The organism is Paraburkholderia sp. EG286A (assembly GCF_040965375.1).
GTDB lineage: Bacteria > Pseudomonadota > Gammaproteobacteria > Burkholderiales > Burkholderiaceae > Paraburkholderia.
The window spans coordinates 1-56,792 of record NZ_JBFRCB010000003.1; the positions used below are offsets into that span (position 1 = coordinate 1).

Sequence of the window (56,792 nt, forward strand, 5' to 3'; positions counted from 1 at the left end):
GGCGCGCGAACGAACGTGCACCACCTTCTTCCCGGCTGCGCGGCGGACGGCGGTCATCGCCCTCGGGGCGGCGCGCGAACGAACGTGCACCACCTTCTTCCCGGCTGCGCGGCGGACGGCGGTCATCGCCCTCGGGGCGGCGCGCGAACGAACGTGCACCACCTTCTTCCCGGCTGCGCGGCGGACGGCGGTCATCGCCCTCGGGGCGGCGCGCGAACGAACGTGCACCACCTTCTTCCCGGCTGCGCGGCGGACGGCGGTCATCACCCTCGGCGCGACGCGCGAAGGGGCGCTCGCCACCTTCTTCCCGGCTGCGCGGCGGACGGCGATCATCACCCTCGGCCCGACGCGCGAAGGGGCGTGCGCCACCTTCCTCACGGCCGCGCGCAAATCCACGCGGCTCGTCGCCGGAGCGTCGGGCCGGGCGTGCGTCGCCGAACCCGCCTTCGCGAGCCGGCCGCGCCGGGCGCGTATCGCCGGCGCGTCCGGCTGAAGTGCGCGCAGGCTTCCCGGCGGAAGTCTTTGCGGCCGATGCCGGCCGAGCGTCCGCCGGCCGCACCTCAGCCGGCCGCACCGGCTTACGCGCGGTCGTGCTGCCGCGGCGGACGGGGGCGCGTTCCGGGGTGGTCGGGCGCGGATGTTTGGCTGTCAGTTTGGCTCGCATGGATCTGGGTATTTCGCTTGGGTCATTCACACTGCGATCGCGCGCAGCAATTCGGTTTCGACATGAATCTGCTGGCGGTTGTCGGAGAGTCCCGAACCGTCGAGCAGAAACACGTCTTCCACGCGTTCGCCGAGCGTATTGATCCGCGCCGCATGGACGCCGACATGATGCTCCGCGAGCACGCGCGCGATGGAATAGAGGAGGCCCGGCCGGTCGTTCGCCGACACGGACAGGATGTAGTATTGGCCGCGCTCGTCGGCACGCAGGTCGACTCGCGGCGTCACCGGGAAGGTGCGCGACAGGCGCGAGAGACGGCCCTTCGACGGTTCGGGCAGTACATTGCCCGTCGCCTTCAGGCGCGCTGCGAGTTCCTGCTCGACGAGGTTCGCGATATCGCGGTAATGCACGTCGCCCTCGGTGTGGGCGACGATGAAGTTATCGAGCGCGTAGCCGTGACGCGTGGTGCTCACGCGCGCATCGAGCACGGACAGTCCGCTGCGGTCGAAGTATGCGCACATCGTCGCGAACAGGTCGGGGCGGTCCTGCGCATAGACGAGCACCTGCAGCGCCTCGCCGATCGGCGACGGGCGTGCGCGCACGACCGGCTCCGGCGCCTCGACGTGGCGGTAGAGCACGCGCGTTTGCCAGGCGATGTCGGCGGCGTCGTGGCGCAGGAAGTAGCCGACGTCGAGCTTGTCCCAGAGTGCGCGGTGCGCGTGCTCCGGCACCGTCTCGAGACGCAGCAGCGCGAGCGCCAGCTCCTGGCGCGTCTTGAGTTCCGAGTGCGCGTCGGGCTTGGCGCCGCCGAGCACGGCGAGCGTCGAGCGGTAGAGGTCTTCGAGCAGCTTGCCTTTCCAGTTGTTCCAGACCTTCGGGCTCGTGCCGCGTATGTCGGCGACCGTCAGCAGGTAGAGCGCCGAAAGACGCCGCTCCGTGCCGACCAGCTCGGCGAAGCGCTTCACGACCTCGGGGTCGGTGATGTCCTGTTTCTGGGCGACCTGGCTCATCGTCAGGTGCTGCTGCACGAGCCAGACGACCAGCTCCGCGTCGTCGCCCGTGATGTCGTGCTCACGGCAAAAGCGCCGCGCGTCGGCCATGCCGAGCTGCGAGTGGTCGCCGCCGCGGCCCTTGGCGATGTCGTGGAACAGCGCCGCGACGTAAAGCACCCACGGACGCTCGAAGTTGGCGATGAGCTGGCTGCAGAACGGATACTCGTGCGCATGCTCGGCCACGGCGAAGCGGCGCATATTGCGCAGCACCATCAGGATGTGCTGATCGACCGTGTAGACGTGATACAGGTCGTGCTGCATCTGCCCGACGATGCGGCGGAAATTCAGCAGATAGCGCCCGAGCACGCTCGTCTGGTTCATGAGCCGCATGGCGTGCGTGATGCCGGCCGGCTGCTTGAGGATCTCCATGAAGAGCCGGCGGTTTTCCGGGTCGCGGCGCCAGCGCTGGTCCATGGTCTCGCGCGCGTTGTAGAGCGCACGCAGCGTGCGTGCCGACAGGCCCTTCACGCCGGGCACCTGCTCGTAGAGCAGGAACGCTTCGAGAATCGCGTGCGGCTCGCGTTCGAACACGTCGTCGCTGACGATTTCCAGCATCCCCTGCTTCTCGACGAAGTGCTCGGAGAGCGTGCGCGTGATGCCGCTCGTGCTCGGAAACAGCTGCGCCTCGATGTTCTGGATCAGGATCGTGGACAGCTGCGTGACCGCCTTCGCGGCCCAGTAGTAGCGGCGCATGAGCTGCTCGCTCGCCCGCCGCGCGCTGCTGGCCTTGTAACCGAAGCTTTCGGCCACGGCCGTCTGCAGGTCGAACACGAGGATGTCCTGGCGGCGCCCCGCGATCACATGCAGGCGCGCGCGCAGTGCCTTGAGAAATGCCTCGTTGCGGCGCAGTTCGCGCGCCTCGCGCCCGGTGATGAGGCCGCGCTGGTCCAGCTCCTTCCAGCTGCTGCCGAAGGCGGCGGCCTCGGTGATCCAGAGGATCAGCTGCAGGTCGCGCAGGCCGCCGGGGCTTTCCTTGACGTTGGGTTCGAGCGAATAGGGCGTGTCCTGGAAGCGCGCATGGCGCTGGCGCATTTCGAGCACCTTCGCCTGGAAGAACGCGCGTGGGTCCATGGCGTCGCGATAGCGCTGCGCGAAGTCGCCAAAGAGCGTCGCGCTGCCCGTGATGCGGCGCGCCTCGAGAAGCGACGTGCGCACGGTGACGTCATTGGCCGCTTCTTCGAGGCATTGCGTGACGCTGCGCACGCTGCTGCCGATATCGAGTCCGAGGTCCCACGCAAGGCCGATAAACCGCTCGATGCGTTCTTCGAGCGGCGCGAGCGGCTCGTCGTCCGGCAGGAGCACGAGGATGTCGACGTCGGACCAGGGCGCGAGCTCGCCGCGCCCGAAGCCGCCCACCGCCACGAGCGCCAGCGTGGCCGGCAGCTCGCACAGGTTCCAGGCGCTGCGCAAGGTGTCGTCGGTGGTGCGGGCGAGGGCGCGCATCAGCGAGTCGACATTGGTCGCGGTCTTGAAACGCTCGAGCAACTGGGCCTTGGCGGCCTTGTAGTCGGACTTCAGCGACGACGTATCGGGAACGGCGACAGCGGGAACACTCATGGGCTCGGGTCGTGTCTGGCGTGGTTGGGCGGGCGGCTGGTCGTGCGCGCGGCGCGCCTCGCGATGGCGGCTGGCCGCGCTGGTTCGTCGGTTAATGCGTCGGCTGCTTTGCAGGCTGCCTCATCGTGCTGCGGGCGCCGGGCGGCGTCCGCATTGGGTGCATTGCTCGCGCCGGGCGTACTGCCCGGAGGCGCAGGCCGCTCGTTACGAGCCCATCCATTTTGCGCCGGATCGCGCCGCGAAGCGCTTTCCGGCACTTTTTCCGGCGCTCAGGCCGCCGTGCCCGCCATCTGCGCGACGATGGCCGGCTTCGCGGGCGTGCCCGCCGAGACCGTCAGGACCTCGTAGCCCGTTTCGGTCACGAGTACTGTGTGTTCCCACTGTGCCGAGAGGCTGCGGTCCTTCGTCTTGACGGTCCACTGGTCCGGCATGGTGCGAATGTCGCGGCGGCCGGCGTTGATCATCGGCTCGACGGTGAAGATCATGCCGGGCACGAGTTCGATGCCGGTGCCGGGGCGGCCGTAGTGCAGGACCTGTGGGTCTTCGTGGAACACCGTGCCGATGCCGTGGCCGCAGTATTCGCGCACCACGCTGTAGCCCTGGCTTTCGGCGTAGCGCTGAATGGCGTGGCCGATGTCGCCCAGATGGCCGCCGGGACGCACCTGGTCGATGCCGAGCCACATGCATTCATAGGTGGTCTGCACGAGGCGCTTCGCGAGGATCGAGCCTTCGCCGACGATGAACATGCGGCTCGTGTCGCCGAAATAGCCTTCCTTGATGACGGTGATGTCGATATTGAGCGCGTCGCCGTTCTTCAGCGCCTTGTCGCCCGGAATACCGTGACAGATCACGTCGTTCACGGAAGTGCAGATCGCCTTCGGGTAGGGCGGATAGCCCGGCGGCTGATAGTTCAGCGGCGCGGGCACCGTGCCCTGCACGTTGGTCATGTACTCGTGGCACAGGCGGTCGAGTTCACCCGTCGTCACGCCCGCGGTGACGAACGGCGTGATGTAATCGAGCACCTCGCTCGCCAGCCGGCAGGCGACGCGCATTTGCGCGATGTCTTGTTCGTTCTTGATCGAAATGGCCATGGTATGCGCCCGGAAATGCAGTCGAATATTGAATTATCGCACCTAATGCCAGGGGTCGCTGACTTTTGAGAAGGCGGGGTGGGATCCGGCGCCCACGCTCGGCGCCGTATTCCGCGGGTAATAGCTGTCTTGAGTAAGGGGCAGTTTGCGTGCTATACTCTTCGGCTAAGTCGCTTCCCATATCCTTCGAATTCGCGTTCGAGGTTCGTGGGAAAGGCTGAATCCGCCGTTGCCGCGGAGCGCCTTGCCAAAGATGGATTCTGGCGGGTGCGCGAAGAACATTCGGAAGCATCTTCTTCGGGCAGCACACTCGCAAGCCGGCGCACACAGGGTGTCGGGCGCGTCGATCTCCGGAAATGGGAGGGCGCACCGATACGGCAGCCGGCTTCAGACCCAAACCCTAGCGGAGAATTTCTCATGGCAGTTACCATGCGCCAAATGCTGGAAGCCGGTGTCCACTTCGGTCACCAAACGCGCTTCTGGAACCCGAAGATGGCCCCCTTCATCTTCGGTCATCGCAACAAGATTCACATCATCAACCTCGAAAAGACGCTGCCGATGTACAACGACGCGCTGAAGTACGTGCGTCAACTGGCAGCGAACCGCGGCACGATCCTGTTCGTCGGCACGAAGCGTCAATCGCGTGACACGATCGCCCTGGAAGCCCAGCGCGCTGGCATGCCGTTCGTGAACGCACGCTGGCTCGGCGGCATGCTGACCAACTTCAAGACGCTGAAGGTTTCGATCAAGCGCCTGAAGGACATGGAAGCAGCCGTGGAAGCGGGCGAGCTCGAGAAGATGAGCAAGAAGGAAGCGCTCCTGTTCGAACGCGAAATCGCCAAGCTGCAAAAGTCGATCGGCGGCGTGAAGGACATGGGCGGCATTCCGGACGCGATCTTCGTGGTCGACGTCGGCTACCACAAGATTGCCGTGACGGAAGCGAACAAGCTGGGCATCCCCGTGATCGCCGTGGTCGATACGAACCACTCGCCGGAAGGCATCGATTACGTGATCCCGGGCAACGACGACGCGAGCAAGGCCGTTGCGCTCTACACGCAAGGCGTGGCTGACGCGATCCTCGAAGGCCGTGCGAACGCGGTCAACGACGTGGTTGTCGCTGCACGCGGCAACGACGGCGACGACGAGTTCGTCGAGGTCAACTCGGAGGCGTAAGCTGCCCCGTGTCCGGCAAGAAAAGGGGGCTTTCCATAGGCCCCTTTTTTTTAAGCCGCGACTTTCGTCGCCGCGTCATATGAGCGGCACCGTAGCCCTGTAGAAGCAGCTGTAAAAAAGCGTTTCACCGCAGGCGGAAACGGAAACGAATTTCTGCCGGCCGCGTCGAAAGGCGGGCGGCGTGTACCAGACAGACTCAAGGAGCGAATGATGGCGGCAATTACCGCAAGCATGGTGGCAGAACTGCGCGCGAAGACCGACGCGCCGATGATGGAATGCAAGAAGGCGCTGACGGAAGCCGACGGCGACCTGGCACGTGCCGAAGAACTGCTGCGCGTGAAGCTCGGCAACAAGGCCAGCAAGGCCGCTTCGCGCGTCACGGCTGAAGGCGTGATCTCGTCGTTCATCGGCGGCGGCGCCGGCGCGATCGTCGAGCTGAACTGCGAAACCGACTTCGTTTCGAAGAACGACGACTTCATCGGCTTCTCGAAGAAGATCGCTGAACTCGTCGCTACGCAAAACCCGGCTGACGTCGCCGCCCTGTCGGCGCTGGCGCTGGACGGCTCGACGGTCGACGCAGTGCGCCTCGCACTGGTCGGCAAGATCGGCGAAAACCTGTCGATTCGCCGTTTCGCGCGTTTCGCAACCGCCAACCAGCTGGCTGCGTACCTGCACGGCACGCGTATCGGCGTGCTGGTCGAGTACACGGGCGCCGACGAGCAAGTGGGCAAGGACGTCGCGATGCACATCGCCGCGATGAAGCCGGTCTCGCTGTCGTCGGACGACGTGCCGGCCGACCTGATCGCCAAGGAGCGCAGCATCGCCGAGCAGAAGGCCGCCGAATCGGGCAAGCCGGCTGAGATCGTCGCGAAGATGGTCGAAGGTTCGGTCCAGAAGTACCTGAAGGAAGTCTCGCTGCTGAACCAGCCGTTCGTTAAGAACGACAAGCAGACGATCGAGCAGATGCTCAAGGCCGCTGGCACGACGGTGCAGAAGTTCGCCCTCTTCGTGGTCGGCGAAGGCATCGAGAAGCGCCAGGACGACTTCGCTGCCGAAGTGGCCGCGCAAGTCGCTGCTGCAAAGCAGCAATAAGACGGTTAAGCCTGCCTCGCCGTGCCCAGCACGGCAGGCGGCAACCGCAGTTGTTGCAGTACCGCAGTTAGCACCGCAGTTTGCTGAGTTGTAAGCCGTGGCGGAGCAATCCGCCGTGGCGGGCAGCGTAGCGGCGACGCGCATGGTAGTCCCCCGCCGTGCGCGGCGTCGGAAATCTTCGCTATTTCTGGCGGCGCTTGCCCGAAGCCGTATTTCACCCCTACAGTTTCAAGTTATTGCCCTTTGCGCGCGATTCTGGATACCTCCATGCCCACACCCGCCTATAAACGCGTCCTGCTCAAACTTTCCGGCGAAGCCCTGATGGGCGATGATGCCTTTGGCATCAATCGCGCCACGATCGAACGTATGGTGGCAGACGTGGCCGAGGTGGTGCGTCTGGGCACCCAGCTCGCAGTCGTGATCGGCGGCGGCAACATTTTCCGCGGCGTCGCGGGCGGCGCGGCCGGTATGGACCGCGCAACGGCCGACTACATGGGCATGCTCGCCACGATGATGAACGCGCTCGCGCTGCAGGACGCCATGCGTCACGCAGGCATCGAAGCGCGCGTGCAGTCGGCGCTGCGCATGGACCAGGTCGTCGAGCCGTACATCCGCCCCCGCGCGATTCGCCAGCTCGAAGAAGGCAAGGTCGTGATCTTCGCGGCCGGCACGGGCAACCCGTTCTTCACCACCGACACGGCTGCCGCGCTGCGCGGCTCGGAAGTCGGCGCCGAAGTCGTGCTGAAGGCCACCAAGGTCGACGGCGTCTACTCGGCCGACCCGAAGAAGGACCCGACCGCGACGCGCTACTCGACGATCAGCTTCGATGAGGCAATTGGCCGCAACCTGCAGGTGATGGACGCCACCGCGTTCGCGCTGTGCCGCGACCAGAAGCTGCCGATCCGGGTTTTTTCCATCGTCAAGCCGGGTGCGCTCAAGCGCATCGTTCTGGGCGAAGACGAAGGTACGCTCGTCCACGTGTAAACTCTCGTTTCACGAGAGGTTCGAACACGGGCCGCGCCGCCCATCAGCGCGCAGGCGGGCCCGTTCCGTTATGAAGGTTCGGAGGTATCAAAATGGCTGTGGCTGACATCAAGAAGGGCGCCGAGCAGAAAATGCAGCGCTCGATCGAAGCGTTCAAGAGCGATCTGGCGAAAATCCGCACGGGCCGCGCCCATACCGGCTTGCTCGACCACATCCAGGTCGACTACTACGGTTCGCCCGTGCCCATTTCGCAGGTCGCGAACCTCACGCTCGTCGACGCGCGCACGATCGGCGTGCAGGCGTGGGAAAAGAAGATGGTGCCGGTCATCGAAAAGGCGATCCGCGAGTCGGACCTCGGCCTGAACCCGGCCACTCACGGCGACCTGATCCGCGTGCCGATGCCCGCACTGACCGAAGAGCGCCGCAAGGAGCTCACGAAGGTCGTCAAGAACGAAGGCGAAACGGCGAAGGTCGCCGTGCGCAACCTGCGTCGCGACGCCAACGAGCAGCTCAAGAAGCTCGTGAAGGACAAGGAAATTTCCGAAGACGACGAGCGCCGTGGCAGCGACGAAGTCCAGAAGCTGACTGACCGCTTCGTGACCGAGATCGACAAGCTCGTGCAAACGAAGGAAGCCGAGATCATGACGGTCTGAGGCCTCAGGGCTTCCAGATTCGCCTGACTTCCGGCGGTTTCCCTTTTTTATCGCAGTTACAGTCCGACGGCCATGACCTATACCAGCTCAACCGTTCGCGTGCCCGACGTGGCGGCCGTACCGCGCCACATCGCGATCATCATGGACGGCAATGGCCGTTGGGCAACCCAGCGGCGCCTGCCGCGCGTCGCGGGCCATACGCGCGGCGTCGATGCCGTGCGTTCGGTCGTCGAATCGTGCGTGGAGCGCGGCGTCGAATACGTCACGCTCTTCGCCTTCAGTTCCGAGAACTGGCGCCGCCCGACCGACGAAGTGTCGTTCCTCATGCGCCTGTTCGTCACCGCGCTCGAGCGCGAGGTGGCGCGCCTGCACGCGAACGGCATCCGGCTGCGCGTGGTCGGCGACCTGTCGATGTTCAACGAGCGCATCCAGGACCTGATTCGCCGCGCGGAAACCAAAACCGCGCGCAACACCCGTCTCACCCTCACGATCGCCGCGAACTACGGTGGCCGCTGGGATATCCTGCAGGCCACGCGCAAGCTGGTCGAGGAAGCGGCAGCCACGGGCCAGCCGGTTCCCGTCACCGAAGACACGCTGTCCCAGCATCTGGCCATGGCCTATGCGCCCGAACCGGACCTCTTCATCCGCACGGGCGGCGAACAGCGCGTGAGCAACTTCCTGCTGTGGCAACTCGCGTACGCCGAGTTCTATTTCACCGACACGTTCTGGCCGGATTTCGACGCCGAAGCGCTCAGCCGCGCCATCGCGTCGTATGCCGAGCGCGAGCGCCGCTTCGGCCGCACGAGCGCACAGGTCGTCGCCCAGAACGCCGATTCCCTTTCATGCTGAAGACCCGCGTCATTACGGCGCTCGTCCTGCTGGCAGTCTTCCTGCCGATCACGCTGTTCGCGCCCGTGGCGGCGTTCGGCGCGCTGATCGGCGTCGTGGTCGTGTTCGCCGCGTGGGAGTGGGCGCGCCTCCTGAAGGCGGGCGCGGCCGGCTCGATCGTCTACGCCGTGATCGCGGCGGCCGCCGTGGCGCTCAGCACGCGTCTGCCGGCGCCCCGGCCGCTCTTTCAGGCCGCGGGCGTGTTCTGGATCATCGCCGGTCCTTACGTGCTGCTGCGCAAGCCGGTGCTCGCCGCCGGCGCCTGGCGCGCCTTCCTGCTGGCCGCCGGTCTCGTCGTCTTCGCGGCCTGCTGGCACGCCCTCGTGGCCGCGCGCACGGCCGGCGTGGCGTTCGTTTTGTCCCTGTTGCTCGTGGTCTGGCTGGCCGATATCGGCGCATACTTTGCGGGTAAGGCATTCGGAAAGCATAAGCTTGCGCTTTCGATCAGCCCCGGCAAGACCTGGGAGGGCGCCGTGGGCGGCTGGGCCGCTGTGATGGTGGTGTCCGGCGCGGCAATCGCGCTGCACGCGTTCGAACCCACGCTGTATTCCGCGCTCGCCGCCCAGATCGGGCTCGGTCGTGCGCTTTTCGTACTTACGGTGCTGGTCGCGTTCAGCGTGATCGGCGATCTGTTCGAGTCGATGCTGAAGCGCCAGGCCGGCGTGAAGGATTCGAGCGGGCTCCTGCCGGGCCACGGCGGAGTCCTCGACCGCATCGACGCACTGCTGCCCGTGCTGCCGCTTGCCATGCTGCTGCTCGGCTAAAGGCGCCTGGCCAGGACGCCCGGTTAGAGATTTGAATATGCAAAAACGACTCACACTGCTCGGTTCCACGGGCTCGATCGGAGACAGCACGCTCGACGTCGTCGCGCGTCATCCGCAACGCTTCGCGGTCTATGCGCTCACTGCGCATCGCAACGGCGAGAAGCTCGTCGAACAATGCCTGCGCTTCGCCCCCGAAGTGGCCGTGGTCGGCGACGCCGACACCGCCGCCCAGGTCGAGCGCAAGCTGCGCGCGGCCGGCTCGAAGACCGTCGTGACCTACGGGCCGCAGGCGCTCGTCGAAGTCTCGAAGAGCGATGGCTGCGACACGGTGGTCGCGGCCATCGTCGGCGCGGCGGGTCTCGCGCCCACGCTCGCGGCGGCGAAGGCCGGCAAGCAGATCCTGCTCGCCAACAAGGAAGCGCTCGTGATGTCCGGCGACATCTTCATCGATGCCGTGTGTGACAGCGGCGCCGTGCTGCTGCCGCTCGACAGCGAGCACAACGCCGTGTTCCAGTGCTTCCCGCGCGAAAACGCCGAGCGCGACGGCGTCACGAAGATCATCCTGACCGCCTCGGGCGGCCCGTTCCGCACCCGCGAGCCCTCGACGCTCGTGAACGTGACGCCCGACGAGGCCTGCAAGCACCCGAACTGGTCGATGGGCCGCAAGATCTCCGTCGATTCGGCCACGATGATGAACAAGGGCCTCGAAGTGATCGAGGCGCACTATCTGTTCGACCTGCCGGGCGAGCGCATCGACGTGCTGATCCATCCGCAGAGCGTGATCCACTCGATGGTTTCGTACGCCGACGGTTCGGTGCTCGCGCAACTAGGCAACCCCGACATGCGCACGCCGATTGCGCACGCGCTGGCGTACCCGGACCGCGTCGACTCCGGCGTCGCGCAGCTGGATCTCGCGCAGATCGCGACGCTCACGTTCGAAAAGCCCGACTACGCACGCTTCCCGTGTCTCGCACTCGCGATGCAGGCATTGGCCGCCGGCGGCGTGGCGAGCGCGGCGCTCAACGCGGCGAACGAAGTGGCAGTGGAAGCCTTTTTGAACCGGCGCATCGGCTTCATGGCCATCGCCCAGACAGTGGATGCCGTACTGAACGCGCTCGAGAACCGCAACGCGTCGAGTCTCGAAGTCGTGCTCGAAGCCGACGCGGCCGCCCGCCGCGCGGCTCACACCATCATCGACAGCCTGCCGGTGCCGGCCTGACAGGTCAGCGAGGGGCTTGCGGAAGGGCCCTGGCGGCCCCTCAGGCACGCGAGCCCGACCTCGGGGCCGCTCCCGCACCGGTGCGCTGCTTCCAGCCCAGGAGGCGCTCATGAACCTGCTTACCGAACTGGTCGCATTCGTCGTGGCGATCGGCGTGCTGGTCGTCGTGCACGAATACGGGCACTACAGCGTCGCGCGTCTATGCGGCGTGAAGGTCCTGCGTTTCTCGATCGGCTTTGGCCGGCCGCTCGTCCAGTGGGTCAGCAAGAAGAGCGGCACCGAGTGGACCATCGCGGCGCTGCCGCTCGGCGGCTACGTGAAGATGCTCGACGAGCGCGAGTCGCCCGACCAGATTCCCGCAAGCGATTTGCCACATGCGTTCAACCGCCAGTCGGTCGGCAAGCGCATTGCGATCGTCGCGGCGGGGCCGATCGCCAATTTCGTGCTGGCCGTCGCGCTCTTTGCGGTGGTCTACGCAAGCGGAGTGACCGAGCAGAAGGCCATTGTCGCGGCGCCGCCCGCACAAACGGCGGCGGCTCGGGCCGGCTTCCAGGGCGGCGAAACGATTCTTTCGGTGAGCGATGCAAACGGCAGCCGCACCGAGCCCGTGCGTTCGTGGTCGGACCTGCGCTGGAAACTGCTCGCGACGGCGTTCGACCAGGGCCATGTCGTCCTTGCCGCGCGTGATGGCGAGGGCACCTACGATTTCCCGCTCGATCTCTCGCAATTGACCAGCAAGGATCTCGACGACGACTTCATGGCGAAGCTCGGCCTCGAGGCGGGCGGCAACACGCTCAAGGTGGCGGCCGTGGAGGCGGGTAGTGCGGCGCAGCATGCCGGACTGCAGGCGGGCGATCAACTGCGCGCCGTCGACGGCCGGCCCGTGGACAGCGCAAGCACTTTCATCGCCTGGGTGAAGGCGCGTGCGGGCAAGCCCGTGCGCCTCTCGGTCGCGCGCGGCGACGTTGCCGGGCACGCACAGCAGACGCTCACGCTCACGGTCACGCCCGCGTTGCAGCGCGACGCGCAGACGGGTGAGGAAGTGGGCCGAATCGGCGCGGCGCTCTCGGCGCAGGCGCCTTCCGTGGATGTGCGCTACGGGCCGCTCGAGAGCGTGCGGCTCGGTGCGCATCGCACGTGGGACATCGCCGTGTATTCGCTGCGGATGTTCGGCCGCATGATCACGGGCGAAGCCTCGCTGAAGAATCTGTCGGGCCCGGTGACGATCGCCGACTACGCCGGCAAGAGCGCGAGACTCGGTCCTTCAGCGTTCCTGTCGTTCCTCGCCCTCGTGAGCATCAGCCTCGGCGTATTGAATCTGCTCCCAATTCCGGTATTGGACGGGGGGCATCTGTTATATTATGCGGTTGAAGCCGTAACGGGCAAAGCCGTCTCGGACCGCTGGCAGCTCGTGCTGCAGCGCGCGGGACTTGCCTGCATCGTCGCGCTGTCGGCGATCGCGTTGTTCAACGATCTGGCTCGGTTAATCCATTTTTAAAGATGTCTGGCGGCGTCCGTGGGCGGGCCGCCTGACCTGATGCAGCTATACATAATTGGGGAAGCACGTTGTTTAGACCTCATCGCTTGGTTCCAAAAACGGTTGCGGCCGCGGCGATCGCCGCACATGGACTCGTTGCCCACGCAGCAACGACGCCTTTCGTGGTTCAGGACATCCGCATCGAAGGGCTGCAACGCGTCGAGCCGGGCACGGTGTTCGCCTACCTGCCGATCAAGCAGGGCGACACGTTCACCGACGACAAGGCGTCCGAGGCCATCCGCGCACTGTATGCGACGGGCTTCTTCAACGACGTGAAGATCGCCACCGAAGGCGGCGTAGTGGTGGTGCAGGTGCAGGAGCGCCCGGCCATCGGCACGATCGACTTCGCGGGCATCAAGGAATTCGACAAGGACAACCTCACGAAGGCGCTGCGCGCGGTCGGCCTCTCGCAAGGCCGCTACTACGACAAGGCGCTCGTCGACAAGGCCGAGCAGGAGCTCAAGCGCCAGTACCTCACGCGCGGCTTCTACGCCGCCGAGGTCACGACCACGGTCACGCCGATCGACCGCAATCGCGTCGGTCTGCTGTTTTCGGTGGTCGAAGGTCCGAGCGCGAAGATCCGCCAGATCAACTTCATCGGCAACAAGACGTACAGCAGCGGCACGCTCCTCTCGGAGATGCAGCTGTCCACGCCGAACTGGTTCTCGTGGTACACGAAGAACGACCTCTACTCGAAGGAAAAGCTCACGGGCGACCTCGAGAACGTGCGCTCGTACTACCTGAACCACGGCTACCTCGAGTTCAACATCGACTCGACGCAGGTCTCGATCTCGCCCGACAAGAAGGACATGTACCTCACCATCGGCATTCACGAAGGTGAGCCGTACAAGGTGTCGGGCATCCAGCTGTCGGGCAACCTGCTCGACCGCGAGGCCGAGCTCAAGAAACTCATCAAGATCAAGCCGGGCGATACCTTCTCGGCCGAAAAGCTGCAGGCCACGACCAAGGCCATCGTCGACAAGCTCGGCGAGTACGGTTACGCGTTCGCGACCGTCAATGCGCTGCCGCAGATCGATCAGGCGAACCACACGGTCAACCTCACGCTGCAGGTCGATCCGAGCCGCCGCGTGTACGTGCGCCGCATCAACGTGGTGGGCAACACGCGCACCCGCGACGAAGTCGTGCGCCGCGAAATGCGCCAGCTCGAAAGCTCGTGGTTCGATTCGAACCGCCTCGCGCTGTCGAAGGACCGCATCAACCGTCTGGGCTACTTCACCGACGTCGACGTGACCACGGTGCCCGTGGAAGGCACGGCCGACCAGGTGGACGTCAACGTGAAGGTCGCCGAAAAGCCGACCGGCGCGATCACGCTCGGTGCGGGCTTCTCGTCGACGGACAAGGTGGTGCTGTCGGCGGGCGTGTCGCAGGACAACGTGTTCGGTTCGGGCACCTCGCTCTCGCTGAACGTGAACACCGCGAAGACGTACCGCACGCTGGCCCTCACGCAGGTGGACCCGTACTTCACGGTGGACGGCATCAAGCGCATTACCGACGTCTACTACCGCACGTACCAGCCGCTGTACTACTCGACCGATTCGAGCTTCCGCATCATCACGATGGGCGGCGACCTCAAGTTCGGCATTCCGTTCTCGGAAGTCGACACGGTCTACTTCGGCGCGGGCTTCGAGCAGGACACGCTCGACGTCGACTCGAACACGCCGCAGAGCTATATCGACTACGTGAACCAGTTTGGTCGCGTGTCGAACAACGTGCCGCTCACGGTGGGCTGGTCGCGCGACGCGCGCGACAGCGCGCTCGTGCCGAGCAAGGGCTACTTCACGCAGGCGAACGCCGAGTACGGCACGCCGGTTGGCGGTACGCAGTACTACAAGGCCGATATTCAGGCGCAGTACTACTACTCGTTCGCGCGCGGCTTCGTGCTGGGCTTGAACTTCCAGGGCGGCTACGGTAACGGCCTCAGCGGCAAGCCGTACCCGATCTTCAAGAACTACTACGCCGGTGGTATCGGTTCGGTGCGTGGCTACGAGCCGAGCTCGCTGGGTCCGCGCGACAAGACGACGAACGACCCGATCGGCGGCTCGAAGATGCTGGTCGGCAACATCGAGCTGACCTTTCCGCTGCCGGGTACGGGCTATGACCGCACGCTGCGCGTCTTCACGTTCGTCGATGGTGGTAACGTCTGGGGCACGGAAGGCAACAGTATCGGCGCCAACGGCCTGCGTTACAGCTACGGCTTCGGCCTCGCGTGGATTTCGCCGATTGGCCCGCTCAAGCTGAGCCTGGGCTTCCCGGTGACCAAGCACACGGGCGACCAGTACCAGAAGTTCCAGTTCCAGATCGGGACGGCATTCTGACGTATGTTTTGCCCGGCGTTCGTTGCGCGCGCAGCGCACGACGCCGGAATCCAGGAAACGAGAGGATGACTTTGCTAACGGGTATGTTTTCCAGACGGTCGATCGGGGCGATTACCGTGTCGCTGGCGCTCCTCGGTTTTGGCATGGGCGTCGCGCAGGCGCAGGAAGCCAGGATCGCGGCGGTGAACTCCGATCGCATCCTGCGCGAATCCGCTCCCGCGAAGGCCGCGCAGACCAAGCTCGAAGCCGAGTTCGCGAAGCGCGACAAGGATCTGCAGGACATGGCGCAGCGCCTGAAGTCGATGTCCGATTCGCTCGACAAGAATGGCCCGTCGATGTCGCCGACCGATCGCGCGTCGAAGCAGCGCGACCTGTCCGCGCTCGACAGCGACTTCCAGCGCAAGCAGCGCGAATTCCGCGAAGACCTGAACCAGCGCCGCAATGAGGAACTGGCGGCGGTGCTCGACCGGGCGAACAAGGTGATCAAGCAGATCGCCGAGCAGCAGCATTACGACCTGATCGTGCAGGAAGCGGTGTACGTGAGCCCGCGCATCGACATCACCGACCAGGTGCTGAAGGCGCTCGCAGCGAATAGCGCTGGCGCTAGCAGCAGCAACTAAGGCAACGAAAAGCAACTAAGGCAGGAGCAGCACGCGCATGGCATTTACGCTTGAGGACATCGTCGGGCGGTTCGGCGGCGAAGTGGTGGGCGATGCGACGCAACGCGTCAGTTCGCTGGCGCCGCTCGACCAGGCCGGTCCGCAACAGCTCGCGTTCCTCGCCAATCCGAAGTATCTCGCGCAGGTCGAGACGACCCGCGCGGGCGCGGTGCTCATCAGCCCCGGCGACCTCGAGAAGCTCGCATCGCGCGAAGGACGCAACTTCATCGTCACACCGAATCCGTATGCTTACTTCGCGCGTGTCGCGCAGGCGTATATCGACCTCGCCGCGCCGAAGGCGCAGCCGGGCATCCACGCCAGCGCCCACGTCGACGCGAAGGCGCAGGTTGCCGCGAGCGCGGTGATCGGCCCGAACGTCACGGTCGAAGCGGGCGCCGTGATCGGGGAAAACGTACGGCTCGACGCGAACGTCTTCGTCGGCCGCGGCACCCAGGTGGACGAGGGCTCGCACCTGTATCCGGGCGTGACCGTCTACCACAGCTGCAAGCTCGGCCCGCGCGCCATCGTGCATGCCGGCGCCGTGATCGGCTCGGACGGCTTTGGTTTCGCCCCCGATTTCACGGGCGAGGGCGACGCGCGCACGGGTAGCTGGGTCAAGATTCCGCAGGTGGGCGGCGTGGCCATCGGGCCGGACGTCGAGATCGGCGCGAACACCACGATCGACCGTGGCGCGATGGCCGATACGATCATCGAAGAATGCGTGAAGATCGATAACCTCGTGCAGATCGGCCACAACTGCCGGATCGGCGCGTACACGGTCATCGCGGGCTGCGCCGGCATTGCGGGCAGCACGACGATCGGGCGTCATTGCATGATCGGCGGCGCAGTGGGCATCGCGGGGCACGTCACGCTGGGCGACTACGTGATCGTCACCGCGAAGTCGGGCGTCTCGAAGTCGTTGCCGAAGGCTGGCATCTACACGAGCGCTTTCCCGGCGGTCGATCACGCCGACTGGAACAAGAGCGCCGCGCTGTTGCGTAACATCGACAAGCTGCGCGACCGTATCAAGGCGCTCGAGGCGGCGGTAGCCCAGAAGCCGCCGGGCGAATAAGAAAGCAGTATCGAGGTAGCGGGCGGCGTGTCGCGGGAGCGGCGCGCCGCTTTGCGTAGCGGACGGCCAAAGCTGCTCGCCTGGGGGGGTCCCCGCAGGGGGGGGCCTCCGCCCCGGGGCTTCCCGCCCGGGGCAATACGCATGCACGGGAGCCCGGGCGTGGCGCATACTTCGCGTCAGCGCGGGCGAGTTTGGTCCGGCGCCTCGAATATCGAAATCGAAAGTCACACGCGCAATTCCTGCGTGAGCAGAACCACCATGAACATCGAAAAACTCAACTTCGACATCCACAAGATTCTCACGCTGCTGCCGCACCGCTATCCGTTCCTGATGGTGGACCGGGTCATCGAGCTGGAGCCGCACAAGAGCATCAAGGCGTTGAAGAACGTGACGGTCAACGAGCCCTTTTTCACGGGACACTTCCCGCAGCGTCCGGTCATGCCCGGCGTGATGATTCTCGAGGCGCTGGCGCAAACCGCCGCGCTGCTCACGTTCTCGGAGGAAGAGCAGGACTTCGAGAATACGCTGTACTACTTCGTGGGCATCGACGGCGCGCGCTTCAAGCGCGTGGTCGAGCCGGGCGACCAGCTCATCCTCAACGTGACGTTCGAGCGCTACATGCGCGGCATCTGGAAGTTCAAGGCGGTGGCCGAAGTCGAAGGCTCCGTGGCCTGCGAGGCGGAACTGATGTGCACCGTCAAGAAAATGGACGCGGCGCAATAAGCAGCGCCGCCGCATGCCGCAGCGCGCCTTGACCTCGAGGCGCCGGCGCACGGAAACAGAATCGGAGAGCGAGGACGAATGAGCAGGATCCATCCCACTGCGGTCGTCGAGTCGGGCGCGCAGATCGACGAATCGGTCGAAATCGGACCGTTCGCGGTCATCGGTGCGAACGTCACCATCGGTGCACGCACGAAGGTCGGTTCGCATAGCGTGCTGGAAGGCCACACGACGATTGGCGAAGACAACACGATCGGCCACTACGCGTCGATCGGCGGCCGTCCGCAGGACATGAAGTACAAGGGCGAGCCCACCAAGCTCACGATCGGCAACCGCAACACCATCCGCGAGTTCACGACGCTGCACACGGGCACGGTGCAGGACACCGGCATCACGATCATCGGCGACGACAACTGGATCATGGCCTACGTGCACGTGGGCCACGACTGCCGCCTGGGCAACAACGTCATCATGTCGAGCAACGCGCAGCTCGCGGGCCACGTGTTCGTCGAAGACCACGCGATCGTCGGCGGCATGACCGGCGTGCACCAGTTCGTGCGCATCGGCACGCATTCGATGGTCGGCGGCGCCTCGGCGCTCGTGCAGGACGTGCCGCCGTTCGTGATCGCCGCCGGCAACAAGGCGGTGCCGCACGGCATCAACGTCGAAGGTCTGCGCCGTCGCGGCTTTTCGGCCGACGCGATTTCCGCGCTGCGCTCGGCGTATCGCACGCTCTACAAGAACGGGCTCTCGCTCGAAGAGGCGAAGGTGCAGCTCGCCGACCTCGCGCAGGCGGGCGGCGACGGCGACGTGCACGTGAAGGCGCTGCTCGACTTCGTCGAGCAGTCGCAACGCGGCATCATTCGCTGATCGATGGCGCTGACAACGCGTCCGCTGCGCCTCGCAATGGTCGCCGGCGAGCCGTCCGGCGACCTGCTTGCGTCATCGCTGCTCGCGGGTCTCAAAGCCCGCTTGCCTGACACTACGCAGTACTACGGAATTGGCGGCCCGCGCATGACGGCCGCCGGCTTCGACGCGCACTGGCCGATGGAAAAGCTCTCGGTGCGCGGCTACGTCGAGGCGCTGCGCCACATTCCCGAGATTCTGCGCATCCGCAACGAGCTCAAGCATCAGCTGCTGGCCGAACCGCCTGACGCCTTCATCGGCGTGGACGCGCCAGACTTCAACTTCGGCCTCGAGCACGCGCTGCGCGACGCGGGCATTCCGACGATCCACTTCGTCTGCCCGTCGATCTGGGCGTGGCGCGGCGGTCGGATCAAGAAGATCCAGAAGGCCGTGGATCACATGCTGTGCGTGTTCCCGTTCGAAACGGCGCTGCTCGAGAAGTCCGGGGTGGCGGCCTCGTATGTGGGCCATCCGCTCGCCGACGAGATTCCGCTCGAACCGGACATGCCCGGCGCGCGCCACACGCTGGGCCTGCCGGAAAGCGGCCCGGTGATCGCGGTGCTGCCGGGCAGCCGCCGCTCGGAAATCAACCTGATCGGCCCGACCTTCTTCGACGCGATGCAGATCATGCAGCGGCGCGAGCCGGCGCTGCGTTTCGTGATGCCGGCGGCAACGCCGGCCATCCACGCGCAGCTGCAGGAACTCGCGAACGCGCATCAGGGTCTCGCGCTCACGATCATCGACGGCCAGTCGCAACTCGCCATGACGGCCGCCGACGCGATCCTCGTGAAGAGCGGCACGGTCACGCTCGAAGCGGCGCTGCTCAAGAAGCCGATGGTCATCTCCTACAAGGTGCCCTGGCTCACCGGGCAGATCATGCGCCGCCAGGCCTATCTGCCGTACGTGGGCCTGCCGAACATTCTCGCGGGCCGCTTCGTCGTGCCGGAAATCCTGCAGCACTTCGCGACGCCGGAGGCGCTTGCCGACGCGACGCTCACGCAGTTGCAGGACGAGGCAAACCGGCGCACGCTGACCGAGGTGTTCACGCAGATGCATCTGACCCTGCGCCAGAACACCGCGGAGCGCGCGGCCGAGGTGGTCGCGAGCATCGTCGAAGGCCGAAAGGGGCGGGCATGAGCGAGGGCACGATCAAGCGCACGGCCAGGCGCACGACAGCGCAGGCGGAGAAAAAGCCGCCGTCGCAGGCGGCGCTCAAGCTCGCCGCGCGTCGCAAGGCGGCGCGCCAGGCCGGGCTGCTGTTCGAATCGCCGGACGACGTGATCTGCGGCGTCGACGAGGCCGGCCGCGGGCCGCTCGCCGGGCCCGTGGTCGCGGCGGCCGTGATTCTCGATCCGGCGCGGCCGATTCGCGGGCTCAACGATTCGAAGGTGCTGACGGCGCAGGCGCGTGAAACGCTCTACGAGCGCATCGTCGAACGCTCGCTCGCGTGGTGCGTCGCGTCGGCGAGCGTCGAGGAAATCGACACGCTCAACATCCTGCACGCGACGATGCTGGCGATGCGGCGTGCGGTCGAAGGCTTGAGCATCGTGCCGACGCTCGCGAAGATCGACGGCAATCGCTGTCCGGTGATGCCGGTGCGCAGCGAGGCCGTGATCGGCGGCGACGCGCTCGTGCCGAGCATTTCGGCGGCGTCGATCATCGCCAAGGTCACGCGCGACCGCATGCTGGTCGATCTGCACCAGCTCCATCCGTATTACGGCTTCGACGCCCATGCGGGCTACGGCACGCCGCAGCACCTCGAGGCGTTGCGCGTGCATGGTCCGTGCGAGCACCACCGGCGCTCGTTCGCGCCCGTGCGCGACGCGTATGTACTGCACGGCATCGTCCTGCCCGGTGCTTCGACGGTGGTCAGCGACGTCGCCGGCCTCGAGGAAGGCGACGCCTTCGCGCCGCTTTCTTGAGCCGGCGCTGACGGCGTCTCGCGCGAGCCGGCGCCGTTTTACGTAGTGCCGGCGCCGCCGTTTTTCCATCTCCCGATCCTCATTTGACCCGCCAGAGCCGCCCGTGAAAGCCATTACCTCGCGCGACAATCCGCTCTACAAGCGCCTCAAGGCGCTCGCCGGCTCGACGCATCAACAGCGGCGCAGCCATCAGGCCTTGCTCGAAGGCTTCCATCTCGCGAGCGCGTGGCTCGACGGCGGCACGCAACCCGAATACTGCGTGGTGACCGAAGGCGCGCTCGCGCATGAAGAAGCGCAGGCCATCGTCGCCCGCGTGGAAGAGCGCCGTGTCATCACACTGCCCGATGCGCTCTTCGGGCAACTCTCGAATGTGGTGCACGGCGTGGGGCTGCTGCTGCTCGTCGATATGCCCGAGACGCAGTTGCCCGAGCGCATCGCATCGACCTGCCTCGTGCTCGACGGCTTGCAGGACGCCGGCAACGTCGGCTCGATCCTGCGCAGCGCGGCGGCGGCCGGCATCGACAAGGTGTTCTGCACGCCGGGTACGGCCTATGTGTGGTCGTCGAAGGTGCTGCGCTCGGCGATGGGCGCGCATTTCCTCTTGCAGGTGTTCGAGAACGTGGAGGCCGAAGCGCTCGTCGAGATGCTCGGCGTGCCGGTTGTCATCACCGATTCGCACGGCGCGCAGGCGATCGACGAGGCCGATCTCACGGGTCAGGTCGCGTGGGTGTTCGGCAACGAAGGCGCGGGCGTCTCGCAGGTATGGCGCGACGCGGCCGCGCTGCGCGTGACGATTCCGCAGCCGGGCGGCATGGAGTCGCTCAACGTCGCGGCGGCGGCGGCCGTGTGCGTGTTCGAGCAATGCCGGCAGCAGCGCCACGCACGTTGACGCTCGCGCCGGCGAGCAATAAAAAAGCCCGCTCAGATGCGGGCTTTTTCGTTTCAGGCCGGGCGTTTCAATACGACGGCTTGTCGATGCGGATTTCCTGCAGGATCGTGGTGGCGATTTCCTCGATCGACTTGTGCGTCGACGAGAGCCACTTGATGCCTTCGCGCCGCATCATCGCCTCGGCTTCGTTGACCTCGTAGCGGCAATTTTCCAGCGCGGCGTACTTGCTGCCCGGGCGCCGCTCGTTGCGGATCTCGGTGAGGCGCTGCGGATCGATCGAGAGGCCGAAGATCTTCGTGCGATGCGAAAGCAAGGCATTCGGCAGCTTGCCGCGCTCGAAATCGTCGGGGATGAGCGGGTAGTTCGCGGCCTTCACGCCGTACTGCATCGCGAGATACAGGCTGGTCGGCGTCTTGCCGCTGCGCGACACGCCTACGAGGATCACGTCGGCGTCGGCGAGATTGCGGTCCGACTGGCCGTCGTCGTGCGCGAGCGAGAAGTTGATCGCCTCGATACGGTTCTTGTATTCGTCGGTGTCGGCGTTCTGGTGGCCGCGGCCCATGGCGTGGCTCGACTTGAGCTCCAGCTCCTGCTCGAGCGGTTCCACGAAGGTCTGGAACATGTCCATCACGAGCGCATTCGCGCGCTTGACGATCTCGTTCGAGTTGCTGTCCACGAGCGTCGTGAACACGATCGGGCGGCGGCCTTCCTGCACGGCGGCTTCGTTGATCTTCTCGGCGGTCGAGTAGGCCTTTTCGGACGAATCGACGAAGGGCACGCGCACGAGGCGGAATTTCTGGTCGAACTGCGACAGGATCGAATGCGCGAAAGTTTCGGCAGTGATCCCGGTACCGTCGGAGACGATGAATACGGTAGGCGGCATCGGTTGAGGCTGGGTACGTGAGCTGCAGGGCCGCTCGGGACAGGCTTGGGCGCCCGGAAAGCCCCGTCCGGCGGGACCGAGGGGCAATTCTCGCCGACTGGCACAAATTCCAGAGTCGGCACGGTAGAATAGCGGCAACCTGTTGGATAAGCAATTGCAGTGCAACCGCGCCAAACAGCCGCCTATCGCGGCGCATTCTGGTGTCAATTTGCAGCGATTCCGTCTAACTCCAAGGAATCGCGCGCATCTTCGTGCTTTTCCATTGAATGGAAATTCGTTCGCGCCCCGTGAGCGATTGCTTCTCCAACAGGTTGCGCAAGACGCGAATCCGCTTCCAATGGGCGGACCGCGTTCGAGCCCACTTGCGCAATCGTGAATTTTTTTCACACTTAGGGGCTTGTATGACTAACACCGTTGCCAAGGATCAGGCGTATGTAGTGCCTTTCGAGCAGTTGCGGATGACCGATGTCGAGATCGTGGGCGGCAAGAACGCCTCGCTCGGCGAAATGATCAGCCAGTTGGCTGAGGCAGGCGTGCGAGTCCCCACGGGCTTCGCGACGACCGCGCTCGCCTTCCGCGACTTCCTGAAACATAACAACCTGACCGAACGGATTGCCGCCCGTCTGGAGACGTTCGACGTCGACGACGTGAAGGCGCTGGCCGAAGCTGGCAAGGAGATCCGTCAATGGATCATCGACGCGCCGCTGCAGCCGAAACTCGAAGCGGACATCCGCGCCGGTTTCGAGACGCTGCAGAACGGTTCGCCGTCTGAGCTCTCGTTCGCCGTGCGTTCGTCGGCAACGGCGGAAGACCTGCCCGACGCATCGTTTGCCGGTCAACAGGAAAGCTACCTCAACGTGGTCGGCATCGAAGACGTGCTCGATCGCCTCAAGCACGTGTTCGCGTCGCTCTACAACGACCGCGCCATTTCCTATCGCGTCCACAAGGGCTTCACTCACGCCGAAGTCGCGCTGTCGGCTGGCGTGCAGCGCATGGTCCGCTCGGACCGCGGCGCCGCAGGCGTGATGTTCACGCTGGACACCGAATCGGGCTTCAAGGACGCCGTCTTCATCACGTCGAGCTACGGCCTCGGTGAGACGGTCGTGCAGGGCGCGGTGAATCCGGACGAGTTCTACGTCTTCAAGACCACGCTCGCGCAGGGCAAGGCGCCGATCATCCGCCGCTCGATCGGCTCGAAGCTCATCAAGATGGAATTCACGCAGCCGGGCGAGCCGGGCCGCGTGAAGACGGTCGACGTCTCGCACGAACAGCGCAACCGCTTCTCGATCACCGACGAAGACGTGATCGAGCTGGCCAAGTACGCCGTCATCATCGAGAAGCACTACCAGCGTCCGATGGACATCGAGTGGGGCAAGGACGGCCTCGACGGCAAGATCTTCATTCTCCAGGCGCGTCCGGAGACCGTGAAGAGCCAGGCCGCCGGCAAGGTCGAGCAGCGCTTCAAGCTCAAGGGCCAGTCGCAGGTGCTCGCAACGGGCCGCGCGATCGGCCAGAAGATCGGCGCGGGCCGCGTGAAGGTGATTCACGATCCGTCCGAAATGGAACGCGTGCAGCCGGGCGACGTGCTGGTCGCCGACATGACCGACCCAAACTGGGAGCCGGTGATGAAGCGCGCTTCGGCGATCGTCACGAACCGTGGCGGCCGTACCTGCCACGCCGCGATCATCGCGCGTGAGCTGGGCGTGCCGGCCGTGGTGGGCTGTGGCGACGCGACCGACGTCCTGAAGGACGGCGCGCTCGTGACGGTTTCGTGCGCGGAAGGCGACGAAGGCCGCATCTACGACGGGCTGCTCGAAACCGAAGTCAGCGAAGTGCAGCGTGGCGATCTGCCGGCCATTCCGGTCAAGATCATGATGAACGTCGGCAACCCGCAGCTCGCGTTCGACTTCTCGCAACTGCCGAATGCGGGTGTTGGCCTCGCGCGTCTCGAGTTCATCATCAACAACAACATCGGCGTGCACCCGAAGGCGATTCTCGAGTACCCGAATGTCGACGCGGACCTGAAGAAGGCCGTGGAAAGCGTGGCACGCGGCCACGCCTCGCCGCGCGCGTTCTACGTCGACAAGCTCACGGAAGGCATCGCCACGATCGCTGCGGCGTTCTATCCGAAGCCCGTGATCGTGCGTCTGTCGGACTTCAAGTCGAACGAGTACAAGAAGCTGATCGGCGGTTCGCGCTACGAGCCGGACGAAGAAAACCCGATGCTGGGTTTCCGCGGCGCGTCGCGTTACATCGCCGAAGACTTCGCGCAGGCGTTCGAAATGGAGTGCCTGGCGCTCAAGCGCGTACGTGAAGAAATGGGTCTCTCGAACGTCGAGATCATGGTGCCGTTCGTGCGCACGCTCAAGCAGGCGGAGCGCGTGGTCGGCCTGCTCGAGAAGTTCGGCCTCAAGCGCGGCGTGAACGACCTCAAGCTGATCATGATGTGCGAAGTGCCGTCGAACGCGATCCTCGCCGAAGAGTTCCTGCAGTACTTCGACGGCTTCTCGATTGGCTCGAACGACCTCACGCAGCTCACGCTCGGCCTCGACCGGGACTCGGGCATGGAACTGCTGGCCGTCGACTTCGACGAGCGCGATCCGGCCGTGAAGTTCATGCTCAAGCGCGCGATCGAAACCTGCCGCCGTCTGAACAAGTACGTCGGCATCTGCGGTCAGGGCCCGTCCGACCATCCGGACTTCGCCCAGTGGCTTGCGGAAGAGGGCATCGCTTCGATCTCGCTGAACCCGGACTCGGTTGTCGAGACGTGGCAGCAGCTGGCGAAGTCGCAGTCGAAGTAAACGCGGTGCCGGGGGATTCAATCCTCGGCGCATACGGAGCTTGATGCAGCTTCCCGTGCGTCGTTGCACGCTGCGGAAAAAAGTGTCAGCTTCGTGCTATAACACCCCGGTCTATCCGGGGTGTTTTACTTTGGGAGGTCGTCGTGGGTCCGCATGGTTTGTTCTGGTGGATTGCCGCTGGCGTGCTCATCGTCGCCGAGCTGATGACCGGCACCTTCTACTTGTTGATGATCGCGCTCGGCTTTCTCGCCGGCGCGCTCAGCTATGAGCTTGACTGGCCGCTCGACGTGCAGCTGCTCGTCGCGGCGGCGGTCGGGCTCGCGGCCGTGGTCACGCTGCGGCGCTCGCGTTTTGGCCGCCGCCGGCGCATGACCGACGCCTCGACCGATCCGGGCGTGAACCTCGATATTGGCGCGACGCTTGCCGTTGCCGCATGGCGCGACGGCCGCGCGCGCACGATGTATCGCGGCGCCGAATGGGACGTCGAACTCGCACCCGGCGAGCCCGAAGACGCGCCGCTCTATGAAATCAAGGCGGTGCGCGGCAGCTGCCTCGTCGTGGCGGCGAAGCGCGAGCGGCGCGAAGCCAATGCGCCCGGCGCCGCTCGCGACGACGCGCGCCACGCGTGACGGACCGAATCCAGAATCACACCAATACACCACACAGAAGCGAACGGAGGTCCCGTATGCAAGTCCCAGTCGTCGGCCTGATTCTGCTCGTGATCGTCGTCGTGCTGATCGCGCAGACCATCAAGATCGTGCCGCAACAGCATGCCTGGGTGCTCGAACGGCTTGGGCGCTACCACGCCACGCTTACGCCGGGGCTGACGATCGTGCTGCCGTTCGTGGATCGCGTGGCCTACAAGCACGTGCTCAAGGAGATTCCGCTCGACGTGCCGAGCCAGGTCTGCATCACGCGCGACAACACGCAGCTTCAGGTCGATGGCGTGCTGTACTTCCAGGTGACCGATCCGATGAAGGCGTCGTACGGCTCGAGCAATTTCGTGTTCGCGATCACGCAGCTTTCGCAGACCACGCTGCGCTCGGTGATCGGCAAGCTCGAACTCGACAAGACCTTCGAGGAACGCGACTTCATCAACCATAGCGTCGTGTCGGCGCTCGATGAAGCCGCGTCGAACTGGGGCGTGAAGGTGCTGCGCTACGAAATCAAGGATCTCACGCCGCCGAAGGAAATCCTCCACGCCATGCAGGCGCAGATCACCGCCGAGCGGGAAAAGCGCGCGCTCATCGCGGCCTCGGAAGGGCGCAAGCAGGAACAGATCAACCTGGCAGCCGGCGCGCGCGAGGCGGCGATCCAGAAGTCGGAAGGCGAGCGTCAGGCGGCGATCAACCAGGCGCAGGGTCAGGCGGCCGCCATTCTCGCGGTGGCGGAGGCGAATGCGCAGGCCATCCAGAAGATCGGCAACTCGATCCAGGCGCAGGGCGGCATGGATGCCGTCAACCTCAAGGTGGCCGAACAGTACGTGAATGCCTTCGCCAATCTGGCGAAGCAGGGCAATACGCTGATCGTGCCGGGCAACATGGGCGACTTGAGCTCGATGATCGCTTCGGCGCTGACGATCGTGAACCGGGCGGGCCTGCGCGAGGGGCAGATCAGCGGGGCTGGGGCGACGAAGGGCGCATAAGCGCGCAGGCCGCCGGAAATGACAACGGGCCGCGCTAGCGGCCCGTTGTCCATCTGAACGCTTGCTGCTGCGGACCAATCACGTGGGCGAGCGCATCAGGCGCGCCTTCTCGCGCTCCCAGTCGCGCTTCTTCTCGGTTTCGCGCTTGTCGTGCAGCTTCTTGCCCTTGGCGAGGCCGATTTCGCACTTCACGCGGCCGCCCTTGTAGTGAAAGTTCAGCGGCACGAGCGTGAAGCCACGCTGCTCGACCTTGCCGATCAGCTTGTCGATTTCCTCGCGATGGAGCAACAGCTTGCGGGTGCGCGTGGGGTCCGGCTGGATGTGCGTCGAGGCCTCGGGCAGCGGGCTGATGTGCGTGCCGATCAGGTAGAGTTCGCCGTCCTTGATCACGACGTAGCTTTCCTTGATGTTGGCTCGCCCGGCGCGCATGGCCTTGACTTCCCATCCTTCCAGCACGAGCCCGGCCTCGTGGCGCTCTTCGATGAAGTAATCGAAGAACGCTTTTCTGTTGTCGATGATGCTCATAGGAAAATGGGATTGGCCCAACTCGTTTAAAATTACGATTTTAGCAAAGCGGGCTTCCGAAAGCCCGTGGCGCTTTCACCCTAGCCACGCATTGCGCAATTTATGGCGGATGTCCAGAAAACCGTGTTGATTCGCCATTCGGCGGAACAAATGTTCGACCTCGTCACCGACGTCGCCGACTACCCCAACTTCCTGCCGTGGTGCGGCGGCGTCGAGATTCGCCGTCAGGACGACAGCGGCATGGAGGCGAAGATCGACATCAACTTCAAGGGCATCAAGCAACACTTCGCCACGCGCAACTCGCAAAAGCGGCCCGAGCGCATCGACATGGAATTCGCCGATGGCCCGTTCCGCAAGTTCACGGGCTACTGGCGTTTCACGCCGCTGCGCGCCGACGCCTGCAAGATCGAGTTTGCGCTGCATTACGAGTTTTCAAACATCATTCTCGAAAAGCTCATCGGGCCGGTGTTCCATCACATCGCGAACACCTTCGTCGACTCCTTCGTGAAGCGCGCCGACCAGCGCTACGGCAAGCCATGAGCGCGAATCTCTCCATCGACGTCTGCTATGCACTGCCGGATACGCAGACGCTCATCAGCATCGAGCTGCCCGCGGGCGCGACTGTCCAGCAGGCCATCGACGCGAGCGGCATTCTCGCGCGCCATCCCGAGATCGATCTGGCGAAGCTCAAGGTGGGCGTGTACGGCAAGCTCAAGCCGCTCGACACCGTGCTCGCCGACCACGACCGCGTGGAGATCTACCGGCCGCTGATCGTCGACCCCAAGATGGCGCGCCAGCGCCGCGTCGACAAGACCCGCAAGGAAGGCTCGATCGAAGGGCGCAAGTGGTTGCCCAAGGACTCGCGCTAGGGTTCGAGCCCGGTTGCCACGGATTTGCCGCACAAACGGAATGGGCGGGACAGCTTGCGCTGTCTCGCCCATTCGGTTTTTTGCGGCCCGGCGCGCTCAGGCGGTGGTCGTGCGGCCGCTTCGCTTGGCGTCGGCGTCGGGTTGTGCGAGGCGGGTTTCGTTGCCGATGCCCGGCAGATCGCCGTCCGGCACGATGCCGTCGCCGTGCGCGGTGTCTTCCGGGCCGCCCGAATGCTGGCGCACGGACCAGCTCACGCCCGCCACCAGCAGCACGATCGCCGCGATCTCCAGCCCGCGCGGCAGCCGGTGATCGTAGATAAAGCCGTAGAGCAGGGCGAACAGCGTCTCGAAGACGATCATCTGGCCAGACAGCGTGAGCGGCAAGCGCTTGGCGGCGGCGTTCCAGAGGCCGTTGCCGAGCCACGAGGCGCCGATCGCGAGCACCAGATTCAACTGCCAGAACGTGGTCCAGCGGCCGACGGCCACGGTTTCCTGCACCCAGTGCGACGGCACGACGAGAATGCCGAGCCAGAGCAGGCCACCGAGCGCGCCCGTGACCACGCCCCAGAGCACCGACCATTCGTTGCCGCTGAAGTGCGCATTGCGCTGCAGATAACGCGCGTTCTCGACCGCGAACCAGGTCCAGCACACGAGCGCGCCGACGGCGCAGCCAATGCCCGCAATGCGCGTGAGGATGCTCGCGCCGCCTGCGTCGCCGGCAGCCGTGAACACGTCCACGTTGATACAGACGATGCCGGCCGCGATCATCGCGAGCGGCCAGACCAGACGCGACAGCGGCACGGCGCCATGGTCGCGGCGGCCGAGCAGCGTGACCGTGACGGGCAGCACGCCGACGATCAGCGAGGCCGGCGCGATGCCCACCAGATGGATCGCGCTCGCGAGAAACAGGTAATAGAGCACGTTGCCCACGAGCGCGAGCTTCACGAGCGCGACCAGATCGGCGCGCGTCATGCGCGGCCAGACGCGGCGCAGCATGGGCAACAGTGCGGCGAGCGACACGAGCCCATACATCGCGTAGCGGCCGGCGCTCAGGAGCAATGGCGAGAACTCCGCCAGTTGCCGGGGCACGACGAACACCGTTCCCCATAACGCGCCGGCGAGCACGCCGTACAACACACCACGCTGCATTTGTATTGCCTCCAGAAACTTCGGGCGGCCCGGACGGGCCGTTTTGACAGGACGGCCCGAAGCATAACTGGAGGCGTGCGCACCCGTCTTGTTCAATCCTGCAGCGTGCGTCCGATATTCGGGTCGGAGGCGTGCCATGCCCGCACGGCTCGCACCGGCAGGGCTGGAGCGTGGAAATAATCCCGAAAACGGCGCTAAGCTACTGTTAGCGCTGATGATTTCCAGGGCGCTATCGCGTATAATCTGCTTTTGCGCCTATAGGATTTGCCATGCGTCTGATCCAGAAAGCACTCACGTTCGATGACGTGCTCCTCGTCCCCGCCTTTTCCGACGTTCTCCCGCGCGACACCAGCCTGAAGACCCGGCTGACCCGCAATATCTCCCTGAACATTCCGCTCGTGTCGGCCGCTATGGATACCGTCACGGAAGGCCGTCTGGCAATCGCCATGGCGCAGCAGGGCGGTGTCGGCATCGTTCACAAGAACCTCACGCCGGCCGAGCAGGCGCGCGAGGTCGCGAAGGTGAAGCGCTTCGAGTCGGGCGTCGTGCGCGATCCGATCACGGTTCCGCCGCAAATGAAGGTCGCCGACGTCATCGCGCTCTCGCAGCAGCATGGCATTTCGGGCTTCCCGGTCGTGGAAGGCGCACAACTGGTCGGCATCGTCACGAACCGCGACCTGCGTTTCGAAACGCGTCTGGATGAGCCGGTGCGCTCGATCATGACGCCGCGCGAGCGCCTCGTCACCGTCAAGGAAGGCACGCCGCTCGTCGAAGCCAAGGCGCTCATGCACAGCCACCGCCTCGAGCGCGTGCTGGTCATCAACGAAGCGTTCGAGCTGCGCGGTCTCATGACCGTCAAGGACATCACCAAGCAGACCGAGCACCCGGCCGCCTGTAAGGACGAGCACGGCAAGCTGCGCGCGGGCGCGGCCGTCGGTGTCGGCCCGGACAACGAAGAGCGCGTCGAGCTGCTGGTGCAAGCCGGCGTGGACGTGATCGTCGTGGATACGGCGCACGGCCACAGCAAGGGCGTGCTCGAGCGCGTTCGCTGGGTCAAGAAGAACTTCCCGCACGTCGAAGTGATCGGCGGCAACATCGCCACGGCCGACGCGGCGCGCGCGCTCGTCGAGTACGGCGCGGACGGCGTGAAGGTCGGTATCGGCCCGGGCTCGATCTGCACGACGCGTATCGTGGCTGGCGTGGGCGTGCCGCAGATCAGCGCGATTTCCAACGTCTCGGAAGCGCTCAAGGGCACGGGCGTGCCGTGCATCGCCGACGGCGGCGTGCGCTACTCGGGCGACGTTTCGAAGGCGCTGGCCGCCGGCGCGAACGCCGTGATGATGGGCAGCATGTTCGCGGGCACCGAAGAGTCGCCGGGCGACGTGTTCCTGTACCAGGGCCGCCAGTACAAGTCGTATCGCGGCATGGGCTCGGTCGGCGCGATGAAGGACGGCGCCGCGGACCGCTACTTCCAGGACAACTCGGCGAACATCGACAAGCTCGTGCCGGAAGGCATCGAAGGCCGTGTCGCCTACAAGGGTCCCATCAACGCGATCCTGTTCCAGCTGATCGGCGGCGTGCGCGCCTCGATGGGCTACTGCGGCTGCCGTACGATCGAAGACCTGCATGCGAAGGCGGAGTTCGTGCAGATTACCGGCGCCGGCCTGCACGAGTCGCACGTGCACGACGTGCAGATCACGAAGGAAGCGCCCAACTATCACGTGGACTAAGCCCCGATGAAGCCGCTGCTGCGCGTGCTGCTGATTGTCGATGCGTTGACGTTGCTGGGGTTCGGCGTGCTGTTCGTTCTCACGCCCTGGACCCTCGTCTACAACGCGTTGCAACTGGTGCAAACGCAGCCGGCGCTCGTTGGGCAGGCGTTCGGCGTGGTGCTGCTGGGTTTCGCGTGGCTCGCGCTGCGCGCGGCCTTCCACGGGGAGATGACACTGCCTGTGGGCCGCACCGTGGGGCACGTCAACTGGATTGCCGGCGTGCTGATGCTGGTCTGGCTGATCGGGCTGCGTGCGCCGCAGCTCACGGGTTTTGGCCAGTTGGTGGCAGGTGCGGTTGGGGTGTGGCTGATCGTCCTCGGCCTCGGCGGCGTCCGGCTCGCGGGCGCGGTGCGCAAGCGCCAGAAAGGGCAGGCGAGCGGCAGTTCCGCGCAGCAGCGCAAGGCGGAGAAGGCGCAGCCCGAACGTCGCGAAGAGCCAGTGTCGTACGCGAAGCCGGGCTTTCTGCGAACGATGGCGAGGGGCGGTGCGCAAGCGGCAAAGCGGCCGGCAGCGCCGGTCGAACCCGTTGTGCAGGTCCCGACCGTGACGCCCGCAGCGGTTCCGCCGGTTACGCCCCGTCCAGCGCCGGTTACGCCGCCGCCCGCCAGTCCGGCGCAGGCTCGAGAGGCTCGCGAGACGGCTCGCGACGAGGCGGCCGACGCACCGAGGCCGCCGCTGCGTGGCTGAGGCCGCGCGCAAACCCGGCCTCCCAAACAGCAGACGCAGTGCGCCCGAAGCACACCCGAACTTGCGCCACCCGGTGCCGCCGTAGCACGGCGCTCCGGTCCTGATGAATTCACGCTGCGCGCGTTTGAACTGCCGCGCGGCTTTCCGTATCCGTTCTTTTTTAGGTCTCGTCCGCAGCCATGCACGACAAAATCCTGATCCTCGACTTCGGCTCGCAAGTCACCCAGCTCATTGCGCGCCGCGTGCGCGAAGCCCACGTTTATTCGGAAATCCATCCGTACGATGTGGACGACGCGTTCGTGCGCGAATTCGCGCCGAAGGGCATCATCCTCTCCGGCGGCCCGAACTCGGTCACCGACACCGACACGCCGCGCGCGCCGCAAGCCGTGTTTGAACTGGGCGTGCCGGTTCTCGGCATTTGCTACGGCATGCAGACGATGGCGGAGCAGCTCGGCGGCAAGGTGGACGGCGGCCACCTGCGCGAATTCGGCTACGCCGAAGTGCGCGCGCGCAACCACACGAGCTTCCTCGAAGGCATCGAGGACTTCCGCACGAGTGAAGGCCACGGCATGCTCAAGGTGTGGATGAGCCACGGCGACAAGGTCACGGAAATGCCGGCGGGCTTCCAGCTGATGGCATCGACGGAATCGTGCCCGATCGCGGCCATGGCCGACGAAGCGCGTCACTTCTACGGCCTGCAATGGCACCCGGAAGTCACGCACACGGTGCAGGGCCGCGCGATGCTCGAGCGCTTCGTGCTTGGCATCTGCGGCGCGAAGGCCGACTGGGAGATGGGCCACTACATCGACGAAGCCGTCGAGACGATCCGCAAGCAGGTGGGCAACGAGCACGTGATTCTCGGCCTCTCGGGCGGCGTGGATTCGTCGGTGGCGGCGGCGCTGCTGCATCGTGCGATTGGCGACCAGCTGACCTGCGTGTTCGTCGATCACGGCCTGCTGCGTCTGAACGAAGCCGAGCAGGTGATGTCGATGTTCGCCGACAACCTCGGCGTGAAGGTGATCCATGTCGACGCGAGCGAAGCGTTCATGTCGAAGCTCGCGGGCGTGACCGATCCGGAAGCGAAGCGCAAGATCATCGGCGCGGAGTTCGTCGAAGTGTTCCAGACCGAAGCGGGCAAGCTCACCGACGCCAAATGGCTCGCGCAGGGCACGATCTATCCGGACGTCATCGAGTCGGCCGGCAAGGGCAAGAAGGCCGCGCACACGATCAAGAGCCACCACAACGTGGGCGGCCTGCCGGAGACGCTCAACCTCAAGCTGCTCGAACCGCTGCGCGAACTCTTCAAGGACGAAGTGCGCGAACTGGGCGTGAAGCTCGGCCTGCCGCATGAAATGGTCTATCGCCATCCGTTCCCGGGCCCGGGCCTCGGCGTGCGCATTCTCGGCGAAGTGAAGCGCGATTTCGCGGATCTGCTGCGCCGTGCCGATGCGATCTTCATCGAGACGCTGCGTAACACGATCGACAAGGAAACCGGCAAGTCGTGGTACGAGCTCACGAGCCAGGCGTTCGCCGTGTTCCTGCCGGTCAAGAGCGTGGGCGTGATGGGCGACGGCCGCACCTACGAGTATGTCGTTGCGCTGCGCGCGGTGCAGACGCTCGACTTCATGACGGCGCACTGGGCGCACCTGCCGCACGAACTGCTGGGCCACGTGTCGAACCGCATCATCAATGAAGTGCGCGGCATCAACCGTGTGGTGTACGACATCTCGGGCAAGCCGCCCGCGACGATCGAATGGGAATGATGCTTTCCCGCTAGCCTGCTGGCGAAGCAAAAAACCCGCGTTCGGCACCGTGTGCCGGCGCGGGTTTTTTACTTCCGGCGCTCAATGCTTCAGGCACGTATCCGCGTTCTTCCAGGTGCAAACATCGAGACCCGTGTGAACGATCGGCTTGACCGTCTTGCCTGCGGCGAGGTCGCGCATCACCATCGCCGCCTGATAGCCCATTTCCTCAGGCCGCTGCCCGACCAGCGCATTGACCTTGTGGTCCTTGAGGGCCTGCAGCTCCGGCCCGAGCGTATCGGCTGAAACGATCACGAACTGGCCGCTGTTGATCTTGTCCATGATCGGCGCGACGACCTGCGAATACGCCTCGGGTGCGAAGAGCGGCCAGCCGCCCTCGAACACGAACGCCTGCAGCGTGCTGGCGTTCGCAGTGAGCGTGTCCTGCATCATCTGGTTCGCTTTCGCGGCGTCGTCGTTCACGTAGAGCGGGCACGCGCTGATCTCATGCCAGTTGTTTTCGCCCGCCAGCTTCTTGATGCCTTTCTTGCCCGAGAGCACGTCGCGCGTGCCCTGGGCGCGCTGGTTGATGTTCTCGGCCGCTGGGTTGCCCATCACGAGACAGATGTTGCCGCCCTTGGGCATCAGCGTCTTCAGCTGCTCGCCGAGCTTCACGCCCAGCTCGTAGTTGTCGGTGCCGACATAAGACTTGCGTAACGACTGGTCCTTCGGCAGCAGGTCGGCGTCCGCGGTGATGATCGGGATCTTCGCGTTACGGCGGCGGATTACTTCGGCGATGGCCGGCGCGTTCGACGGCGAAATCGCAATCGCCGCGACGCCCTTGGTCAGCAGGTCGTCGACGATCTGCACTTCGGCGCTTTCGTCCGCGGCCGTCGCGGGGCCCGTGTAGTAGCAGTTGTAGCCCTGTTTGCTGAGCTCCTTGTTGGCCCGGTCGCAGCCTTGGTGCATGAGGTCGAAGTACGGATTGTCGAGGCCCTTCACGACCAGCGCGAGGGTCTTGTCGGCTGCATAGGCGGAAGAGGCCAGCATGGCGAGCCCTCCGATCGCAGCGAGATACTTCCACGCATTCTTCATGGTTTCCTCCTGTTCGGCGCCGGTTGTACGGCGCGCGTGTCTCGTACAGTTTTCGTCATCGGAAGGAAAGCCCGCGCCCGTGCCTTGGGCTTTCGGCGGAACCTCGCGCGAAACTAGCCGCGTTTCTTGTGATGGCTGACGGCCGGTGGTTCCGCTTGCAGTCCGGCCGCGCCTCCCTGAATTCCGTTCAGTCTCCTTGCCGCTCGCCGCCGAGCCGGTTGAACAGCACGGCGATGATGATGAAGCCGCCCACGACCGTGCCCTGCCAGAACGAATCGACGCCGAGCAGGATCAGGCTGTTGCGGATCACTTCGATGAGCGCGGCGCCGACGATCGTGCCGAACGCGCTGCCCACGCCGCCCGCGAGATTGGTGCCGCCGATCACCGTGGCGGCGATCACGCGTAGTTCGTCGCCGGTGCCGAGGCCGGTGGTCACGGCGCCGAGCCAGCCCACTTCGAGAACGGCGGCGACGCCTGCCATCAGGCCGCCCAGCACATAGACCGAGCAGATCACGCGCCGTACCGGCACGCCCGTGAGATTGGCCGCATGACGGTTGCCGCCGACCGCGAAGACATAGCGGCCCCAGCGCGTGAAGGCGAAGGCGAACCAGAACAGCACGCCGAGGACGATCAGAAACCACACGGGATTGGCCACGCCGAGCGTTTTGCCGCCGCCGAGCACGAGGAGCTTGTGCCCGTCGGGTCCGAATTCGAAGATGGTCCGGCTCCCGGAGATCACGAGCGCGAGGCTGCGGCCCACGCTCAGCATGCCGAGCGTCACGACGAACGGCTGCATGTTGAGATAGGCGATGAGCAGGCCGTTCACGAGGCCGACCACGCCCGCCGTGAGCAGGCCGAGGCCGATGCCGGCCCAGATCGGGTAGCCCGCGTTCATCGTGACGGAGAGCACGATGCCGCTCAGGCCGATCGTCGAGCCGACCGAAATGTCGATCCCGCCCGTGACGATAATGGCCATCATCCCCAGCGCAACGATGGCGACGAAGGCGAAGTTGCGCGTGACGTTGAATAGATTTTGCTGGGTCGCGAACGTCGAGGTGACGAACGAGAGCAGGACGCAGGCGGCGAGCGTCGCGAGCACCACCCAGAACACCTGGCTTGCGAGCAGTCCGCTCCAGCGGGTGTGGGTCTTCGCGGATTGGGGATCGTCAAGCAGTGTTGGCATCGGGTTCGGCCTTTGCGGCGCATCGTTCAATTTCGGGTCTCCTGTCGGCCGCACTTAGCGCTTTAGCGCTTGGTGCGGCCCCATGCAAAGCTGTCGGCGCGCACTTGGCGCTTTAGCGCTTGGTGCGGCCCCATGCAAAGCTGTCGGCGCGCACTTAGCGCTTTAGCGCTTAGTGCGGCCCCATGCAAAGCTGTCGGCGCGCACTTGGCGCTTTAGCGCTTGGTGCGGCCCCATGCAACGCAGTCGCGCGGGCCGCTTCAGGCGGCGGCGATGGCTCCGGTGATCAGGCCGGTGACTTCCTCCGGCGACGAGGCTTCGATCTGCTTGTCCGCAACCATGCGCCCGCGCCGCATGACGACCACGCGGTGGGCGACTTCGAAAACGTCGGGCATGCGGTGACTGATGAGAATCACGGCAATACCGTGTTCGGACAGGCGTTTGATGAGGTCGAGCACCTGCACTACCTGGCGCACGCTGATCGCGGCGGTGGGTTCGTCCATGAGCACGAGCCGCGCCTCGGACAGTCGCGTGCGCGCAATCGCCACGGCCTGGCGCTGGCCGCCCGACATCTGCCGGACGAGATCGCGCGGGCGCGTTTCGGACTTCAGTTCCTTGAACAGTTCGGCGGCGCGCCGGTACATGGCCGCGTGATCGAGCACGCGAAAGGGCCATATGCCGATGCGCGGCTCGCGCCCGAGAAAGACGTTGGCCGCCGCCGTGAGGTTGTCGCAGAGCGCGAGGTCCTGATAGACGACCTCGATGCCCTTGGCGCGGGCATCCACGGGGCGGCTGAAATGAACGGGCTTGCCGTCGATGAGGACTTCGCCGTGAGAGGGCGGGAAGTTGCCGGCGATGACCTTCACCAGCGTCGATTTTCCGGCCCCGTTGTCGCCCATGAGTCCGACCACCTGGCCGGGTTCCAGGCTCAACGTTACGTCGGTCAGTGCCTGAATGGCGCCAAAATGCCTGGAAATGCCTCTGAGCTCAAGAAGACTCATGGACTGTCGCGCTCGCGCTTGTGAGGCCGCCCGTTGCAGTGTCCAGGGTGGCCGGGAGACATGCTAACTAGCCTGTTTTTTAGAGCACGATGGGCCTTTTAGCAAGACTATTTCATCAGCCGGTCCTGCGGCGCCGCCAGCGGGCCGCCGATGAGATAAAATTGCGCTTTCGCCGAAAAACCCCGCCAGACGGACCTGGTGCGCTTGTCTCAGGCTTCCAGCGGCATCGCGCTCGTCCCCTTGAGTTCATCGAGGCAGACGATCGACTGCACGCTGTTCACGCCGGGCGCGCGCATCAGCGTATCGAGCAGGAACTCGGAAAGCGCCTTGAGATCGCGCGCCACCACCTTCAGAACGTAGTCGATATCGCCAGTCACGGAGTAGCACTCCTGCACCTGCGGCAACGTCGCGACGAGTTCCTTGAACTTGACGAGCTCGCGCATGTGCCCGCGCTCCATCGTTACCTGAATGAAGGCGACCACGCCGAAGCCGAGTGCCTGCGCGTCGAGGCGCGTCTCGTAGCGCCGGATCACGCCGAGCTCCTCGAGCCGCCGGTGACGCCTGAGCGTCTGCGCGGGCGAGAGCTTGATCGCGGCCGCGAGTTCGAGGTTCGAAGCGCGGCCGCGCTCCTGCAGTGCGGCGAGAAGCCGCATGTCGATCGTATCGAGCGCGAGATTTTGCATTTATCTTGCGTGAGATGGGTTTGAGGCGAGAGGGAATTGTATCAATCAGGGTTTGCCTGCGTACGAGATGAAATCATATTTTTCCGCGTCAACTATACACTGGGCGCACCCGATCGGGCTGGCGGGCAAGACCGCCACGCCCGGCAGCGCGCCGATGCAGAACGTTGTGCGCGCAATTTTATTTCGTGGAGCGGAGCCGGCGTCCTACCCGGATGCTTCGGCCCCGCGCAGATAAGTCGGAGACAGGACGAGACATGGTTTCAAACGACACGCGTGAAAATCGCGGCCAGCTAAAACGCGGCCTCAAGAATCGCCACATCCAGCTCATTGCGTTGGGCGGGGCGATCGGCACGGGCCTGTTCCTCGGCATTGCGCAGACGATTCAGACGGCCGGCCCTTCGGTGCTGCTCGGCTACGGTGTCGCCGGCATCATTGCGTTCTTCATCATGCGGCAACTGGGCGAGATGGTCGTGGACGAGCCCGTCGCCGGTTCGTTCAGCTATTTTGCCGACAAGTATTTCGGCCCGTTCGCGGGCTTTCTGTCGGGCTGGAACTACTGGGTGCTCTACATCCTCGTGAGCATGGCCGAGCTTTCGGCGGTCGGCATCTACATGCACTACTGGTGGCCGACGCTGCCCACATGGGTCTCGGCGCTGGTGTTCTTCGTGGTGATCAACGCCATCAACCTCACGAGCGTCAAGTCGTACGGCGAGCTCGAGTTCTGGTTCGCCATCGTCAAGGTGCTCGCGATCGTCGGCATGATCGCCTTCGGCGGCTGGCTGCTGTTCTCGGGCTCGGCGGGTCCTGAAGCGAGTGTGTCGAACCTCTGGCGCAATGGCGGTTTCTTCCCGCACGGCGTCTCGGGTCTCGTCATGGCCATGGCGGTCGTGATGTTCTCGTTCGGCGGGCTGGAGCTGGTCGGCATCACCGCGGCAGAGGCCGATGATCCCTCGCACAGCATTCCGCGCGCGACGAACCAGGTGATCTACCGCATCCTGATTTTCTACATCGGCGCGCTCGGCGTGCTGCTCTCGCTCTACCCGTGGCAGAAGGTCGTGGCCGGCGGCAGCCCCTTCGTGCTGATCTTCCACGCGATGAACAGCGACCTCGTGGCCAACGTGCTGAACCTCGTCGTGCTGACGGCGGCGCTCTCGGTCTACAACAGCGGCGTGTACTGCAACAGCCGCATGCTCTATGGTCTCGCGCAGCAGGGCAATGCGCCGAAGGCGCTGCTCAAGGTGAGCCGGCGCGGCATTCCGCTGGCGGCGCTCGGTGTGTCGGCGTTCGTCACGGCGGCCTGCGTGATCATCAACTACTTCATGCCGGGCAAGGCCTTCGAACTGCTGATGGGACTTGTCGTGTCCGCACTCATCATCAACTGGGCGATGATCAGCCTGATTCACCTGAAGTTCCGCCGCGAGAAGGCACGCACCGGTCAGACGACCACGTTCCGCAGCCTCGGCTATCCGCTCACGAATTACGTGTGTCTCGCGTTCCTCGGCGGCATTCTCGTTGTAATGTATCTGATTCCGGATCTGCGCATTTCCGTGTACCTGATTCCGGTCTGGCTGGGCGTGCTTGGGCTCGCCTACCGCCTGTGGTGCCGCAAGTCGGCGCCGGCGCTGCAACGCGGCGTGCCGGCACCGTAACCGCTGCCCGCCATTACCGTCCCGAATTTCGTCCAGAGAGTTAAACAGCATGTTCGAACACATCGATGCCTACCCCGGCGACCCGATCCTCTCGCTCAACGAGAACTTCCAGAAGGACCCGCGTCAGAACAAGGTCAATCTGAGCATTGGCATCTACTTCGACGACGAAGGCCGTTTGCCCGTCATGAAGGCCGTTCACGCGGCCGAGGCGGCGATTCTCGAGGAGCCGGGTCCGAAGCCGTATCTGCCGATGGCCGGCTTCGCGCAGTATCGCGACGCCGTGCAGGCACTGGTGTTCGGCGCCGACTGCCCGTCGCGCGCGGCCGGCCGCATCGCGACCGTGCAGACGCTGGGCGGCTCGGGCGCGCTCAAGGTGGGCGCCGATTTCATCAAGCGCTACTTTGCGACCAGCCAGGTGTGGGTGAGCGATCCGACGTGGGAGAACCATCGCTTCATCTTCGAGCGCGCGGGCTTCACGGTGAACACGTACCCGTACTACGACGAGGTGACGGGCGGCCTGAAGTTCGAGGCGATGCTCTCGGCCATCGACGCGCTGCCGGCGAAGAGTGTCGTCCTGTTGCACGCGTGCTGCCATAACCCGACGGGCGTCGACCTCGATCGCGCGCAATGGGAGCAGCTGATCGATGTGCTGCAAAAGCGCGACCTGCTGCCGTTCGTCGATATGGCGTATCAGGGCTTCGGCGCGGGCCTCGAGGACGACGCGTTCGCGGTGCGCGAGCTTGCGCGCCGCGGCGTGCCGGCGCTCGTGGCGAATTCGTTCTCGAAGAACTTCTCGCTCTACGGCGAGCGTTGCGGTGGCCTGCACGTGATCTGCGAAGACGCGGCGGCTGCCGATCGCGTGCTCGGCCAGCTCACGGGCTCGGTGCGCGCGAACTACAGCAATCCGCCGACGCACGGCGCGAAGATCGTCACGCGCGTGCTGGGCACGCCGGATCTGAAGGCGTCGTGGGAGCAGGAGCTGGCGGCCATGTGCGAGCGCATTGCGCGCATGCGCGTGGCGATTCACGACGGCCTGCGCGCGCATGCCGGCGAAGCGGCGCTCGCGCGCTACGTGAAGCAGCGCGGCATGTTCACGTACACGGGCTTGAGCGAGAAGCAGGTCGAGCGCCTGAAAGCGGAATTCGGCGTGTACATCCTGCGCTCGGGCCGCATGTGCGTGGCAGGCCTGAACGAGAAGAACGTGAGCGTGGTGGTCGACGCGGTCGGCAAGGTGATGAAGGACTAAGGGAAGGGCGGGGCTGAATGCCCCTGGATGTTTCCAGCGCCGCTGGTGTGCCGGTATGAGCCGGACACGCCAGCGGCGTTTTCGCGTCCAGCCCCCAGAACCGCATGCAGCATCCACCGGCAACGCCGCCTGCCATCAAACGATTCCCGATTTCGTCGCCAGTGTCAGTTCATCCGCATCAAACCGCCGGTCTGTCAAGCTGCAGGCGGTAGATGGCACACATGCCGGCCGCGCACGGTCTTCCAGGTCTTCCCCTGATAGAATGCGTGAGCCGCAACGTAGTGGATTGCTGATGAAATTGCTTGATGCCCTCGTCGAACAACGGATTGCCGCCGCGGCCGCGCGCGGTGACTTCGACGACCTGCCCGGCGCCGGTGCGCCGCAGACGCTCGACGACGACCTGCTCGTGCCCGAAGAAGTGCGCATAGCCCACCGCATCCTGAAGAACGCGGGCTTCGTGCCGCCCGCAGTCGAACAGCTGCGGGCCTTGCGCGACCTCGAGGACGAGCTCGCCACGGTGGGCGACAAGGCCGCGCAATGCCGTCTGCGCGCGCGCATGCTGGCGCTCGACATGGCGCTCGAATCCTTGCGCGGCGGACCGATGGTCGTGCCGCACGAATATCGCCGCCGCATCGCGGAGCGTTTGTCCGAACGCGCAGCGGGCGGCGAGCCCGGCCTCCCGGGGCTCCCGGCGGGGGCGGCGTGACGGGCTCTCCCGTCCAGCCAGACGCCCCCGGCGGCGAACGCGAAGAGGCGCACCCGGTGGTCACTTCGCCTGCCGGATCGGTTCCCGCCGATCCGCTCGTGACGGCGTCCACCGCCGCGCCTGACTCCGACTGCCAACCCGATTCCGTCTCCGAGCGCGACCGGCATTTCATGCGCCTCGCGCAGACCGCCGCCGAAGAGGCGCGCGCCGCCGGTGAAGTGCCGGTGGGCGCGGTGCTCGTGCGTGGCGACGAAGTGATCGCCTCGGGCTTCAATCACCCGATCGGCGCGCACGATCCCTCCGCGCACGCCGAAATGGCGGCCTTGCGCGCGGGCGCGCACGCGCTGGGTAACTACCGCTTGCCCGGCTGCGAACTCTATGTGACCCTTGAACCGTGCCTGATGTGTGCCGGCGCGATCATGCACGCGCGCATCGCACGTGTGGTGTTCGGCGCGCATGACCCGAAAACCGGCGCATGCGGCAGCGTGGTCGACGCCTTCGCCAACGAGCAGCTCAATCATCACACGAGCGTGTCCGGAGGCGTGCTGGCCCACGAGTGCGGCGAGGCGCTGCGCGCGTTCTTCGCTGACCGCCGACGCGCGAGCCGGGAAGCGCGCCGCAAGGCCCGGGAACAGGCTGAGCAAGCGCAGGAAGCGGCTGGCGGCGCCGGTCCGGACGAACCCGCGGGTTGAACCTCACGGTTGAATCGAATTCGACATGACCATTCATCGCACCATCGAGCTGGTTGCTCCATCCGGTTATCCGCATGATTCGGAAGCGGTGCACCGTGCGCTTGCCCGGTTGCGGGCGCAAGGCCATCACGTCAACGGCGTGCAGGCGACCGAGCGGCGCTATCAGCGCTTTGCCGGCACGGATGGCCAGCGCGCGGCCGAACTGAATCGCCTCGCCGACCCGTCGCGTGACCTGCCGGACATCGTACTCGCCGTGCGTGGCGGCTACGGCGCGGTGCGCATCCTGCACGGTCTCGATTACGACGGACTGCAGCGGCGTTTGACAGATCAGCCCATCGCGTTCGTGGGGCATAGCGATTTCACCGCCATCCAGCTCGCGCTGCTCGCACGCGCCGGGCTCACGACGTTCGGCGGCCCGATGCTCTGCAGCGACTTCGGCGCCGAGAGTCTCAGCAGCTTCACGATGCATCACTTCTGGGACGCGCTCTCGAAACCGAACTACACGCTCAAGGTGAACGCGCCGCAGGCCCAGTCGACGAGTGTTTCGGGCACGCTCTGGGGCGGCAACCTGGCCGTGCTGACTTCGTTGATCGGCACGCCATATCTGCCGCCGGTCGAGGGCGGCATCCTGTTCGTCGAAGACGTGAACGAACAGCCGTTCCGCATCGAACGCATGATTTATCAGCTGCATCTGACCGGCATTCTTGCCCGGCAGCAAGCCCTGGTGCTGGGCGACTTCACCGGCCACAAGCAGTTCGATTACGACAACGGCTACGATCTGCGCGAAATGGTGGAGCAGGTGCGTGCCTTGGTTGGCATTCCGGTGGTGACGGGCCTGCCGTTCGGCCATATTCCGGATATGGTCACGCTGCCGATGGGCGCGCCGGCGCAGCTGACCACCACCGCACACGGGTTCGAGCTGACCGTGAGCGGGTATCCGCATCTGAGTTGATTTCCTGCTGACACAGAAGCGCTTTCGGGCGCTTTTTTCATGGAGTCTTATGCAACTAACGGCCAATTCCGCGTGGCGCCAGACCATGTTCACGCCAACGCTTGTTTCCTAAATTGTTGACAAAAAATGTGGCCGGATTGGGGCAGTGAATCACCATGCAGGTGCTGAATTCCCCGAAATAAAGCGCCTTTCACCGATAAGAGGCATGCAGTAGGCGGCGCGGACGTGGGGATCTTCCCCAGGTTCGCCCACAAAATTGTTGACAATATTTGTGTCCAACCTAGGATACCCAACATAGAGAACCGAGCCATGCGAAAGACCGATATCGACGCCGAAGCAACCGGCATGAAGCCCGAGGCAATCGCCGCGCGAATCCGTGCAGCGATTCTCGAGCACCGGCTGCCGCCCGGCGCGAAGTTGACCGAAGCGCAGTTGTGCGAAGTATTTGGCGTGAAGCGCGGCCCAATCCGCCAGGCGCTCGCGCTGCTCGCGAAGGACCATCTCGTGGATCTGGAGCCCAATCGTGGCGCGTTCGTCGCAAGCCCGTCGCTCCAGGAAGTGCACGAGGTGTTCGAGATGCGGCGGATCATCGAGTTGGCAGTAGTGGGGCGCATTTGCAGCGCGCAGCATGGCAACCGCCGGCTGAAGACTATCGGCGAGACGATCCGGCGCGAGCGCAAGGCCTTTGAAGGGCGCGACTTTCCGACGTGGATCCGGCTTTCGGGCGAGTTTCATACGTCGCTCGCCACGCTCACCGGCAATACGGTGCTGTGCGATTGCCTGGGCGGGCTGGTGGCGCGCTCGACGCTGATTTCAGCGCTCTACGAATCGCCGGGACGCAGTCCGTGCTCGTTCGACGATCACGAAGCCATTCTCGCGGCGCTCGAAGCCGGCGACGAGAAAGAGGCCGTCGACCTGATGGTGCGCCACTTGCAGGGCGTCGAGCTCAGGATGCTCGACCGGCCGGCGGGCGCTTCGGTCGACTTGCAGGAAGTGTTCAGCGCGCGCGAGGCGACCTCGCTTGCACGCTGAAGCGCTGCTAAGGCGGCACTGAAACGGATTGCAGTAAAGCGCGGCGGACCACTCCGAACGGTGGCGCCGCGGCTGAACAGGATGGAGTGGGGCGCATGCAGCGCATGCGTACGGCAAGAACAGGCACAGCGTTACAGGGCGCCAGCAGGCGGCGACCGGCGTAGTGCCCGCGAAGGCCAGACCATTCGGGGATATCGCGGCGGCCGCATCCAGCGGCGGTACGCACGCGTTTCGAGGCGTTCAGGCGTCTTTTTTCCGTCGGCATATCCATCCAAGGAGCGGATCATGGCTCAGTTCAGCGCGTCACCTGGCAGTCCGGCAGTGCCCAACTTCGAATCTGGCGAAAGCAGCGAGTCCGCAGACAATCTGCGCTTGCCGGCCGGCTACAGCGAGCGGCTCTACAACCACGACCTTGCTCCCCTCAAGGAGCAGACCTGGGGCGCGTACAACATCTTCGCGTTCTGGATGTCCGACGTGCATAGCGTCGGCGGCTATGTGTTCGCGGGGAGCCTCTTCGCGCTCGGCCTCACGAGCTGGCAAGTGCTCGTCGCGCTAATCGTCGGCATCTCCATCGTCAATGTGCTCTGCAACCTGATCGCGCGGCCGAGCCAGCGTCACGGGGTGCCGTATCCGGTCGCGTGTCGCGGCACCTTCGGCGTGCTCGGCGCCAACATTCCCGCCGTGATTCGCGGCCTCATCGCCGTGGCGTGGTACGGCATCCAGACCTATCTCGCTTCGAGCGCGCTCGTGATCGTCGTGCTCAAGTTCGTTCCGCAACTCATGCCATACGCCGACGTGCACAGGCACGGCTTGCTCGGGCTTTCCGCGGTCGGCTGGGCCGGCTTCATGACACTCTGGGTGCTGCAGGCGTTCGTGTTCTGGAACGGCATGGAGACCATCAAGAAGTTCATCGACTTCGCGGGGCCCGCTGTTTATGTCGTGATGTTCGCGCTCGCGGGCTACATGGTGTATCGCGCGGGCTGGCACAACATCGGCCTGAATCTCGGCGGCGTGAAGTATCACGGTACCGAAGTGATTCCCGTGATGATTACGGCGATCTCGCTCGTGGTGTCGTATTTCTCGGGGCCGATGCTCAATTTCGGCGACTTCTCGCGCTATGGCAAGTCGCTCAAGAGCGTGCACAAGGGCAACTTCTGGGGGTTGCCGGTCAACTTCCTCGCCTTCTCGCTCGTCACGGTCATCACGACGTCGGCAACGCTGCCTGTGTTCGGAGAACTGATTACCGATCCCGTCGAAACGGTCGGCCGCATCGATCATCCGACCGCGGTGATTCTCGGCGCGCTCACGTTCACGATCGCGACCATCGGCATCAACATCGTCGCGAACTTCGTTTCGCCCGCGTTCGATTTTTCCAACGTCGCGCCGCGGCTCATCAGCTGGCGTGCGGGTGGCATGCTCGCCGCCGTGGCCTCGATCTTCATCACGCCGTGGAATCTCTTCAACAACCCGGCTGTGATTCACTACACGCTCGACATACTCGGCGCCTTCATCGGGCCTTTGTACGGTGTCCTGATCGTCGACTTTTATCTCGTGAAGCGCGGACGTCTTGCCGTGGACGATCTCTACTCGGTGTCGCCGAAGGGGGCGTACTGGTATCGCAACGGCGTGAACTGGCGCGCGGTGTCGGCCTTGCTGCCCGCCGCGGTGATCGCGATTCTCTGCGTGATGGTGCCTTCGCTCGGCGGCGCGGCGAACTTCTCGTGGTTCATCGGCGCCGCACTCAGCGCGTTGTTCTACCGCGCGCTCACGATGGGCGAACGCGCTCGCGCAAACGCATGAGCTGCGCGCAAAACCGGGCATCGACGAAGGAATCGAAATGCGCATCAAACTGATCAATCCGAACACCACGCAGCGTATGACCGCCGCGATGGAGCAGTGCGCGCGCGCCGTGATCGCGCCGGGCACGGAGGTGGTGGCGGTGAGCCCGACGATGGGCCCGCCGTCGATCGAAGGCTATTACGACGAGGCGCTCGCCACCCCTGGCCTGCTCGCCGAAGTGGAGGCGGGCGAGCGCGAAGGCTTCGACGGCTACGTCATCGCGTGCTTTGGCGACCCGGGCCTGTACGCGGCGCGCGAGTTGGCGCGCGGGCCCGTCGTGGGCATCGCGGAAGCTGCGATGCATGCGGCGAGCGTACTTGCACCGGGCTTCTCGGTCGTGACGACGCTCTCGCGCACGCGGGCCATGGCCTGGCACCTTGCGGAGCGTTACGGCATGACGCGTTTTTGCCGCAACGTGCGCGCAATCGACGTGGCCGTGCTCGAACTCGATGAACCGGGATCGGCCGCGCGCCGCGCGATCGTCGACGAGTGCGGCCGCGCGCTCGAAGAAGATGGCGCAGACGCGATCGTGCTCGGTTGCGCGGGCATGACGAGCTTATGCGCGCAGGTGGAAGACGCGCTCGGCGTTCCGGTGGTCGACGGCGTGACGGCCGCCGTGAAGTGGGTGGAGGCGCTCGTTGCGTTGCGCCTCACGACCGCCAAGCGCGGCGACTTCGCGCGGCCGCTCGCCAAGCGTTACGACGGCGAATTCGCGCGTTTCAGCCCGGCCAATCCCGCCCCGGCCACGGAAACGCCGCCGCCCGTGCGGCCGCTGCGTTACGGGTAAACGCGCAGCGCGCGCAAGCGCAGATGGCCGCCCGGATCACGTCATATCGGGCGGCCACATACACCTCGCTTGACCCGTACTATCTGAGCGTGCGTATGGGCGCGTACGGGTGATTTCGCTACACTGGTCCGGTCCTGTAAGCAGGTTGCGCGGACCGTCCGCGAGGCCCTGCAAAGCAGCGCCAGCGGCCGCTTCACGGTGCCTCGCCGTTGTGCGGATATAGCGTTTCATTCTCTCTATTCGATTGATTCGACCAGCATGCCACTCGATCCCCAATATCCCCGCGATCTGATCGGTTATGGCCGGTATCCGGTGCAGGCCAACTGGCCCGGTCAGGCGCGCGTCGCGGTGCAGTTCGTGCTCAACTACGAAGAGGGCGGCGAAAACTGCGTGCTGCACGGCGACCCCGGCTCCGAGCAGTTCCTCTCCGAAATCGTCGGCGCTGCGGCGTATCCCGCGCGCCATATGAGCATGGAGTCGATTTACGAATATGGCTCGCGCGCGGGCGTGTGGCGCATCCTGCGCGAATTCGAAAAGCGCGGCCTGCCGCTCACCGTGTTCGGTGTGGGCATGGCGATCGAGCGTCATCCCGAAGTCGCGCGCGCGTTCGTCGAGCTGGGTCACGAGATCGCATGCCACGGGTATCGCTGGATTCACTACCAGGACGTCTCGCCCGCCAAAGAGGCCGAGCATATGAAGCTCGGCATGGAAGCGATCGAGCGTGTGACGGGCGTGCGCCCGCTCGGCTGGTACACGGGGCGCGACAGCCCGAACACGCATCGCCTCGTAGCCGAGTACGGCGGCTTCCTCTACGACTCCGATTACTACGGCGACGACCTGCCGTTCTGGATGGACGTGGAGGTCACGGGCGGCACGTCGGTGCCGCAACTGATCGTGCCTTACACGCTCGACACCAACGACATGCGTTTCGCGTCGCCCCAGGGCTTCAACACGGCGGACCACTTCTTTACCTATTTGCGCGACGCATTCGACGTGCTCTACGAAGAAGGCGGCGAAGCGCCGAAGATGCTCTCGATCGGCATGCACTGCCGGCTGCTCGGGCGCCCTGGGCGTTTTCGCGCGCTGCAGCGCTTTCTCGACCACATCGAAAAACACGAGCGCGTGTGGGTCACGCGCCGCGTGGACATCGCGCGCCACTGGCGCGAGCATCATCCCTATCAACCGCAGCAGAACGACCACCGCGGGGCCGCCGCATGAAGGCAATGCACTACACCCTCGAACAGCTGAATCAAGCCTCGGTCGACGCCTTCGTGGCGGCGCTTTCGGGCATCTTCGAGCACTCGCCCTGGGTCGCCGCTGCGGCCGCGCAGCAGCGCCCGTTTGCGAGCATCGACGCGCTGCATCGCACCATGTCGCAGGCCGTGGAAACCTCGGGCGAAGCGCAGCAGCTTGCGCTCATCAACGCCCACCCGGAGCTTGCGGGCAAGGCCGCCGTACGCGGCGAGCTGACCGCCGAATCCACGCGCGAGCAAAGCGGGGCGGGTCTGAACCAGTGCACGCAGGAAGAGTTCGACAAGCTGGTCGCGCTCAATGGCGCCTATCGCGACAAGTTCGGATTCCCATTCATTCTCGCGGTGCGCGGCTATGACCGCCACGGCATCATCGCGAACTTCGAGGCGCGCGTGAACAACAGCCGCGCCGATGAAATGCGCGCGAGCCTCGACCAGATTTACCGCATTGCGCGCTTCAGGCTGGACGAGCTGATCGACGCGTAACGTGGCGATGCGCCCCCCGGCTTTTCGCGGAAGGGGCGCCGCGCCGTTTTGATCTACAGAAAAGACACGAAGGAAGACAACGATGGCACTCCCGACTCTCGACCCCAACGCCCCCGATTTCACGCGCCGCTTCGTGAATCTCGCGGACCCGCGCCTGGGCGCGCAGGCGCTCGAGGCGAGCGACGACTTCTTCGCGCCGAAGGATCGCATGCTCAATCCGGAGCCGGCCGTCTTCATTCCGGGCAAGTACGACGAACACGGCAAGTGGATGGACGGCTGGGAAACGCGCCGCAAGCGCACGACCGGCTATGACTGGTGCATCGTGAAGCTCGCGCGGCCCGGCGTCATCAAGGGGCTCGATATCGACACGAGCCACTTCACGGGCAACTACCCGCCGGCGGCGTCGGTGGAGGGCGCGTATGTGGCCGATGGCGCACCCACTGCCACGACGCAATGGACGGAGATCGTCCCCTCGACCTCGTTGAACGGCAATAGCCACCATTACGTGGAAGTGTCGAGCGACAAGCCGTACACGCACCTGCGCGTGAATATCTATCCCGATGGCGGCATCGCGCGTCTGCGCGTGTACGGCCAGCCGCAGGTGGACTGGGCGGGCGCGAGCCGTACCGAACTGTTCGACCTCGCCGCGATGGAAAACGGCGCGTACCTCGTTGGCGCGAACAACCAGCACTTTGGCATGGCCTCCACGCTGCTCATGCCGGGCCGCGGCGTGAATATGGGCGACGGCTGGGAAACGCGCCGCCGCCGGGAGCCGGGCAACGACTGGGCAATCATCGCGCTTGCGCAGCCGGGCATCATCAAGAAGATCGAAGTCGATACGGCGCACTTCAAGGGCAACTACCCCGATCGCTGCTCGTTCCAGGCCGCGCGCGTGGTGGGCGGCACGGACAGCTCGCTCGTGACCCAGGCCATGTTCTGGCCGGTGCTGCTCGGCGAACAGAAGCTGCAGATGGACAAGCAGCACTACTACGAAAGCGAACTCGCGGCGCTTGGCCCGGTTACGCACGTGCGCTTCAATATCATCCCGGACGGCGGCGTTTCGCGTGTACGCCTCTGGGGCACGCTCGCCTGATACGCTGACGAGGCCATCATGAGTGAAACAAGGACGACGCTGACGATCGAGCCGCTTACGCCCGAAGCGTTCGCGCCCTTCGGCGACGTGATCGAACTCGCGGGCGCGAAGCAGATTCCAATCAATCTGGGCACGACCATCCGCTTTCACGATCTCGCGAAAGTGGATGTGACCGACGAAGGCGGCCGCACGCTCGTGAATCTCTTTCGCGGGCAGCCGCGCGAGCTGCCGTTCGAAGTGAAGATGCTCGAACGGCATCCGCTGGGCAGTCAGGCATTCGTGCCGCTCAACGACAAGCCGTATCTCGTGGTGGTCGCGCCAGCGGGCGATCTGGACGTCACCCGGATTCGCGCGTTCGTTTCGCGCGGCTGGCAGGGCGTGAATTATGCGAAGGGCGTCTGGCATCACCCGCTGATTGCGTTGGACGAAGTGAGCGATTTCATCGTCGTCGATCGCGGTGGAGATGGGCTCAATCTCAACGAGCAGGATCTGCTGGAGTCTTTCTGGTTGACGGAAGAAGCGATGAAGGCTGCGATGCGCTGATTCAAGCCATTACGCAGCAGTCCGTATCAGCAGGAAAAAGCCACGGTCGAGACCGTGGCTTTTTTGCGTTTGGCGGATGAAGCAGGGTGGTGGACCCAGGTCGAGCCGGCAGCTCAAGACGCGGTGAAGCATGGCGAGTCATGCCTGCCTGTGCACGCTGCATCTTCGATGCTTTGATCATGCAAGGTGGTGAGGGGCGGTCATACACGTTCCAGACGTTCAGCGGGCGCCCGATTGCGTGATGCACCTGCTGTCGCCAGCGCGAATGGTTGAGCAGCGTTCGCGCTCTCGTTGCATCTTGCACGCCGCGCTCCGGGCATTCGTCGAATGCCTGACGCCGATTCGCGATATCCCGCGCATCGCTCGCGGTTCAACGCGCGCGCCCTCAGCAATGACCGTACCAAAGGAAAAAGGACCCGAAGCGCGTCGCGCCTCGGGTCCTTCTAGTCACATCTCACGTAGCGCGATGCCAACCACTCGCGCTGACAATTACGTCATTGCTTCGCACCGCCCTGGAACCAGGCGGCGATCTTCTGCCGCTCGTCGTCGGTCATGTGCGTGACGTTGCCAAGCGGCATCGCCTTGAGCGTCACGGCCTGCTGATAGAGCCGCTGCGCGTTCTGCGAAATTTCGTCGGGCGTATCGAGCATCACGCCGGCCGGTGCCGCGCCCATCAACGTCGGGTGCGCCGAGTGACAGGCCGCACAGCGCTGCTGCAGGATCGGCTGAATGTCGGAAACCTTCAGCGACGGCGCGTTCGCGGCTTCGGCCTGCGGCACGACCGGGCGCGGCAGCGTCCACACCAGCGCGACGAACATCAGCGCCACGCCGCCGATCGGCAGATACCAGAGCTGTTGGCCACGGTGACGCATCACGAAGAACTGGCGAATCAGCGCGCCGGCCAGCATGATCACCACGAGCACGGCCCAGTTGTAGGCGTGGGCGTAGGTCATGGCGTAGTGGTTCGAGAGCATCGCGAACACCACGGGCAGCGTGAAATAGGTGTTGTGCACCGAGCGCTGCTTGCCGCGCTTGCCGTAGATCGGGTTCGGCACTTCGCCCTTGAGCATCGCGGCGACCATCTTGCGCTGGCCCGGGATGATGACGAAGAACACGTTCGCCGACATGATCGTCGCGAGCATCGCGCCCATGATGAGGTACGCGGCGCGGCCCGAGAAGATGTGGCAGGCGAGGTAGGCGGCGATCACGACGTAGATGCCCACGCACACGCCCAGCAGCTTGTCCTTCGTGCCGAGCACGCGGCACAGCGAGTCGTAGACGATCCAGCCCGCGGCGAGGAAGCCGAGCGCCGAGAAGATCGCGACGACCGGACCCATGTCGAGCACGTTCTTGTCGATCAGATACGTGTTCGGCGCCATCAGGTAGAGCACCGTGAACAGCGACGCACCCGAGAGCCACGTGGTGTACGACGGCCACTTCGACCAGTGAAGGTCGTCGGGCATTTCAGGCGGCGCCACCGTGTACTTCTGCATGTTGTAGAAGCCGCCGCCGTGCACGTGCCAGAGTTCGCCGAACACGCCGCGACGGCGCTGGTTCGGGTCCGTGGGCGGTTTGAGGCTGTTGTCGAGCGCGACGAAATAGAACGACTCGCCAATCCAGGCGATCGCCGCAATGACGTGGAACCAGCGCAGTGCGAGGTTCAGCCAATCGGTAATAAAGCCTTCCATGAAACGTCTCCAGTCCTGATGCATTGCGCGCTCGTCTGAACGCACGCGCTAACTGCGGGGTATGAGCGCGCCGCGTAGCGTTGGGGCCGCAGAGTGACCCATGCGCACTGCCGCGCTGCCATTGTTTTTTGTATGTCCTCGGGCTTGATGAGTCGGGCTAGAAGATCGCCCGAAATGCCCTATGAGTTCGTGTTGCGGTGGCCGCCCAATTGACGCTCAGCTGCCCCGATAGGTGCTGTACGACCACGGCGAAACAAGTAGCGGCACGTGGTAGTGCGAGCCCGCGTCGGCGATGCCGAAGCGCAGCACCACGCGGTCGACGAAGCGCGGCTCGGGCACCTTCGTGCCGAGCGCGGCGAAATAGTCGCCGGCATGGAACACGAGTTCGTATTCGCCCTTGGCGAGTGCCTCGCCTTCGAGCAGCGGCGCGTCGCAGCGGCCGTCTTCATTGGTGGTGACGGTCTTGAGCGCGCGCCGGGCGTCGCCCGAGAGCGCAAAGAGCTCGACCTTGATGCCCGCGCCGGGACGGCCGTTCGCGGTGTCGAGCACGTGGGTAGTCAGCTTGCCCATTCGCAGTTTTCCTTGTGAGTGCCTGGTGCGATTGCGAGGTTTCAGCGGCAGCTCTCGATCCCATGCATGATGCATTGCGGCGGATCGAGGCTCCACGTCAGTGGCTACATACCCGTCGGCGGATCGAAGCGAGCGCCGTGTACGCATTTTAAAAACGATCGCCCCCGGCGCGCGCGAGCGATAGGAAAGATAAAGCGACGCGCATGAGGGTGAGCCCTGGGTGCTGCCGCTCATTGCGCCCCGGATTCAGGCGTCCCTTGCTGGCATCGTAGCGACGCCAAAAATCGACCTTTATATGCGTGGCGTAAATTTGGGTATCGCAGCGGCGCGAATTGCCACGACTATTTTGGTTGCGGATCGTAGAGGCCATGCGCAGCGCGTGCTGCGCGTCCCGAAGACGGCGCTGGACGCCGGGTAACCGGGCCAGCGGCGTCCTCGTCGGGACGCGTCGGCGCCGGGCGCCTGGGCGACCGGCGAGGCCGGCGGGTGAGGCGAGGGCGTCTGGTTCACACGCCGTGCGCGAGTCCGAACGAAAAGCCAGGGCTCGTGGCGGCACGACAACGGAGCGAACAAGGACGATGGAACCCACTCTCGCACAGCGGCAAAACCCGCAAGACCCGCAAAAGCCTGGCAGGACATTGCTGGTGAAAAACGCCGACATGCTGGTGACGATGGACGGCGCGCGCCGCGAGATTCGCGGCGGCGGGCTCTACGTCGAAGGCAACCGCATCGTCGCGGTCGGCCCGACGGCGGAACTGCCCGCCACGGCCGACGAGGTGATCGACGCCAGCGGCCACCTCGTGACGCCGGGGCTCGTCAATACGCACCACCACATGTACCAGAGCCTCACGCGCGCCGTGCCGGCCGCGCAGGACGCCGAACTGTTCGGCTGGCTCACCAGCCTCTACAAGGTATGGGCGAACCTCACGCCCGAGATGATCGAGGTCTCCACGCTCACCGCGATGGCGGAACTGCTGCTCTCGGGCTGCACGACCTCCAGCGATCATCTGTACATCTATCCGAACGGCAGCCGTCTCGACGACAGCATCCGCGCGGCGCAACGCATCGGCATGCGCTTTCACGCGAGCCGCGGCAGCATGAGCGTCGGCCAGAAGGACGGCGGCTTGCCGCCCGATGCCGTGGTCGAGCGCGAAGACGCGATTCTCGCCGACACGCAGCGCCTCATCGAGACGTATCACGACGAGGGCCGGTACGCGATGCTGCGCCTCGTCGTGGCGCCGTGCTCGCCGTTCTCGGTGAGCCGCGACCTGATGCGCGAATCGGCGGTGCTCGCGCGCCATTACGGCGTATCGATGCACACGCATCTCGCCGAGAACGTCAACGACATTGCTTACAGCCGCGAAAAGTTCGGCATGACGCCCGCCGAATACGCCGAGGACCTCGGCTGGGTGGGCCGCGACGTGTGGCATGCGCACTGCGTACAGCTCGACGATCACGGCATCGGTTTGTTCGGCCGGACCGGCACCGGCGTCGCGCATTGTCCGTGCTCGAACATGCGGCTCGCCTCGGGCATCGCGCCCGTGAAGAAGATGCGGCTCGCCGGCGTGCCGGTCGGCCTCGGCGTGGATGGCTCGGCGTCGAACGACGGCGCGCAGATGGTGGCCGAGGCGCGCCAGGCCATGCTGCTCGCGCGCGTAGGCTTCGGCCCCGATGCCATGACCGCGCGCGAAGCGCTCGAAATCGCGACGCTGGGCGGCGCGCAGGTGCTGGGCCGCGACGACATTGGCGCGCTTGCACCCGGCATGGCGGCGGACTTCGTGGCGTTCGACCTGCGCCAGCCGTTATTCGCGGGCGCGCTGCACGATCCCGTTGCTGCGCTCGTCTTCTGCGCACCCTCGCAGGTCGCGCTGAGCGTGATCGGCGGGCGCGTGGTGGTGAAGGAGGGCGTGCTGCAGACGGTGGAGCTCGGGCCGGTCATCGAGCGGCACAACCGGCTCGCGGCGCAACTCGTGCAGATGGCGCGCTGAGGCGAGCGCGCCACGCATAGACGTAATGAAAGGTCAGGCGGCCGCAGCAACGTGCGGCCGTGTTACTCAAGGCTTGTCGATCAGCGTCTTCGTCGCTTCGGCGATGAGGCTGCGTAACCAGCGTACTTCGTCCGAGTAATGACAGCGTTCGTGCCACAACTGGTAGTACTGCATCGGCGGGAAGTCGAGCGGCGCGGGTACGACCGTGAGCGGCAGGAAGCGCGCATAGTGGTCGGCGAACAGGCGCGTGGTCGTGAAGACCAGGTCCGACTTCACGAGCACGTAGGGCGCGAGATTGAAGTACGGCAGCGTGACGACCACGTGGCGCTTGAGGCGCTCGCGCGCGAGGTGCACATCGATGGCGCCGCGCTGGCCCACGGAATAGGGCGTGGGCGCGAGATGCGGCGCGTTCAGGTACTGGTCGAGCGTGAGCCCGCCGCGCTTGGCGAACGGGTGCGTGTTGCTCATCAGGCAGACGATCTGGTCGACGAACAGGTTCGAGAGGTGGAGCTGTTCGGGCGGCTCGGGCCAGTTGCCGATGACGATATCGAGCTTGCCTTCCTCGAGCGCGAGTTCGTAGTCGAACGCGGGCCCGAGCGAGTGAAACTCGAGCGTGGCGTTGGGCGCGGCCAGGCGAAAGCGCTCGACTACGGTCGGCACGAACAGGACGTTCAGATAGTCAGGACAGCCAATCCGATAGCAGCGGATGGACGTGGCCGGATCGAAATTGTGCTGCTGGAAGCGAATGCGCTCGATCTCGCGCAGCGCGTTCTGCACGGGCTCGAGCAAGCGCAGGCCGTACTCGGTCGGCACCATGCCGGACTTGCCGCGCACGAGGAGCGGGTCGCCGGTGATGTCGCGCAGACGCCGAAGCGCCGCGCTGATTGCGGGCTGGGACTGATTGAGCTTGACGGCCGCGCGTGTCACGCTGCGCTCCATCAGAAGCGTGTGCAAGACGCGCAAGAGGTACGTGTCGATCGCCTCGCGTTGCTGACTCATGAATTCTCCGAATTATATGTTCTGGCTGATCGATGAGGCTTGGGGGTATATCGTTTTTAATATGGACAAAAAGTGGCGTCAAGCGAGGCTTACCCCGAGGCTCGCGCCGGGGCTATGCCTGCCAGCCCCGTGCAGCGAGGCAACAGCGAATTTTGGCGGCTCGACCTTCGCAGGGCTAACAGGTATCGTCACCCCCGCACGGCGGCGCGCGGCGGCCAGCGTCAAACGGTTATCGGACAGCAATAACGTACAACGGCGGAACCTCCATGGGTGATTCTTCTTCACGTCAGGCAACGCTTGCGCAAAACGGCAGCGGTGTGCCGCGCCTCGCGCTTGCCGGCATCACGAAGCAGTACCCGGCGGTGCGCGCGAACGACGACGTCACGCTCTCGGTCGCGCCTGGCGAAATCCACGCGTTGCTCGGCGAGAACGGCGCAGGCAAGAGCACGCTCATGAAGATCGTCTACGGCGCGGTGCGGCCGGACGCGGGCGAGATCCGCTGGGAAGGCCAGGCCGTCGAAATCGCGAGTCCGGCTGCGGCGCGCAAGCTCGGCATCGGCATGGTGTTCCAGCATTTTTCGTTGTTCGAAACGCTTACCGTCGGTGAGAACATCGCGCTCTCGCTCGACGAACCGTTCGACCTGAAAACGCTCGGCAAACGCATTCGCGAGGTGTCGGCGCAATACGGCCTCGACGTCGATCCGCAGCGCCATGTGCATAGCCTCACGGTGGGCGAGCGTCAGCGCGTGGAGATCGTGCGCTGCCTGTTGCAGAGTCCGCGTCTGTTGATCATGGACGAACCGACTTCGGTGCTCACGCCGCAAGCGGTGCGCAAGCTGTTCGGCACGCTGCGGCGTCTCGCTTCCGAAGGCTGCAGCATTCTCTATATCAGCCACAAGCTCGACGAAATCCAGGAGCTTTGCGACACGGCCACCGTGCTGCGCGGCGGCAAGGTCACGGGCCGCGTCATTCCGCGTGAAGAAACGCATGCGTCGCTCGCGCGGCTGATGGTCGGGCGCGAACTGCCCGACTACACGCGGCGCGCGCACGCGCCCGGCGACGTGCTGCTCGAAGCGCAGCATCTGTCGATGCCGAGCGACGATCCGTTCGGCACCTCGCTCAACGACGTGTCGTTCAGCGTGCATGCGGGCGAGATACTCGGCATCGCCGGCGTCTCGGGCAACGGCCAGGCGGAACTGCTCGCCGCGCTCTCGGGCGAGGCGCAAGCGGCCCGTCATGGAGTGAGCGCCGATGTCGTCAGGATTTGCGGCAAGCCCGCAGGACGCCTGTCGGCCGGCGCGCGCCGCAAGCTCGGCTTCGCGTTCGTGCCGGAGGAGCGCCTCGGGCGCGGCGCGGTCCCGGCCATGTCGCTTGCCGAAAACGCCTTGCTCACGGCGCACCGCGAAGGCATGGTGCGCTCGGGCTGGCTCAGGACCGGCGCGATGCGCGCGTTCGCCGAGCGCTGCATCGGCGCGTTCGACGTGCGCTGCGGCGGCCCGGACGCGCTCGCGCAAAGCCTCTCGGGCGGCAATCTGCAGAAGTACATCGTGGGGCGCGAGATTCTCCAGGCGCCGAAGGTGCTCGTGGTCGCGCAGCCCACCTGGGGCGTGGACGTGGGCGCGGCGGCATTCATTCGCCAGCAGCTGCTCGATCTTTCGGCGCGCGGCGTGGCGATACTCGTGATCTCGGAAGAACTGGAAGAGCTTTTCGACATCTGCGACCGCATTGCCGTGCTCGCGGGCGGACGCCTTTCGCCCGCGCGTTTGACGGGCGAGACGAACGCCGAGGAAATCGGCCGCTGGATGGCGGGGCTCTTCGGCGAGCGCGCGGATCGCGGCGACGGCGGCGGCCGGCCCGACGGCGAGCCGCCCGCGCAGACCGTGGCGAACGCATGATCGGCGACCCATAACAACACGCGCAAGCACATCGACCACCCGAGACCGACCAGCGACTTCACGACCATGATCTTCCCGTACCGACTCGAAGCCCGCACGACGCCGTCGCGCACGGTGCGCATCGCCGTGCCGCTGATTGCGGCGCTGCTCACGCTCGCCATCGGCTTCCT

The 56,792-nt window shown here is 65.1% G+C and carries 53 protein-coding genes (1 of these 53 running past the window's edge); 40 read left to right on the plus strand and 13 right to left on the minus strand.

Annotated features, from left to right (window positions below):
- The coding region (locus AB4Y35_RS12740; RefSeq protein ID WP_368704665.1) for a hypothetical protein at positions 1-493 on the plus strand (493 nt) is incomplete at its 5' end.
- A 197-nt stretch (positions 494-690) separates the two neighbouring features.
- On the opposite strand, the gene AB4Y35_RS12745 is transcribed toward AB4Y35_RS12740, so the two are convergent.
- Positions 691-3,270 carry a [protein-PII] uridylyltransferase gene (locus AB4Y35_RS12745; protein ID WP_368704666.1) on the minus strand — a complete coding sequence of 860 codons (2,580 nt, stop codon included), beginning with the start codon at positions 3,268-3,270 and terminating at the stop codon, positions 691-693.
- Positions 3,271-3,539: 269 nt separating this feature from the next.
- The gene (gene map / locus AB4Y35_RS12750) at positions 3,540-4,361 is read right to left on the minus strand and encodes a type I methionyl aminopeptidase (protein WP_069265615.1); all 822 of its coding nucleotides are present in this window, start codon (positions 4,359-4,361) and stop codon (positions 3,540-3,542) included.
- Positions 4,362-4,778: 417 nt separating this feature from the next.
- Between map and rpsB the strand changes: the two genes are divergently transcribed.
- The 16 genes from rpsB (at position 4,779) to AB4Y35_RS12830 (ending at position 21,175) form a co-directional block, all read left to right on the plus strand.
- The gene (gene rpsB / locus AB4Y35_RS12755; RefSeq protein ID WP_368704667.1) at positions 4,779-5,534 is read left to right on the plus strand and encodes a 30S ribosomal protein S2; all 756 of its coding nucleotides are present in this window, start codon (positions 4,779-4,781) and stop codon (positions 5,532-5,534) included.
- Positions 5,535-5,744: 210 nt separating this feature from the next.
- Positions 5,745-6,626: a translation elongation factor Ts gene (gene tsf, locus AB4Y35_RS12760; protein ID WP_368705396.1), complete on the plus strand. Its 882-nt coding sequence runs from the start codon at positions 5,745-5,747 to the stop codon at positions 6,624-6,626.
- 267 nt (positions 6,627-6,893) lie between these two features.
- Positions 6,894-7,610: a UMP kinase gene (gene pyrH, locus AB4Y35_RS12765; RefSeq protein ID WP_028204061.1), complete on the plus strand. Its 717-nt coding sequence runs from the start codon at positions 6,894-6,896 to the stop codon at positions 7,608-7,610.
- Between the two features lie 92 nt (positions 7,611-7,702).
- On the plus strand, positions 7,703-8,263 hold the full coding sequence (frr, locus tag AB4Y35_RS12770; RefSeq protein WP_110384055.1) for a ribosome recycling factor: 561 nt from the start codon (positions 7,703-7,705) through the stop codon (positions 8,261-8,263).
- Positions 8,264-8,335: 72 nt separating this feature from the next.
- The gene (locus AB4Y35_RS12775; RefSeq protein WP_254339278.1) at positions 8,336-9,112 is read left to right on the plus strand and encodes an isoprenyl transferase; all 777 of its coding nucleotides are present in this window, start codon (positions 8,336-8,338) and stop codon (positions 9,110-9,112) included.
- Positions 9,106-9,915 (plus strand): phosphatidate cytidylyltransferase, encoded by an 810-nt coding sequence (locus AB4Y35_RS12780; protein WP_368693510.1) that lies wholly within the window; start codon positions 9,106-9,108, stop codon positions 9,913-9,915. Before AB4Y35_RS12775 ends, AB4Y35_RS12780 begins: the two co-directional genes overlap by 7 nt.
- A 37-nt stretch (positions 9,916-9,952) precedes the next feature.
- A complete protein-coding gene (locus AB4Y35_RS12785; RefSeq protein WP_368704668.1) occupies positions 9,953-11,134 on the plus strand; it encodes a 1-deoxy-D-xylulose-5-phosphate reductoisomerase in 1,182 nt (393 codons plus the stop codon).
- Positions 11,135-11,243: 109 nt separating this feature from the next.
- Positions 11,244-12,632 (plus strand): RIP metalloprotease RseP, encoded by a 1,389-nt coding sequence (gene rseP / locus AB4Y35_RS12790; protein ID WP_368704669.1) that lies wholly within the window; start codon positions 11,244-11,246, stop codon positions 12,630-12,632.
- A gap of 68 nt (positions 12,633-12,700) precedes the next feature.
- Positions 12,701-15,007: an outer membrane protein assembly factor BamA gene (bamA, locus tag AB4Y35_RS12795; RefSeq protein WP_069265622.1), complete on the plus strand. Its 2,307-nt coding sequence runs from the start codon at positions 12,701-12,703 to the stop codon at positions 15,005-15,007.
- A 71-nt stretch (positions 15,008-15,078) separates the two neighbouring features.
- Positions 15,079-15,627, plus strand: coding sequence for an OmpH family outer membrane protein (locus AB4Y35_RS12800; RefSeq protein ID WP_368686341.1), 549 nt, complete (start codon positions 15,079-15,081; stop codon positions 15,625-15,627).
- Positions 15,628-15,664: 37 nt separating this feature from the next.
- Entirely contained in the window at positions 15,665-16,738 is a 1,074-nt protein-coding gene (gene lpxD, locus AB4Y35_RS12805) for a UDP-3-O-(3-hydroxymyristoyl)glucosamine N-acyltransferase (RefSeq protein ID WP_368704670.1), read from the plus strand.
- Between the two features lie 258 nt (positions 16,739-16,996).
- Positions 16,997-17,461: a 3-hydroxyacyl-ACP dehydratase FabZ gene (fabZ, locus tag AB4Y35_RS12810; RefSeq protein ID WP_028204052.1), complete on the plus strand. Its 465-nt coding sequence runs from the start codon at positions 16,997-16,999 to the stop codon at positions 17,459-17,461.
- 78 nt (positions 17,462-17,539) lie between these two features.
- On the plus strand, positions 17,540-18,328 hold the full coding sequence (gene lpxA / locus AB4Y35_RS12815; RefSeq protein WP_368704671.1) for an acyl-ACP--UDP-N-acetylglucosamine O-acyltransferase: 789 nt from the start codon (positions 17,540-17,542) through the stop codon (positions 18,326-18,328).
- Positions 18,329-18,331: 3 nt separating this feature from the next.
- Positions 18,332-19,501, plus strand: coding sequence for a lipid-A-disaccharide synthase (gene lpxB, locus AB4Y35_RS12820; protein WP_368704672.1), 1,170 nt, complete (start codon positions 18,332-18,334; stop codon positions 19,499-19,501).
- The gene (gene rnhB / locus AB4Y35_RS12825; protein WP_368704673.1) at positions 19,498-20,286 is read left to right on the plus strand and encodes a ribonuclease HII; all 789 of its coding nucleotides are present in this window, start codon (positions 19,498-19,500) and stop codon (positions 20,284-20,286) included. Before lpxB ends, rnhB begins: the two co-directional genes overlap by 4 nt.
- Before the next feature lie 103 nt (positions 20,287-20,389).
- Positions 20,390-21,175: a TrmH family RNA methyltransferase gene (locus AB4Y35_RS12830; protein WP_368704674.1), complete on the plus strand. Its 786-nt coding sequence runs from the start codon at positions 20,390-20,392 to the stop codon at positions 21,173-21,175.
- Positions 21,176-21,242: 67 nt separating this feature from the next.
- Here AB4Y35_RS12830 and AB4Y35_RS12835 read toward each other — a convergent pair whose 3' ends face one another.
- Complete coding sequence (locus tag AB4Y35_RS12835) at positions 21,243-22,058, minus strand: pyruvate, water dikinase regulatory protein (RefSeq protein WP_028204047.1); 816 nt, start codon at positions 22,056-22,058, stop codon at positions 21,243-21,245.
- A gap of 401 nt (positions 22,059-22,459) precedes the next feature.
- Here AB4Y35_RS12835 and ppsA point away from each other — a divergent pair, with 401 nt between their 5' ends.
- The 3 genes from ppsA to AB4Y35_RS12850 all read left to right on the plus strand — a co-directional run bounded on the left by ppsA (position 22,460) and on the right by AB4Y35_RS12850 (position 26,504).
- Positions 22,460-24,859, plus strand: coding sequence for a phosphoenolpyruvate synthase (gene ppsA, locus AB4Y35_RS12840; RefSeq protein ID WP_368686122.1), 2,400 nt, complete (start codon positions 22,460-22,462; stop codon positions 24,857-24,859).
- A gap of 143 nt (positions 24,860-25,002) precedes the next feature.
- A complete protein-coding gene (locus AB4Y35_RS12845; protein ID WP_368704675.1) occupies positions 25,003-25,488 on the plus strand; it encodes an NfeD family protein in 486 nt (161 codons plus the stop codon).
- 56 nt (positions 25,489-25,544) lie between these two features.
- Positions 25,545-26,504: an SPFH domain-containing protein gene (locus AB4Y35_RS12850; protein WP_133181252.1), complete on the plus strand. Its 960-nt coding sequence runs from the start codon at positions 25,545-25,547 to the stop codon at positions 26,502-26,504.
- Between the two features lie 78 nt (positions 26,505-26,582).
- Here the strand turns inward: AB4Y35_RS12850 and smpB are convergent, their stop codons facing one another.
- Positions 26,583-27,029, minus strand: coding sequence for an SsrA-binding protein SmpB (gene smpB / locus AB4Y35_RS12855; protein ID WP_069265630.1), 447 nt, complete (start codon positions 27,027-27,029; stop codon positions 26,583-26,585).
- A gap of 102 nt (positions 27,030-27,131) precedes the next feature.
- Between smpB and AB4Y35_RS12860 the strand changes: the two genes are divergently transcribed.
- A complete protein-coding gene (locus AB4Y35_RS12860; protein ID WP_028204043.1) occupies positions 27,132-27,569 on the plus strand; it encodes a type II toxin-antitoxin system RatA family toxin in 438 nt (145 codons plus the stop codon).
- Positions 27,566-27,898, plus strand: coding sequence for an RnfH family protein (locus AB4Y35_RS12865; RefSeq protein ID WP_368686120.1), 333 nt, complete (start codon positions 27,566-27,568; stop codon positions 27,896-27,898). The genes AB4Y35_RS12860 and AB4Y35_RS12865 overlap by 4 nt, the downstream gene beginning before the upstream one ends.
- Positions 27,899-27,994: 96 nt before the next feature.
- On the opposite strand, the gene AB4Y35_RS12870 is transcribed toward AB4Y35_RS12865, so the two are convergent.
- Positions 27,995-29,047: a DMT family transporter gene (locus tag AB4Y35_RS12870; RefSeq protein ID WP_368704676.1), complete on the minus strand. Its 1,053-nt coding sequence runs from the start codon at positions 29,045-29,047 to the stop codon at positions 27,995-27,997.
- A 269-nt stretch (positions 29,048-29,316) separates the two neighbouring features.
- Between AB4Y35_RS12870 and guaB the strand changes: the two genes are divergently transcribed.
- The 3 genes from guaB (at position 29,317) to guaA (ending at position 33,269) form a co-directional block, all read left to right on the plus strand.
- The gene (gene guaB, locus AB4Y35_RS12875; protein ID WP_368704677.1) at positions 29,317-30,777 is read left to right on the plus strand and encodes an IMP dehydrogenase; all 1,461 of its coding nucleotides are present in this window, start codon (positions 29,317-29,319) and stop codon (positions 30,775-30,777) included.
- A gap of 6 nt (positions 30,778-30,783) precedes the next feature.
- Entirely contained in the window at positions 30,784-31,506 is a 723-nt protein-coding gene (locus tag AB4Y35_RS12880; RefSeq protein ID WP_368704678.1) for a hypothetical protein, read from the plus strand.
- Between the two features lie 179 nt (positions 31,507-31,685).
- Positions 31,686-33,269 (plus strand): glutamine-hydrolyzing GMP synthase, encoded by a 1,584-nt coding sequence (gene guaA / locus AB4Y35_RS12885; protein WP_133181242.1) that lies wholly within the window; start codon positions 31,686-31,688, stop codon positions 33,267-33,269.
- Positions 33,270-33,350: 81 nt separating this feature from the next.
- On the opposite strand, the gene AB4Y35_RS12890 is transcribed toward guaA, so the two are convergent.
- The 4 genes from AB4Y35_RS12890 to AB4Y35_RS12905 form a co-directional block, all read right to left on the minus strand.
- Positions 33,351-34,343 (minus strand): sugar-binding protein, encoded by a 993-nt coding sequence (locus AB4Y35_RS12890; RefSeq protein WP_368704679.1) that lies wholly within the window; start codon positions 34,341-34,343, stop codon positions 33,351-33,353.
- A gap of 187 nt (positions 34,344-34,530) precedes the next feature.
- Positions 34,531-35,526, minus strand: coding sequence for an ABC transporter permease (locus AB4Y35_RS12895; protein WP_368704680.1), 996 nt, complete (start codon positions 35,524-35,526; stop codon positions 34,531-34,533).
- Between the two features lie 257 nt (positions 35,527-35,783).
- Positions 35,784-36,524, minus strand: coding sequence for an ATP-binding cassette domain-containing protein (locus tag AB4Y35_RS12900; protein WP_368686114.1), 741 nt, complete (start codon positions 36,522-36,524; stop codon positions 35,784-35,786).
- Between the two features lie 209 nt (positions 36,525-36,733).
- Positions 36,734-37,207 carry an Lrp/AsnC family transcriptional regulator gene (locus AB4Y35_RS12905; protein ID WP_069265638.1) on the minus strand — a complete coding sequence of 158 codons (474 nt, stop codon included), beginning with the start codon at positions 37,205-37,207 and terminating at the stop codon, positions 36,734-36,736.
- A gap of 254 nt (positions 37,208-37,461) precedes the next feature.
- Between AB4Y35_RS12905 and AB4Y35_RS12910 the strand changes: the two genes are divergently transcribed.
- The 12 genes from AB4Y35_RS12910 to AB4Y35_RS12965 all read left to right on the plus strand — a co-directional run bounded on the left by AB4Y35_RS12910 (position 37,462) and on the right by AB4Y35_RS12965 (position 49,482).
- Positions 37,462-38,856 (plus strand): amino acid permease, encoded by a 1,395-nt coding sequence (locus AB4Y35_RS12910; protein WP_368704681.1) that lies wholly within the window; start codon positions 37,462-37,464, stop codon positions 38,854-38,856.
- 49 nt (positions 38,857-38,905) lie between these two features.
- On the plus strand, positions 38,906-40,102 hold the full coding sequence (locus AB4Y35_RS12915; protein ID WP_368704682.1) for an amino acid aminotransferase: 1,197 nt from the start codon (positions 38,906-38,908) through the stop codon (positions 40,100-40,102).
- A 292-nt stretch (positions 40,103-40,394) separates the two neighbouring features.
- The gene (locus tag AB4Y35_RS12920; RefSeq protein ID WP_368704683.1) at positions 40,395-40,808 is read left to right on the plus strand and encodes a DnaJ family domain-containing protein; all 414 of its coding nucleotides are present in this window, start codon (positions 40,395-40,397) and stop codon (positions 40,806-40,808) included.
- Positions 40,809-40,906: 98 nt separating this feature from the next.
- Positions 40,907-41,500: a tRNA adenosine(34) deaminase TadA gene (gene tadA, locus AB4Y35_RS12925; protein ID WP_368705397.1), complete on the plus strand. Its 594-nt coding sequence runs from the start codon at positions 40,907-40,909 to the stop codon at positions 41,498-41,500.
- A 25-nt stretch (positions 41,501-41,525) separates the two neighbouring features.
- Positions 41,526-42,452 carry a muramoyltetrapeptide carboxypeptidase gene (gene ldcA, locus AB4Y35_RS12930; protein ID WP_368704684.1) on the plus strand — a complete coding sequence of 309 codons (927 nt, stop codon included), beginning with the start codon at positions 41,526-41,528 and terminating at the stop codon, positions 42,450-42,452.
- A 309-nt stretch (positions 42,453-42,761) separates the two neighbouring features.
- Positions 42,762-43,484, plus strand: a complete 723-nt coding sequence (locus AB4Y35_RS12935; protein ID WP_321925473.1) for a GntR family transcriptional regulator — start codon at positions 42,762-42,764, stop codon at positions 43,482-43,484.
- 285 nt (positions 43,485-43,769) lie between these two features.
- The gene (locus AB4Y35_RS12940; RefSeq protein WP_368686108.1) at positions 43,770-45,284 is read left to right on the plus strand and encodes an NCS1 family nucleobase:cation symporter-1; all 1,515 of its coding nucleotides are present in this window, start codon (positions 43,770-43,772) and stop codon (positions 45,282-45,284) included.
- Between the two features lie 37 nt (positions 45,285-45,321).
- The gene (locus AB4Y35_RS12945; protein WP_368704685.1) at positions 45,322-46,110 is read left to right on the plus strand and encodes an aspartate/glutamate racemase family protein; all 789 of its coding nucleotides are present in this window, start codon (positions 45,322-45,324) and stop codon (positions 46,108-46,110) included.
- A gap of 258 nt (positions 46,111-46,368) precedes the next feature.
- Entirely contained in the window at positions 46,369-47,328 is a 960-nt protein-coding gene (gene puuE, locus AB4Y35_RS12950) for an allantoinase PuuE (RefSeq protein ID WP_368704686.1), read from the plus strand.
- A complete protein-coding gene (gene uraD, locus AB4Y35_RS12955; protein WP_324146698.1) occupies positions 47,325-47,846 on the plus strand; it encodes a 2-oxo-4-hydroxy-4-carboxy-5-ureidoimidazoline decarboxylase in 522 nt (173 codons plus the stop codon). The genes puuE and uraD overlap by 4 nt, the downstream gene beginning before the upstream one ends.
- 82 nt (positions 47,847-47,928) lie before the next feature.
- Complete coding sequence (gene alc / locus AB4Y35_RS12960) at positions 47,929-48,939, plus strand: allantoicase (RefSeq protein WP_368704687.1); 1,011 nt, start codon at positions 47,929-47,931, stop codon at positions 48,937-48,939.
- Between the two features lie 18 nt (positions 48,940-48,957).
- The gene (locus AB4Y35_RS12965; RefSeq protein WP_368704688.1) at positions 48,958-49,482 is read left to right on the plus strand and encodes an ureidoglycolate lyase; all 525 of its coding nucleotides are present in this window, start codon (positions 48,958-48,960) and stop codon (positions 49,480-49,482) included.
- Between the two features lie 494 nt (positions 49,483-49,976).
- Here the strand turns inward: AB4Y35_RS12965 and AB4Y35_RS12970 are convergent, their stop codons facing one another.
- The 3 genes from AB4Y35_RS12970 to AB4Y35_RS12980 form a co-directional block, all read right to left on the minus strand.
- Entirely contained in the window at positions 49,977-51,170 is a 1,194-nt protein-coding gene (locus tag AB4Y35_RS12970; RefSeq protein ID WP_042265755.1) for a urate hydroxylase PuuD, read from the minus strand.
- Between the two features lie 216 nt (positions 51,171-51,386).
- Positions 51,387-51,740, minus strand: coding sequence for a hydroxyisourate hydrolase (gene uraH / locus AB4Y35_RS12975; RefSeq protein WP_342921338.1), 354 nt, complete (start codon positions 51,738-51,740; stop codon positions 51,387-51,389).
- 148 nt (positions 51,741-51,888) lie between these two features.
- Complete coding sequence (locus AB4Y35_RS12980; RefSeq protein ID WP_368704689.1) at positions 51,889-52,110, minus strand: hypothetical protein; 222 nt, start codon at positions 52,108-52,110, stop codon at positions 51,889-51,891.
- 208 nt (positions 52,111-52,318) lie between these two features.
- Between AB4Y35_RS12980 and AB4Y35_RS12985 the strand changes: the two genes are divergently transcribed.
- Positions 52,319-53,728 carry an 8-oxoguanine deaminase gene (locus AB4Y35_RS12985; RefSeq protein WP_368704690.1) on the plus strand — a complete coding sequence of 470 codons (1,410 nt, stop codon included), beginning with the start codon at positions 52,319-52,321 and terminating at the stop codon, positions 53,726-53,728.
- A 66-nt stretch (positions 53,729-53,794) separates the two neighbouring features.
- Here the strand turns inward: AB4Y35_RS12985 and AB4Y35_RS12990 are convergent, their stop codons facing one another.
- A complete protein-coding gene (locus AB4Y35_RS12990) occupies positions 53,795-54,727 on the minus strand; it encodes a LysR substrate-binding domain-containing protein (protein WP_133186718.1) in 933 nt (310 codons plus the stop codon).
- 266 nt (positions 54,728-54,993) lie between these two features.
- On the opposite strand from AB4Y35_RS12990, the gene AB4Y35_RS12995 reads away from it, so the two are divergent.
- On the plus strand, positions 54,994-56,622 hold the full coding sequence (locus AB4Y35_RS12995) for an ABC transporter ATP-binding protein (protein WP_368704691.1): 1,629 nt from the start codon (positions 54,994-54,996) through the stop codon (positions 56,620-56,622).
- 66 nt (positions 56,623-56,688) lie between these two features.
- Positions 56,689-56,792, plus strand: partial view of an ABC transporter permease gene (locus tag AB4Y35_RS13000; protein WP_368704692.1) — the start only. Its footprint extends 1,003 nt past the window's final position; the window shows 104 of its 1,107 coding nt (coding positions 1-104); its start codon is at positions 56,689-56,691; its stop codon lies beyond the right edge, outside the window.

Coding starts and splice junctions, on each gene's coding strand:
- AB4Y35_RS12850 (WP_133181252.1), top strand. CDS start 25,545: ATGCAAGTCCCAGTCGTCGGCCTGATTCTGCTCGTGATCGTCGTCGTG.
- smpB (WP_069265630.1), bottom strand. CDS start 27,029: ATGAGCATCATCGACAACAGAAAAGCGTTCTTCGATTACTTCATCGAA.
- AB4Y35_RS12910 (WP_368704681.1), top strand. CDS start 37,462: ATGGTTTCAAACGACACGCGTGAAAATCGCGGCCAGCTAAAACGCGGC.
- uraD (WP_324146698.1), top strand. CDS start 47,325: ATGAAGGCAATGCACTACACCCTCGAACAGCTGAATCAAGCCTCGGTC.
- lpxA (WP_368704671.1), top strand. CDS start 17,540: ATGAGCAGGATCCATCCCACTGCGGTCGTCGAGTCGGGCGCGCAGATC.
- AB4Y35_RS12780 (WP_368693510.1), top strand. CDS start 9,106: ATGCTGAAGACCCGCGTCATTACGGCGCTCGTCCTGCTGGCAGTCTTC.
- AB4Y35_RS12920 (WP_368704683.1), top strand. CDS start 40,395: ATGAAATTGCTTGATGCCCTCGTCGAACAACGGATTGCCGCCGCGGCC.
- AB4Y35_RS12990 (WP_133186718.1), bottom strand. CDS start 54,727: ATGAGTCAGCAACGCGAGGCGATCGACACGTACCTCTTGCGCGTCTTG.
- AB4Y35_RS12835 (WP_028204047.1), bottom strand. CDS start 22,058: ATGCCGCCTACCGTATTCATCGTCTCCGACGGTACCGGGATCACTGCC.
- AB4Y35_RS12970 (WP_042265755.1), bottom strand. CDS start 51,170: ATGGAAGGCTTTATTACCGATTGGCTGAACCTCGCACTGCGCTGGTTC.
- AB4Y35_RS12940 (WP_368686108.1), top strand. CDS start 43,770: ATGGCTCAGTTCAGCGCGTCACCTGGCAGTCCGGCAGTGCCCAACTTC.
- AB4Y35_RS12905 (WP_069265638.1), bottom strand. CDS start 37,207: ATGCAAAATCTCGCGCTCGATACGATCGACATGCGGCTTCTCGCCGCA.
- guaB (WP_368704677.1), top strand. CDS start 29,317: ATGCGTCTGATCCAGAAAGCACTCACGTTCGATGACGTGCTCCTCGTC.
- map (WP_069265615.1), bottom strand. CDS start 4,361: ATGGCCATTTCGATCAAGAACGAACAAGACATCGCGCAAATGCGCGTC.
- AB4Y35_RS12935 (WP_321925473.1), top strand. CDS start 42,762: ATGCGAAAGACCGATATCGACGCCGAAGCAACCGGCATGAAGCCCGAG.
- AB4Y35_RS12785 (WP_368704668.1), top strand. CDS start 9,953: ATGCAAAAACGACTCACACTGCTCGGTTCCACGGGCTCGATCGGAGAC.
- tsf (WP_368705396.1), top strand. CDS start 5,745: ATGGCGGCAATTACCGCAAGCATGGTGGCAGAACTGCGCGCGAAGACC.
- pyrH (WP_028204061.1), top strand. CDS start 6,894: ATGCCCACACCCGCCTATAAACGCGTCCTGCTCAAACTTTCCGGCGAA.
- AB4Y35_RS12945 (WP_368704685.1), top strand. CDS start 45,322: ATGCGCATCAAACTGATCAATCCGAACACCACGCAGCGTATGACCGCC.
- rseP (WP_368704669.1), top strand. CDS start 11,244: ATGAACCTGCTTACCGAACTGGTCGCATTCGTCGTGGCGATCGGCGTG.
- AB4Y35_RS12915 (WP_368704682.1), top strand. CDS start 38,906: ATGTTCGAACACATCGATGCCTACCCCGGCGACCCGATCCTCTCGCTC.
- ldcA (WP_368704684.1), top strand. CDS start 41,526: ATGACCATTCATCGCACCATCGAGCTGGTTGCTCCATCCGGTTATCCG.
- fabZ (WP_028204052.1), top strand. CDS start 16,997: ATGAACATCGAAAAACTCAACTTCGACATCCACAAGATTCTCACGCTG.
- frr (WP_110384055.1), top strand. CDS start 7,703: ATGGCTGTGGCTGACATCAAGAAGGGCGCCGAGCAGAAAATGCAGCGC.
- AB4Y35_RS12745 (WP_368704666.1), bottom strand. CDS start 3,270: ATGAGTGTTCCCGCTGTCGCCGTTCCCGATACGTCGTCGCTGAAGTCC.
- AB4Y35_RS12860 (WP_028204043.1), top strand. CDS start 27,132: ATGGCGGATGTCCAGAAAACCGTGTTGATTCGCCATTCGGCGGAACAA.
- rpsB (WP_368704667.1), top strand. CDS start 4,779: ATGGCAGTTACCATGCGCCAAATGCTGGAAGCCGGTGTCCACTTCGGT.
- rnhB (WP_368704673.1), top strand. CDS start 19,498: ATGAGCGAGGGCACGATCAAGCGCACGGCCAGGCGCACGACAGCGCAG.
- AB4Y35_RS12995 (WP_368704691.1), top strand. CDS start 54,994: ATGGGTGATTCTTCTTCACGTCAGGCAACGCTTGCGCAAAACGGCAGC.
- AB4Y35_RS12895 (WP_368704680.1), bottom strand. CDS start 35,526: ATGCCAACACTGCTTGACGATCCCCAATCCGCGAAGACCCACACCCGC.
- AB4Y35_RS12880 (WP_368704678.1), top strand. CDS start 30,784: ATGAAGCCGCTGCTGCGCGTGCTGCTGATTGTCGATGCGTTGACGTTG.
- uraH (WP_342921338.1), bottom strand. CDS start 51,740: ATGGGCAAGCTGACTACCCACGTGCTCGACACCGCGAACGGCCGTCCC.
- AB4Y35_RS12865 (WP_368686120.1), top strand. CDS start 27,566: ATGAGCGCGAATCTCTCCATCGACGTCTGCTATGCACTGCCGGATACG.
- AB4Y35_RS12900 (WP_368686114.1), bottom strand. CDS start 36,524: ATGAGTCTTCTTGAGCTCAGAGGCATTTCCAGGCATTTTGGCGCCATT.
- lpxD (WP_368704670.1), top strand. CDS start 15,665: ATGGCATTTACGCTTGAGGACATCGTCGGGCGGTTCGGCGGCGAAGTG.
- AB4Y35_RS12985 (WP_368704690.1), top strand. CDS start 52,319: ATGGAACCCACTCTCGCACAGCGGCAAAACCCGCAAGACCCGCAAAAG.
- AB4Y35_RS12870 (WP_368704676.1), bottom strand. CDS start 29,047: ATGCAGCGTGGTGTGTTGTACGGCGTGCTCGCCGGCGCGTTATGGGGA.
- guaA (WP_133181242.1), top strand. CDS start 31,686: ATGCACGACAAAATCCTGATCCTCGACTTCGGCTCGCAAGTCACCCAG.
- ppsA (WP_368686122.1), top strand. CDS start 22,460: ATGACTAACACCGTTGCCAAGGATCAGGCGTATGTAGTGCCTTTCGAG.
- AB4Y35_RS12890 (WP_368704679.1), bottom strand. CDS start 34,343: ATGAAGAATGCGTGGAAGTATCTCGCTGCGATCGGAGGGCTCGCCATG.
- AB4Y35_RS12775 (WP_254339278.1), top strand. CDS start 8,336: ATGACCTATACCAGCTCAACCGTTCGCGTGCCCGACGTGGCGGCCGTA.
- lpxB (WP_368704672.1), top strand. CDS start 18,332: ATGGCGCTGACAACGCGTCCGCTGCGCCTCGCAATGGTCGCCGGCGAG.
- puuE (WP_368704686.1), top strand. CDS start 46,369: ATGCCACTCGATCCCCAATATCCCCGCGATCTGATCGGTTATGGCCGG.
- AB4Y35_RS12965 (WP_368704688.1), top strand. CDS start 48,958: ATGAGTGAAACAAGGACGACGCTGACGATCGAGCCGCTTACGCCCGAA.
- AB4Y35_RS12980 (WP_368704689.1), bottom strand. CDS start 52,110: ATGGCCTCTACGATCCGCAACCAAAATAGTCGTGGCAATTCGCGCCGC.
- alc (WP_368704687.1), top strand. CDS start 47,929: ATGGCACTCCCGACTCTCGACCCCAACGCCCCCGATTTCACGCGCCGC.